This is a genomic window from Allobosea sp. Root381 (assembly GCF_001429395.1).
Lineage (GTDB): Bacteria > Pseudomonadota > Alphaproteobacteria > Rhizobiales > Beijerinckiaceae > Allobosea.
The window spans coordinates 1-51,509 of sequence record NZ_LMJT01000016.1 but is presented as its reverse complement, the minus strand read 5'-3'; the positions used below and the strand labels follow the sequence as shown (position 1 = coordinate 51,509).

73 protein-coding genes (1 of these 73 running past the window's edge) are annotated in these 51,509 nt (G+C 64.7%); 21 read left to right on the top strand and 52 right to left on the bottom strand.

Annotation, left to right across the window (positions count from 1 at the left end):
• The 4 genes from ASE63_RS14925 to ASE63_RS14910 all read right to left on the bottom strand — a co-directional run.
• Positions 1–381, bottom strand: the 5' portion of a protein-coding gene (locus ASE63_RS14925; RefSeq protein ID WP_056802488.1) for a hypothetical protein. The gene continues 102 nt to the left of window position 1, outside the view; 381 of the gene's 483 nt are visible here — the first part of the coding sequence; it begins with the start codon at positions 379–381; the stop codon falls past the left edge of the window.
• Positions 382–501: 120 nt separating this feature from the next.
• The gene (locus ASE63_RS14920; protein WP_056802485.1) at positions 502–741 is read right to left on the bottom strand and encodes a hypothetical protein; all 240 of its coding nucleotides are present in this window, start codon (positions 739–741) and stop codon (positions 502–504) included.
• Positions 738–1,028, bottom strand: a complete 291-nt coding sequence (locus tag ASE63_RS14915; RefSeq protein ID WP_156410371.1) for a hypothetical protein — start codon at positions 1,026–1,028, stop codon at positions 738–740. The genes ASE63_RS14920 and ASE63_RS14915 overlap by 4 nt, the downstream gene beginning before the upstream one ends.
• Before the next feature lie 2 nt (positions 1,029–1,030).
• Positions 1,031–1,759, bottom strand: a complete 729-nt coding sequence (locus ASE63_RS14910; RefSeq protein ID WP_056802480.1) for a lysozyme — start codon at positions 1,757–1,759, stop codon at positions 1,031–1,033.
• A gap of 134 nt (positions 1,760–1,893) precedes the next feature.
• Here ASE63_RS14910 and ASE63_RS14905 point away from each other — a divergent pair, with 134 nt between their 5' ends.
• On the top strand, positions 1,894–2,697 hold the full coding sequence (locus ASE63_RS14905; protein WP_162261780.1) for a class I SAM-dependent methyltransferase: 804 nt from the start codon (positions 1,894–1,896) through the stop codon (positions 2,695–2,697).
• 199 nt (positions 2,698–2,896) lie between these two features.
• Positions 2,897–3,970 (top strand): acyltransferase, encoded by a 1,074-nt coding sequence (locus tag ASE63_RS14900; RefSeq protein WP_056802474.1) that lies wholly within the window; start codon positions 2,897–2,899, stop codon positions 3,968–3,970.
• Here the strand turns inward: ASE63_RS14900 and ASE63_RS14895 are convergent.
• Genes ASE63_RS14895 through ASE63_RS14840 form a run of 12 tightly spaced genes read right to left on the bottom strand, consistent with a single transcriptional unit; the run spans position 3,939 to position 13,471 of the window.
• On the bottom strand, positions 3,939–4,400 hold the full coding sequence (locus ASE63_RS14895) for a hypothetical protein (protein WP_056802471.1): 462 nt from the start codon (positions 4,398–4,400) through the stop codon (positions 3,939–3,941). The genes ASE63_RS14900 and ASE63_RS14895 overlap by 32 nt on opposite strands.
• 7 nt (positions 4,401–4,407) lie before the next feature.
• Positions 4,408–5,565: a hypothetical protein gene (locus ASE63_RS14890; protein WP_056802468.1), complete on the bottom strand. Its 1,158-nt coding sequence runs from the start codon at positions 5,563–5,565 to the stop codon at positions 4,408–4,410.
• A gap of 12 nt (positions 5,566–5,577) precedes the next feature.
• A complete protein-coding gene (locus ASE63_RS14885; RefSeq protein ID WP_056802465.1) occupies positions 5,578–6,345 on the bottom strand; it encodes a DUF2612 domain-containing protein in 768 nt (255 codons plus the stop codon).
• A gap of 2 nt (positions 6,346–6,347) precedes the next feature.
• The gene (locus ASE63_RS14880; RefSeq protein WP_056802462.1) at positions 6,348–7,790 is read right to left on the bottom strand and encodes a tail fiber domain-containing protein; all 1,443 of its coding nucleotides are present in this window, start codon (positions 7,788–7,790) and stop codon (positions 6,348–6,350) included.
• A gap of 1 nt (position 7,791) precedes the next feature.
• Positions 7,792–8,688 carry a hypothetical protein gene (locus ASE63_RS14875; protein WP_056802459.1) on the bottom strand — a complete coding sequence of 299 codons (897 nt, stop codon included), beginning with the start codon at positions 8,686–8,688 and terminating at the stop codon, positions 7,792–7,794.
• Positions 8,689–8,696: 8 nt separating this feature from the next.
• On the bottom strand, positions 8,697–9,065 hold the full coding sequence (locus ASE63_RS14870; RefSeq protein ID WP_056802456.1) for a hypothetical protein: 369 nt from the start codon (positions 9,063–9,065) through the stop codon (positions 8,697–8,699).
• 3 nt (positions 9,066–9,068) lie between these two features.
• Positions 9,069–9,773, bottom strand: a complete 705-nt coding sequence (locus ASE63_RS14865; protein WP_056802453.1) for a Gp138 family membrane-puncturing spike protein — start codon at positions 9,771–9,773, stop codon at positions 9,069–9,071.
• Positions 9,773–10,609, bottom strand: coding sequence for a hypothetical protein (locus ASE63_RS14860; RefSeq protein ID WP_156410370.1), 837 nt, complete (start codon positions 10,607–10,609; stop codon positions 9,773–9,775). The genes ASE63_RS14865 and ASE63_RS14860 overlap by 1 nt, the downstream gene beginning before the upstream one ends.
• Before the next feature lie 29 nt (positions 10,610–10,638).
• Positions 10,639–10,959: a hypothetical protein gene (locus tag ASE63_RS14855; protein ID WP_056802448.1), complete on the bottom strand. Its 321-nt coding sequence runs from the start codon at positions 10,957–10,959 to the stop codon at positions 10,639–10,641.
• 4 nt (positions 10,960–10,963) lie between these two features.
• Positions 10,964–11,470 (bottom strand): phage baseplate protein, encoded by a 507-nt coding sequence (locus ASE63_RS14850; protein WP_056802445.1) that lies wholly within the window; start codon positions 11,468–11,470, stop codon positions 10,964–10,966.
• Positions 11,467–13,074 (bottom strand): hypothetical protein, encoded by a 1,608-nt coding sequence (locus ASE63_RS14845; RefSeq protein WP_056802442.1) that lies wholly within the window; start codon positions 13,072–13,074, stop codon positions 11,467–11,469. Before ASE63_RS14845 ends, ASE63_RS14850 begins: the two co-directional genes overlap by 4 nt.
• Before the next feature lie 40 nt (positions 13,075–13,114).
• Positions 13,115–13,471, bottom strand: a complete 357-nt coding sequence (locus ASE63_RS14840) for a hypothetical protein (RefSeq protein WP_056802440.1) — start codon at positions 13,469–13,471, stop codon at positions 13,115–13,117.
• A gap of 86 nt (positions 13,472–13,557) precedes the next feature.
• On the opposite strand from ASE63_RS14840, the gene ASE63_RS14835 reads away from it, so the two are divergent.
• On the top strand, positions 13,558–14,124 hold the full coding sequence (locus ASE63_RS14835) for a hypothetical protein (protein WP_056802437.1): 567 nt from the start codon (positions 13,558–13,560) through the stop codon (positions 14,122–14,124).
• Here the strand turns inward: ASE63_RS14835 and ASE63_RS27290 are convergent.
• Both ASE63_RS27290 and ASE63_RS14830 read right to left on the bottom strand, forming a co-directional pair.
• On the bottom strand, positions 14,111–14,266 hold the full coding sequence (locus tag ASE63_RS27290) for a hypothetical protein (RefSeq protein ID WP_156410369.1): 156 nt from the start codon (positions 14,264–14,266) through the stop codon (positions 14,111–14,113). The two genes, ASE63_RS14835 and ASE63_RS27290, sit on opposite strands and share 14 nt — an antisense overlap.
• Positions 14,267–14,322: 56 nt before the next feature.
• Positions 14,323–14,712 carry a phage tail assembly chaperone gene (locus ASE63_RS14830; RefSeq protein ID WP_056802434.1) on the bottom strand — a complete coding sequence of 130 codons (390 nt, stop codon included), beginning with the start codon at positions 14,710–14,712 and terminating at the stop codon, positions 14,323–14,325.
• Positions 14,713–14,816: 104 nt separating this feature from the next.
• On the opposite strand from ASE63_RS14830, the gene ASE63_RS27285 reads away from it, so the two are divergent.
• The 3 genes from ASE63_RS27285 to ASE63_RS14825 all read left to right on the top strand — a co-directional run bounded on the left by ASE63_RS27285 (position 14,817) and on the right by ASE63_RS14825 (position 15,856).
• Positions 14,817–15,152, top strand: a complete 336-nt coding sequence (locus tag ASE63_RS27285; RefSeq protein WP_156410368.1) for a hypothetical protein — start codon at positions 14,817–14,819, stop codon at positions 15,150–15,152.
• Between the two features lie 259 nt (positions 15,153–15,411).
• Positions 15,412–15,666: a hypothetical protein gene (locus ASE63_RS27280; protein WP_156410367.1), complete on the top strand. Its 255-nt coding sequence runs from the start codon at positions 15,412–15,414 to the stop codon at positions 15,664–15,666.
• Positions 15,659–15,856, top strand: coding sequence for a hypothetical protein (locus tag ASE63_RS14825; RefSeq protein ID WP_162261778.1), 198 nt, complete (start codon positions 15,659–15,661; stop codon positions 15,854–15,856). Before ASE63_RS27280 ends, ASE63_RS14825 begins: the two co-directional genes overlap by 8 nt.
• On the opposite strand, the gene ASE63_RS14820 is transcribed toward ASE63_RS14825, so the two are convergent.
• The 25 genes from ASE63_RS14820 to ASE63_RS14700 form a co-directional block, all read right to left on the bottom strand.
• The gene (locus ASE63_RS14820; RefSeq protein ID WP_056802428.1) at positions 15,853–16,305 is read right to left on the bottom strand and encodes a phage protein; all 453 of its coding nucleotides are present in this window, start codon (positions 16,303–16,305) and stop codon (positions 15,853–15,855) included. The genes ASE63_RS14825 and ASE63_RS14820 overlap by 4 nt on opposite strands.
• A 14-nt stretch (positions 16,306–16,319) precedes the next feature.
• On the bottom strand, positions 16,320–17,744 hold the full coding sequence (locus ASE63_RS14815; protein WP_056802425.1) for a DUF3383 family protein: 1,425 nt from the start codon (positions 17,742–17,744) through the stop codon (positions 16,320–16,322).
• A gap of 11 nt (positions 17,745–17,755) precedes the next feature.
• On the bottom strand, positions 17,756–18,322 hold the full coding sequence (locus ASE63_RS14810) for a hypothetical protein (RefSeq protein WP_056802421.1): 567 nt from the start codon (positions 18,320–18,322) through the stop codon (positions 17,756–17,758).
• Positions 18,279–18,683 (bottom strand): hypothetical protein, encoded by a 405-nt coding sequence (locus ASE63_RS14805; protein WP_056802419.1) that lies wholly within the window; start codon positions 18,681–18,683, stop codon positions 18,279–18,281. Before ASE63_RS14805 ends, ASE63_RS14810 begins: the two co-directional genes overlap by 44 nt.
• On the bottom strand, positions 18,680–19,141 hold the full coding sequence (locus tag ASE63_RS14800; protein ID WP_056802415.1) for a hypothetical protein: 462 nt from the start codon (positions 19,139–19,141) through the stop codon (positions 18,680–18,682). Before ASE63_RS14800 ends, ASE63_RS14805 begins: the two co-directional genes overlap by 4 nt.
• Before the next feature lie 3 nt (positions 19,142–19,144).
• Positions 19,145–19,540: a DUF4054 domain-containing protein gene (locus tag ASE63_RS14795; RefSeq protein ID WP_056802412.1), complete on the bottom strand. Its 396-nt coding sequence runs from the start codon at positions 19,538–19,540 to the stop codon at positions 19,145–19,147.
• Positions 19,540–19,749, bottom strand: a complete 210-nt coding sequence (locus ASE63_RS14790) for a hypothetical protein (protein WP_056802410.1) — start codon at positions 19,747–19,749, stop codon at positions 19,540–19,542. The genes ASE63_RS14795 and ASE63_RS14790 overlap by 1 nt, the downstream gene beginning before the upstream one ends.
• A gap of 16 nt (positions 19,750–19,765) precedes the next feature.
• Entirely contained in the window at positions 19,766–20,050 is a 285-nt protein-coding gene (locus ASE63_RS14785) for a hypothetical protein (protein WP_156410366.1), read from the bottom strand.
• Positions 20,051–20,109: 59 nt separating this feature from the next.
• Positions 20,110–21,117, bottom strand: coding sequence for a DUF2184 domain-containing protein (locus tag ASE63_RS14780; RefSeq protein WP_056802402.1), 1,008 nt, complete (start codon positions 21,115–21,117; stop codon positions 20,110–20,112).
• Between the two features lie 3 nt (positions 21,118–21,120).
• Positions 21,121–21,597 (bottom strand): hypothetical protein, encoded by a 477-nt coding sequence (locus ASE63_RS14775; RefSeq protein ID WP_056802399.1) that lies wholly within the window; start codon positions 21,595–21,597, stop codon positions 21,121–21,123.
• Between the two features lie 3 nt (positions 21,598–21,600).
• Positions 21,601–22,704, bottom strand: a complete 1,104-nt coding sequence (locus ASE63_RS14770) for a DUF2213 domain-containing protein (RefSeq protein WP_056802397.1) — start codon at positions 22,702–22,704, stop codon at positions 21,601–21,603.
• Between the two features lie 259 nt (positions 22,705–22,963).
• Positions 22,964–23,791 (bottom strand): phage minor head protein, encoded by an 828-nt coding sequence (locus ASE63_RS14765; RefSeq protein WP_082609960.1) that lies wholly within the window; start codon positions 23,789–23,791, stop codon positions 22,964–22,966.
• Entirely contained in the window at positions 23,788–25,134 is a 1,347-nt protein-coding gene (locus ASE63_RS14760) for a phage portal protein (RefSeq protein WP_056802393.1), read from the bottom strand. The genes ASE63_RS14765 and ASE63_RS14760 overlap by 4 nt, the downstream gene beginning before the upstream one ends.
• A 3-nt stretch (positions 25,135–25,137) precedes the next feature.
• Positions 25,138–26,532: a phage terminase large subunit gene (gene terL / locus ASE63_RS14755; protein WP_056802391.1), complete on the bottom strand. Its 1,395-nt coding sequence runs from the start codon at positions 26,530–26,532 to the stop codon at positions 25,138–25,140.
• Positions 26,519–26,923, bottom strand: a complete 405-nt coding sequence (locus ASE63_RS14750; protein ID WP_056802389.1) for a hypothetical protein — start codon at positions 26,921–26,923, stop codon at positions 26,519–26,521. Before ASE63_RS14750 ends, terL begins: the two co-directional genes overlap by 14 nt.
• Positions 26,924–27,337: 414 nt before the next feature.
• Positions 27,338–28,048, bottom strand: coding sequence for a transcription termination/antitermination NusG family protein (locus tag ASE63_RS14745; RefSeq protein WP_056802387.1), 711 nt, complete (start codon positions 28,046–28,048; stop codon positions 27,338–27,340).
• On the bottom strand, positions 28,048–28,854 hold the full coding sequence (locus ASE63_RS14740) for a hypothetical protein (RefSeq protein ID WP_156410365.1): 807 nt from the start codon (positions 28,852–28,854) through the stop codon (positions 28,048–28,050). Before ASE63_RS14740 ends, ASE63_RS14745 begins: the two co-directional genes overlap by 1 nt.
• 50 nt (positions 28,855–28,904) lie before the next feature.
• Positions 28,905–29,441: a hypothetical protein gene (locus tag ASE63_RS14735; protein ID WP_156410364.1), complete on the bottom strand. Its 537-nt coding sequence runs from the start codon at positions 29,439–29,441 to the stop codon at positions 28,905–28,907.
• Between the two features lie 64 nt (positions 29,442–29,505).
• Positions 29,506–30,069 carry a helix-turn-helix domain-containing protein gene (locus tag ASE63_RS14730; RefSeq protein WP_056802382.1) on the bottom strand — a complete coding sequence of 188 codons (564 nt, stop codon included), beginning with the start codon at positions 30,067–30,069 and terminating at the stop codon, positions 29,506–29,508.
• On the bottom strand, positions 30,066–30,287 hold the full coding sequence (locus tag ASE63_RS14725) for a hypothetical protein (RefSeq protein WP_056802380.1): 222 nt from the start codon (positions 30,285–30,287) through the stop codon (positions 30,066–30,068). Before ASE63_RS14725 ends, ASE63_RS14730 begins: the two co-directional genes overlap by 4 nt.
• 145 nt (positions 30,288–30,432) lie before the next feature.
• Entirely contained in the window at positions 30,433–31,194 is a 762-nt protein-coding gene (locus ASE63_RS14720) for a DNA methyltransferase (protein WP_056802378.1), read from the bottom strand.
• Entirely contained in the window at positions 31,191–31,433 is a 243-nt protein-coding gene (locus ASE63_RS14715) for a hypothetical protein (RefSeq protein WP_056802376.1), read from the bottom strand. Before ASE63_RS14715 ends, ASE63_RS14720 begins: the two co-directional genes overlap by 4 nt.
• Positions 31,430–32,059 carry a GcrA family cell cycle regulator gene (locus ASE63_RS14710; RefSeq protein WP_056802375.1) on the bottom strand — a complete coding sequence of 210 codons (630 nt, stop codon included), beginning with the start codon at positions 32,057–32,059 and terminating at the stop codon, positions 31,430–31,432. The genes ASE63_RS14715 and ASE63_RS14710 overlap by 4 nt, the downstream gene beginning before the upstream one ends.
• Positions 32,056–32,757 carry a GapR family DNA-binding domain-containing protein gene (locus ASE63_RS14705; protein ID WP_056802373.1) on the bottom strand — a complete coding sequence of 234 codons (702 nt, stop codon included), beginning with the start codon at positions 32,755–32,757 and terminating at the stop codon, positions 32,056–32,058. The genes ASE63_RS14710 and ASE63_RS14705 overlap by 4 nt, the downstream gene beginning before the upstream one ends.
• Positions 32,754–33,170, bottom strand: a complete 417-nt coding sequence (locus tag ASE63_RS14700; RefSeq protein WP_348271357.1) for a phage regulatory CII family protein — start codon at positions 33,168–33,170, stop codon at positions 32,754–32,756. Before ASE63_RS14700 ends, ASE63_RS14705 begins: the two co-directional genes overlap by 4 nt.
• A gap of 178 nt (positions 33,171–33,348) precedes the next feature.
• Between ASE63_RS14700 and ASE63_RS27275 the strand changes: the two genes are divergently transcribed.
• Both ASE63_RS27275 and ASE63_RS14690 read left to right on the top strand, forming a co-directional pair.
• Positions 33,349–33,525 (top strand): hypothetical protein, encoded by a 177-nt coding sequence (locus tag ASE63_RS27275; RefSeq protein ID WP_156410362.1) that lies wholly within the window; start codon positions 33,349–33,351, stop codon positions 33,523–33,525.
• A gap of 137 nt (positions 33,526–33,662) precedes the next feature.
• Positions 33,663–34,592: a S24 family peptidase gene (locus tag ASE63_RS14690; RefSeq protein WP_156410361.1), complete on the top strand. Its 930-nt coding sequence runs from the start codon at positions 33,663–33,665 to the stop codon at positions 34,590–34,592.
• 8 nt (positions 34,593–34,600) lie between these two features.
• On the opposite strand, the gene ASE63_RS14685 is transcribed toward ASE63_RS14690, so the two are convergent.
• Positions 34,601–34,888 (bottom strand): hypothetical protein, encoded by a 288-nt coding sequence (locus ASE63_RS14685; protein WP_056802366.1) that lies wholly within the window; start codon positions 34,886–34,888, stop codon positions 34,601–34,603.
• Positions 34,885–35,127, bottom strand: a complete 243-nt coding sequence (locus tag ASE63_RS14680) for a hypothetical protein (protein ID WP_056802364.1) — start codon at positions 35,125–35,127, stop codon at positions 34,885–34,887. Before ASE63_RS14680 ends, ASE63_RS14685 begins: the two co-directional genes overlap by 4 nt.
• Positions 35,128–35,302: 175 nt before the next feature.
• On the opposite strand from ASE63_RS14680, the gene ASE63_RS14675 reads away from it, so the two are divergent.
• The 12 genes from ASE63_RS14675 to ASE63_RS14620 all read left to right on the top strand — a co-directional run bounded on the left by ASE63_RS14675 (position 35,303) and on the right by ASE63_RS14620 (position 41,463).
• Positions 35,303–35,575 carry a hypothetical protein gene (locus ASE63_RS14675; protein WP_056802362.1) on the top strand — a complete coding sequence of 91 codons (273 nt, stop codon included), beginning with the start codon at positions 35,303–35,305 and terminating at the stop codon, positions 35,573–35,575.
• Positions 35,576–35,580: 5 nt separating this feature from the next.
• Positions 35,581–35,820 carry a hypothetical protein gene (locus tag ASE63_RS14670; protein ID WP_056802360.1) on the top strand — a complete coding sequence of 80 codons (240 nt, stop codon included), beginning with the start codon at positions 35,581–35,583 and terminating at the stop codon, positions 35,818–35,820.
• Positions 35,820–36,137, top strand: coding sequence for a hypothetical protein (locus ASE63_RS14665; protein ID WP_056802359.1), 318 nt, complete (start codon positions 35,820–35,822; stop codon positions 36,135–36,137). The genes ASE63_RS14670 and ASE63_RS14665 overlap by 1 nt, the downstream gene beginning before the upstream one ends.
• Positions 36,134–36,394: a hypothetical protein gene (locus ASE63_RS14660; protein WP_056802357.1), complete on the top strand. Its 261-nt coding sequence runs from the start codon at positions 36,134–36,136 to the stop codon at positions 36,392–36,394. The genes ASE63_RS14665 and ASE63_RS14660 overlap by 4 nt, the downstream gene beginning before the upstream one ends.
• Positions 36,391–36,906 carry a siphovirus Gp157 family protein gene (locus ASE63_RS14655; protein ID WP_056802356.1) on the top strand — a complete coding sequence of 172 codons (516 nt, stop codon included), beginning with the start codon at positions 36,391–36,393 and terminating at the stop codon, positions 36,904–36,906. Before ASE63_RS14660 ends, ASE63_RS14655 begins: the two co-directional genes overlap by 4 nt.
• Before the next feature lie 2 nt (positions 36,907–36,908).
• The gene (gene bet / locus ASE63_RS14650) at positions 36,909–37,886 is read left to right on the top strand and encodes a phage recombination protein Bet (protein WP_056802355.1); all 978 of its coding nucleotides are present in this window, start codon (positions 36,909–36,911) and stop codon (positions 37,884–37,886) included.
• A gap of 35 nt (positions 37,887–37,921) precedes the next feature.
• Positions 37,922–38,386 carry a hypothetical protein gene (locus ASE63_RS14645; RefSeq protein ID WP_200962570.1) on the top strand — a complete coding sequence of 155 codons (465 nt, stop codon included), beginning with the start codon at positions 37,922–37,924 and terminating at the stop codon, positions 38,384–38,386.
• Positions 38,383–38,649 (top strand): hypothetical protein, encoded by a 267-nt coding sequence (locus ASE63_RS14640; protein WP_056802352.1) that lies wholly within the window; start codon positions 38,383–38,385, stop codon positions 38,647–38,649. The genes ASE63_RS14645 and ASE63_RS14640 overlap by 4 nt, the downstream gene beginning before the upstream one ends.
• Entirely contained in the window at positions 38,646–39,011 is a 366-nt protein-coding gene (locus tag ASE63_RS14635) for a hypothetical protein (RefSeq protein ID WP_056802336.1), read from the top strand. Before ASE63_RS14640 ends, ASE63_RS14635 begins: the two co-directional genes overlap by 4 nt.
• Positions 39,008–39,490 carry a hypothetical protein gene (locus tag ASE63_RS14630; RefSeq protein WP_056802334.1) on the top strand — a complete coding sequence of 161 codons (483 nt, stop codon included), beginning with the start codon at positions 39,008–39,010 and terminating at the stop codon, positions 39,488–39,490. Before ASE63_RS14635 ends, ASE63_RS14630 begins: the two co-directional genes overlap by 4 nt.
• Positions 39,487–39,654: a hypothetical protein gene (locus ASE63_RS27270; RefSeq protein ID WP_156410360.1), complete on the top strand. Its 168-nt coding sequence runs from the start codon at positions 39,487–39,489 to the stop codon at positions 39,652–39,654. The genes ASE63_RS14630 and ASE63_RS27270 overlap by 4 nt, the downstream gene beginning before the upstream one ends.
• 645 nt (positions 39,655–40,299) lie before the next feature.
• A complete protein-coding gene (locus tag ASE63_RS14620) occupies positions 40,300–41,463 on the top strand; it encodes a tyrosine-type recombinase/integrase (RefSeq protein WP_056802331.1) in 1,164 nt (387 codons plus the stop codon).
• 602 nt (positions 41,464–42,065) lie between these two features.
• Here ASE63_RS14620 and ASE63_RS14615 read toward each other — a convergent pair.
• The 6 genes from ASE63_RS14615 to ASE63_RS14590 form a co-directional block, all read right to left on the bottom strand.
• Positions 42,066–43,028 (bottom strand): oligopeptide/dipeptide ABC transporter ATP-binding protein, encoded by a 963-nt coding sequence (locus ASE63_RS14615; RefSeq protein ID WP_082609957.1) that lies wholly within the window; start codon positions 43,026–43,028, stop codon positions 42,066–42,068.
• A complete protein-coding gene (locus ASE63_RS14610; RefSeq protein ID WP_056802329.1) occupies positions 43,025–44,059 on the bottom strand; it encodes an ABC transporter ATP-binding protein in 1,035 nt (344 codons plus the stop codon). Before ASE63_RS14610 ends, ASE63_RS14615 begins: the two co-directional genes overlap by 4 nt.
• Entirely contained in the window at positions 44,056–44,934 is an 879-nt protein-coding gene (locus ASE63_RS14605; RefSeq protein ID WP_056802327.1) for an ABC transporter permease, read from the bottom strand. Before ASE63_RS14605 ends, ASE63_RS14610 begins: the two co-directional genes overlap by 4 nt.
• The gene (locus ASE63_RS14600; RefSeq protein ID WP_056802324.1) at positions 44,931–45,848 is read right to left on the bottom strand and encodes an ABC transporter permease; all 918 of its coding nucleotides are present in this window, start codon (positions 45,846–45,848) and stop codon (positions 44,931–44,933) included. Before ASE63_RS14600 ends, ASE63_RS14605 begins: the two co-directional genes overlap by 4 nt.
• Before the next feature lie 35 nt (positions 45,849–45,883).
• On the bottom strand, positions 45,884–47,437 hold the full coding sequence (locus tag ASE63_RS14595) for an ABC transporter substrate-binding protein (RefSeq protein ID WP_200962568.1): 1,554 nt from the start codon (positions 47,435–47,437) through the stop codon (positions 45,884–45,886).
• An 83-nt stretch (positions 47,438–47,520) separates the two neighbouring features.
• On the bottom strand, positions 47,521–49,353 hold the full coding sequence (locus ASE63_RS14590; protein WP_056802320.1) for a CocE/NonD family hydrolase: 1,833 nt from the start codon (positions 49,351–49,353) through the stop codon (positions 47,521–47,523).
• Between the two features lie 118 nt (positions 49,354–49,471).
• On the opposite strand from ASE63_RS14590, the gene ASE63_RS14585 reads away from it, so the two are divergent.
• Positions 49,472–50,386: a LysR family transcriptional regulator gene (locus tag ASE63_RS14585; protein WP_056802316.1), complete on the top strand. Its 915-nt coding sequence runs from the start codon at positions 49,472–49,474 to the stop codon at positions 50,384–50,386.
• A gap of 111 nt (positions 50,387–50,497) precedes the next feature.
• On the opposite strand, the gene ASE63_RS14580 is transcribed toward ASE63_RS14585, so the two are convergent.
• On the bottom strand, positions 50,498–51,202 hold the full coding sequence (locus ASE63_RS14580; RefSeq protein ID WP_056802735.1) for a GntR family transcriptional regulator: 705 nt from the start codon (positions 51,200–51,202) through the stop codon (positions 50,498–50,500).
• Positions 51,203–51,509: the final 307 nt, after the last annotated feature.

Here is a 51,509-nt window from a genome sequence, read left to right as displayed (position 1 = left end):
AAGGCCAGTCGTCGCCGCATCCGAATTCCAAAGGCCGAAGCTGATCTGAAGCCAGAGAAAGCAGGACAGGAACGACGCCAGCGCCCGCACATGCGGGGACCATCGCCCGTACCATGTGCCGGCGAATGTGCCGTTGATGACGAGCGCAAGAAAGCGGAAGGCGCCCACGACAATGGCAACCCACCCCCATGTATCCTCGGACATGATCGCCGCCATCTGACGCCATGCAGGGTTGCCGGCAAAGGTATGGTGAGGCCCGAGGAGAATGACGCCCCATGTGATCAGGATGCCCGCCAGTACCCATTCCGAGCGCCGGGCGGGGAAGTGGTCATGGATGCCGAGATACAGCCTGACCGGGAGCGGGTAATTGCGGTAGGGCATCACGGCTTCCACTTGCAAAGCCGGGCGCCAACAGCGTTCGCCTGCTTCACCTGCGTGATAGTCTCGTCGGTGTCCCGAGATGACCACCGGATCGGCTGGAACTGATCGCACAGAGCCATTTCAGTCGCGCTTCCACCCGTCGCTGTCACGCAGCCGGTCAGGATCGACGGCAGCGCCAGCCCGAGCAGCAGCGCCGTCGCGGCGAATTGTGTTCGCATTGGTGATGTCCTCTAGCTTCGCCTTCGTCTTGGCGTCGGAGCGGGCTTTGAACCAGATGCCGGCGCCGGCCAGCACGCCGCCGAACAGCGCCGCCAGCGGCTTCCAGAACTCGGTAAGCAGCCCTGCGAGGAGCGCACTCATGCGACCACCTTGGCGCTCGGGATGGCCTGCGCCAGCTTCTCGCTTTTGACCTCGACCTTGGCGACCTCGGGGAGCTGCGCGACTTCCTCGATCTTCGCCGCCGGCTGCTCGCGTCGCTGGCCTAGCCAGATCACCCAGCCGACAAGCAGTGTGCCGATGATGTATGTTGCGGCCTCGACCATGGGATCAGCCAGGTAGTCGGGAAGCCACCCCTTCGCGACGAGGACCGGAACTACGACAAGCAGAAGCTGCCTCGTGAGGACGGGCCAGTCGATCCATGAAAGCATGGTCATTTCCCCTTGAAGAAATAGGAGATCAGGGACGCGAGCGAGGCCCAGATGCTCGGGCGGATCGGCTCGTCGCGGACGATGAAGGCGGGCGCATCGGCAGCGTCCAGGCCCTTACTTGGAGCTTTTGGCTCGTTACTTGGTGTCTTCGGAAGCGACTCTACAGGGACGGCGTCGTAAGTGTTGGCGGGGGCCTCAGGCACCAGCCACAGCAGGTCCGCGACCTTCTGCGAGGTCGCCTTGCCGAGATTGCCCTTGGCGTCAGCGGTGTAGACGAGCGCGTTCCCGTTGTTCGAGTACGTGCCGTTGAGAAAGAGCGCCCGCTCCTTCTGCCGCCTCGGGATCAACTCGGGCGGCTTCTTCCAGACGAGGAACTGCTCGGCAGCAGCCTTCCGGTCGCCAGCATTCAGCCGCTTCGTCAGCGTCGCGCTAGAGATGGCGCCAGTGTTGTAGTGCCAGTGCACGAGAGCGTCGAACTCGTGCTGCTTGAGCGGCACCTTCACCGCCTTCAAGACAGCGGCCTCGTATTCGGCGAGGTCTTTGCGGAATAGCTCGATGCACGCCTTGAGGGACGTGGCGACGCCCTTCGGCATCATCGCCGGGTCAGGAGCACCGGCCGCCTTCGTGTGACCGATTCCGTAAGTCCAGACGCCTACGCTATCCCGGTACGGATATGGCACGATGCCTTCCGAGCAAACGAGCTCGATCAGCCCCTTGTCGCTGACTTTCATAGGATACCTCGGCATGAAAAAGCCCGCGCTAGGCGGGCGGTAGCTTTGCTACTGAGGCCGGATCGGCTATGTCCGCGCGTCAGCTTCCGATGAGCCAGAGAGCCCGCTCATCACTAACCAGAGAGTCAGCAATAGTGAGCAGTCTTTTGGACGTTAACAGCGACCCGCACGACTGGGCAGCCTTCAATGTATCGCAAAACGTAGAAGTCTTGGCCGAAAGCGGTCTTATCGCATCTTTCCCGCCGCGCGATCTGATGCAACGCGTATCGGGTCTAACTGACCGCCTCGACTTCGCCAGCCATGGCCGTGACATTTTCCTTGCTCTGCATTCCGCAAGTCCTTCGCCGTTATTCGAGTATCCGAGCATTCTCGACTTCGGCATCGGCTCTGGCCGCCTCGCACGCATGTTCAAAGGGTTCAGGGGCCGATACACCGGCGCTGACATCGATCACGAGCTTCTGGAATGGGCTGGCACTCACCTTCCGTGGGTTGCACCGATGGCGACCACCCCCAGAGCTCCTCTGCCAGCGCGGGATGCCTCGTTCGACTGCGTGATCTCGATTTCCGTTTTCACGCATATGTCGGAGGCAGATTCGCTCTTCTACCTAGACGAACTGCACCGCGTGACGAAGCCTGGCGCCACCCTCCTACTGACGGTTCACGGCGAACGGGCGCTCAAGCGTGCTGAGACGGAGAGCGACATTTTCGAGATGTTGTCGATCCCCCGTGCGAAGCTGGAAGGCGCGCGGAGCGCCATGCCCGGCTTCTCGTTCATCCTCCAGCAAGGGCACCTAACCTCCGACGCCTACGAGTACGGCATCAGCTTCACTGGCGAGCAGTATGTCCACACCGAGTGGGCCAAGCGGTTCCAAGTCAATCGGGTGGTATCTGGCGCGATCCATGACTTTCAGGACATCGTTGTGCTAAAGCGTACGTAAGCCGATTGGACTTGCACGCCGCCGCCTTCGGGTGGCGGCTCTACGGTCACGACCTGGATCCGGCCATCGGCAATCGCTGCAAGCAGATCGCAGGCCAAAGCCAAGCGAAAGCAGCGCGGCTTGCACCTCGCGAGTGTTCATCTTGGATCTCCGATGAGATTGGCTTGCGCTGCTGGCTAAGTTGTGGTGCTGACGTGGAGTGACCCCGAAGCACTCCAATTCGTTCGACGCCCTGCGCCTTTTCGGCGCCCTTTGCGTCTTCTGGAGCCATCAGCTCGGTGCGGCCGGGTTCGCGGAACCCACGGTTCCATTGTTGGATACGACCGCGGGCGGGTTCGGCGTCGCGCTCTTCTTCGCAATCTCGGGATACCTGGTCACGATCAGCCTGCTCAATCGAGGGTCGACGGGCTCCTACCTGTGGAGCCGCGTCCTGCGGATTTACCCGGGACTGATCGTGTGCCTGCTCGCGACCATGCTCGCCGGCGCAGCGGTGTCATCGCTACCGGCAGCCGAGTACTTTGGACGGCCGGAAACATGGGGCTTCGTCTGGCGAAATCTTCTCTCGCTGTTCGTCGATCGCCAATTCACGCTTCCAGGCGTCCTCGCCGAAGCGCGATGGCCGGCGGTCAACGCCTCGCTCTGGACCATCCCCTACGAGACAGCCGCCTATCTCCTGCTGGCGGGTCTGTTCGTCGTTGGGGCAGCCGCATCCTTCAGATGGCGCGTGGTGGCCGCGGCACTGCTGGCACTCGGGCTGTACGTGTTTTTCTACACCGCGGTTCCGTGGCCGGAAGATCGGTCGACGTGGTTCACCCGCGCCGAGCCTCACTTCCTCGTACGTTTCGCCATCCCGTTCCTCACAGGGGCGGCCGTCGCAGCCCTTTCGGGGGAACGGGCGATGCTCCTTGTTGCAGGTGCCATGGCTATCGTGGCGGCCGCGGCCTCGACCACCATCCTGTACGAAGCGCTTGCCTGGGCCATCGCAGCACTGCTGGTGATCCGGGTTGGCATTTCGCAACTGCTAGCATGGTATCCGACGCGAAAGGTCGGTGACCTTTCCTACGGCATCTATCTCTATGCTTACCCGGTCCAGAACTATGCGATTGCCAAATTCTTTGACGGGACCAACTTTGCAGCCGTAACAATCGTCAGCTTCGCGGTGATTGTCGCGCTTGCCGCAGTATCGTGGCACATCATCGAGAAGCCGGCCCTGCGGCTGCGAGAGCGGAAATTGGCGCCCGTCAGGCGGCCGGCTGAGGCCACGCAGCCGTGATCGAAAGCACTGCTGCGATATCCGAGGCCTGATCGATATTGTTCTTGGTGCGAAGCCGAGTGGCCTCGATCGCCGCGCCGGTCTGCGCCCATGCCGCGTCCATGGCGAGAACGGTCGTTGCGACGGCAACGATGTCCGCGCCGTCGATCCCAATCGACGCGGCGAGCATCGGGTAATCAGCCGGGACGGGATCGGCGGCAGCGAGCACCGCCTTCGCTTCCTCGACCTTGCGTGCATAGGTCATCGCCTGACCTGCGCCCGGCGTGATCCAGTGCAGCCGCTGGCGCTCGGCCTCTTTGTCGATCTCGGACTTGCGGGCCGAGCGGAACGCTCCAAGAACTACCCCCTGGGGCACACCGGCTGCGATGAGCTGCGCAGGCGTCCAGGCGGCGTAATCGCGGCCGTCATGCGTGAGGTTGAGCTGCATCATTACCTCGTCACGAGCTGGTCAGGTTACACATGAAGTTCCAGAGCGAGTTCGGGTCGAGCCCTGCCGTCAGCGGCGCCCCACCGATCACGCTGGAGTAAATCTTGCCCGAATTATCTCCGGTCAGCGTAGTGATGTTGAGGTTGAGGCTCAGCCGGTTCACCGCCGCGATGAACCAAGTCGTGTTCGCGGTTCCTGGCGAGGTGAGCGTGCAGTTCACCATGTCCAGCGAGGCAAAGCCGTCCGACGTGAACTGTCCGCTCCGGATCTGGGTGCCGCCCGAGACCGCGCCTCGGATGAACCCAATCGTGTTGCACTGGAGGCTGTCACCCGCGCCGAGGAAAAAGCCCGACGTGTTGTTGGGGTTGTTTGCGATGTTGGTGAACATCGGGTCCTGCAGGTTGCCCGCGATCGGGTTGGCTACAAAGGTGAAGTTGCGCAGCTCGGGCGCGTTACCGGCCGCGTTGAAGCCTTGGATATTCAGTCGACGCCCGTTGAGCCGGGTGATCTGGTTGTGGGAGTAGTCGCCGGTCAGGCCGATGTTGCAGATCCCGCCGATCGGGGTCCGACGCATCGCCTCCAGGATCGACGCGAGCGGCGAAGCAGCGCTGCCGATGTTGTTGTCGGAGCCCGAACCCTGGTTGACGAAGAAGTTGGTAGCGCTCGGCAGAGGAGCGTTGAGATACTCCACGCTGACGCCATTATACATGAAGATGGCAACAGCATCCGGTCGCAACACACCGACCGGGCAAGGATATTTGCCTCCAGGCATGGTGATCGACTTCGTGCCTGTAGCACCCGTGACTGCCAGGGTCGCCGCGTCGGTATTGAGCAATGCGATACGCACGAAGAGCGGAACGTTGAGGAGGTCGGCCCAGTCGGTCGGCGCCGGATCGAGCGTGATTGAGAGGGCGTTGGCGGTGCCGCCGGCGAGGCGGTAGTTGCCCCCCAGCGACCGAATTGCCTTTGCGAGCCGGTCGATGTCTGCGTCGTCGATCGTGAGCCCCGCCTTGGCGATGGCACGGCCGATCTGCCCGGTCTCCCACCAAGCCAGCCAGTCGAACAGTTCCTTGGCAGCAGGGCCGCAGCCGAAACCGTTGGCGAGCTCCCCGGTAGTTGGGACACGGCGCGTCGCGCTCGCCGCGAAGGGAAGGTTGATGGCGGACATGTCGATCCTCGCTCAGGCGCAGGTGTAGGTGTGGGGGTCGGTCGGGCAGAGGAATTCGGCGTTTTCGCAGAAGCCGCCCCACCCCGTTCCGAAACCGAAAATCGGGCCGAACCCGAGATGAACCATTGCGCGGATGCCGGGCGCGATCGGGAAGACGCGGAAGGCGACGGGAAGCTGCGCGGTCTCGTCGGCCGTAAGCGCCCTGCCCGGCGCAAGGATGACGCTGCCGACTGAGGTGTCCGCGACCTGTGCAGTGTCGCCCCAGACATGCCGAATGGCAGCCTGCAGCGAGGCGACATCATAGAGCCCCATCATCTGGTAGCGGCGAGCCTTCAGCATGCCGCGATAGGCCTCGTCGTCGTCGATGCAGAGGGTTGAGTTTCCGAGCGGCGGGCAGTCAACCCAGGTCGACCCCGGCGCGCAGAAACCCGCGATCGTGAACGGCCCGGGGCTGCCGCAGTCGAAGCCGAAGACGGCCGGCGCGTCGCAAACGCAGTGGCATCGCGGAAAGCCGAGCCACTTGCCGATGATCGTGAGCTGATCGCCAGCGGCCGAGTCGATGTCGAAGAAGCTCGGGACCTCGTTGAGCTCGATCGCCGCGCCTTCTCCCTCCCCGAGAAAGGCGCGGACCAGGGCAAGGAACTTCGTCGCCTCGCGGTACTGCGTGGCGACCTTGTCGACCTCGGCCTCGACGAGGTCGCCGCGAAAGATCGCGGGCATTCCGCTGAGCAGGTATTGGTCGCTGCTGAGCGAGACCTCGGAACTGCTCCAGGACCACACGATCAGCCCTCCAGCGCTTCGACGCGTGCCAGCAGCCCGCGCAGCATGAAGCGGTCGAGCTGGTCGGGCCTGAAGCCGAGGCGGTCGCCGTCCGGCTCGTCGATCTCGACCCAGATGGTCTCCTCGCGCTCGACCATGACCGGGACAGGGTGCAGCGCCGGCCGCATCTCGACGATGATCGCCGGCTGGCCGTTCTGGTCGAGCAGGTCACTCTGGCGCTCGACCGGCTCCATCACCTGCTCCCCACTCTCGTCGAGCACAGGCTCCATCCGGAAAACGGGCTTCGGTGGTCGCGCCTTCTGGACCAGCGTCGGGACGCCGTCGCGGACCTCGATGACGGTATCAAACCCGTCATCGGGTTCGGTCTGCTGCTCCGTCACCACCTGCGTCTGCTGGATCTTGACCTTGCGGGTGACCTCGTCGCGGCAGATGAAACCATACCGCCACGGATCGAGGCCGTGGCCTTCCATGATCTCGATGGCGCGCTGCACGGTCAGGCCGACATGCAGGCGAGCGCTGTCCTCTCCCTTCTCCGCGATCGCGGCCAGCCACTGATAGATGCCGATCTCCGCGATGAGGTCGCGGGCCGCCGCGATCTCGGCCGCGTTGAACGGGCGAACAGGCGTCTTCTCGCGCGCGTCGGAGGTGTTGATCGTCCCGGTGCCGGCGTAGACGACGGACCATCGGTTCGATGCGCCGCCTAGGGTGAACCCGTTATCAGTCCCGCACGTCCAGTTACCGAAATAAACGGCGTGACCGCTTGCCCGAATAATCTGTAGCTGTGTGCGGAGACCTGCCCCCGGATCATCATACGCAAGCAGCTCAAAATTCGAACCACCATTGCTCCCGCTCTCAGCGGAAGCGTTGGCCCGAAGGTTCCAGCGTAGCGCGCCGGCGGTTCCGAAGCGAAGCTCCCGCGTCGTTCCAGCCGCACCGCGGATCAGCGCCGTCGCGTTCACGTCAAGCGTCGCCGCGACGCTCGCAGTGTGTCCCACTGACAGTCCGCCACCGTTTCGGCACAGCGCAGCAATCGTCCCGGCCGTTCCCGAGGCCAGGCGATGGTCGGCCGTAGAGGTGCCGTCGGCCCGATAGACCACAAGCGCAGTCGACCCGCTCGTGTTGGTGCCGCGGCCAAACCGCCACTCGCCCGACTGCGAGCTGATCTGCGTGAAGTCGAAGTCGAGAACCCGCCCGATCGAGTTGTCACCCAGCATGCGGAACTGGCCAGAGGTCGCGAACGCCCCGATCTGCAGGCCGGCGTTAACAGTGACCGGCCCGCCGAAGGTCGACGCTCCCGTGAAGGCTGGGGATACCAACGGCGCTTTGCCGCCCATTGCGGCATACAGCTCGACGAAATTCGCCTCGATCTTGGCCGCCCCCTCGCGCGCCTTGTCGGCCGAAGGATCATTGTCGAATTGTCCGAAGTTGAGCGACTGGCGCGCCATGTCAAGCCACCGTGATGCTGATGCGATCGGCCGAAACGACCATGATCTGGAAGAAGGCGATGTCGACCGGAACGGCGCCCGGGGTGGCCGGGACGATGCTCGCGCGGACCTCGTCAACTTCGATGTTGGGGTATCGCGACTCGATTGCCTGACGGATCAGGTACTCGGTCACGTCCTGGCCGTTCCGGGGCCGCGTGGTGCCGGTCAGGGCATCAGCAAGGCCCGCTGCGATGGCGAGCGCCGAAGGCGGCGGGCAGCCGTTGCGGTCTGGGCGGGCGATTACGTCGACCGCAATCGAGACGGGGACCTCGGCCGGCCGGATGATCCTGATCGACCGGCAGAAGCCTTCGATCGTCGTCTCGACCGTCGTATTCCCATAGGTCCCGATGCCGGGGACCACATAGGCGCGGACCGTCTGGGCGATGTCATCGTCATCGCCGCCGAGGACCGCGACCGCGACGCTGTGGGCGGCAATCCCATCGGCGTCCGCCGTGTCGCCGTCGTTCACATAGGTCTGGACCCAGGTGACGCCCGCCAGAGCAGATAGCGCTTGCGACAGGTCGCTCATGTCGATGCGGGCCCGGCCGGCGTTCGTGATCGCCTGACGGAAGTCGATGTCGCTCTCGCCAGGCGCCCGGCTGAGAAGCCGCAGCTTCCCGACCCGGTCGAGGTTGTTGCCCTCCGACTGGTCGGGGTCGAGCGCCTGATAGACTGACAGCGCAAGCTCCCAGACGGACGCAGCGAGATCGGCATGAAGGCCGTTCAACTGGCCCAGCGGCGACGCCGGCGTCTGAACCACGCCGGGCCCGAACGTCGCGATGTTCGCCGCTTCGATATCGGCAAGGATCTCCGGCAGCCGCTTCAGTTCGAAGCCGCTCGGGATGACGCCATAGGCCATGGGAGCCCCTAGAACTGGATGTCGAGGATGTCGTCGAAGACGGTTGCGACCTGGCAGCGCTCGATGCGAAGCCCGCGCGAGGCGCGATCGTAGACCGCGCTGAACTCGAGGATTTCCGAGACGCCAGGCGTCGCCGCGATCTGAGCCTTGATGATGCTCTCAGCCAGCGGCAATTCGGACGGCGGCCGGCCCAAGACGTACTTCGTCCACTCGACGCCGGCATCCGTGTTCAGGAACCACTCGCCGTGCCAGAGCATGAGGCGCTGGCGGATATGCTCGCCGATCGCCTCGGCGTCATAGACGAGGACCGGCGATCCGATCGCATCGAGGCGCAGGTCGTTGTGCGGCTGAATCGACAGCCCGACGAAGTCAGCCATAGCTCAGGCCTTCATCCCGTCGATTTTGGCAATAAGCGCGGTCGCCGCGGCCTGCGTGCCCGCATCGGTCGGGGCCCCGGAATTCACGTGATCCTTGATCAGCACCAGGGCGCCGCGGACGATGTCGAGCAGGCTGTCGCCGCTCTCGCTTTTCAGGTCGATCTTGCCATCAGCGCTGACCGTCAGCTTGTCGGAGCCACTGGGACCGCCGACGATTGCCGATGAGCCCCCTGCCCGCGCCTGAAGCCCGCTCTTGCCGTCCTTGGAGCCGAAGTGAGCCCCGCCGGCCGGCATGTTCTCCATGACATCGCTGTCCTCGCCGCCGCCCGGATAGGCGATGGCGTCGGAGAGGTTGAAGGAGCGCGTCGCGCCGCCCTGGGCGTTGCCACCTTCGGTCTGGCTCGTATCGGTATTGCTCTGCCGAACATGGACGATGACCGGATCGCCGGACTTAAGGTCGTAGTGGGCCCCGAATCCACCGCCACTCGGCATCGCGACGCGTATGTCTTCCAGCGCCGGCGCCTGGATGGTCTGGCCGCCGATCGACTGCTCGAGCTTGATCTTGATTGTCGCTCGCTGCGTGGCGCGATCGTAGCTGACGATCTCGCCGTCGAGCGTCGTGTTTATCTCGCCGACCTCGGCCTGAACGGCGGCGCGGAACGCATCGCTTTCATTCCGCCTGTTCGACGAACCGACATACCCAGCCATCAGCGAACCACCTTACCGCCCTCGGCGCGATTGGCCTCGATCTCAGCGTACCAATCGTCTCCCTCGTTGGTGCCGGTGAAGGTCACCTGAGAGACGCGAAAGATGCCGCCGCCCTGATCTGTCTTGCTCTTGTCGCGGCCGCTCCCCTCGTCGAGGAAGCCGGATCGAACGTCGATCTGGCGGCCAGGCGCGATATTCGGGTTCAGCAGGGTCTTAACCCGGATACCCTTGTCGGTGGTCTGAGGGATGCCGATCATGCCGGTATCCTCGGAGATCACCGTGACGCCTGGCAGCATCTCGTTGTTCTTTAGAACCTGGGCGGTGCCGTCTTGGATCGACCAGTAAAGCCGGTGCTGGCGCCCGATCTTGTCGAGCTCCGCCGCGGCGTGACCGAAGACCGTGACCGGGCGCTTGTAGGCCGGCAGGTCATCCAGGCCTTTCATCTCGCCCTTGGCGACCCCTGGCAACTGGCCAACTAGGTACTCGACGATCTCCTTGGGCTTCGTGCCCTTCTTGAATGTCTTCGACGCGGCGCCCTTGGACACCGCTTCGTCACCATCGCCACAATCGATCGCCGACTCGATGTCCGGACTGTCCTTGGTGTCCGTCGAGTCCCGAATGCTGCCCTTGAAGATCGTGGAGAGCGGCCCATCCTTGTAGCCGACCTTAAGCTCGATCTTGTCGAGCTCGTCACCGAGTTGCTTCCGATGGCTCTTCGTCAAATTCCAGATCGAGATTTTCGCCTCGTTCTGGCTGCTGCCGATGCCTTTCGACACGCTAAAATCGATCTTCAAGTCGCGAACGGTGAGGGTCCCGGCCTTGCCAGAGATCGTCACCTCGACCCGCCGAATCCATTGCCGAATGCTCACGCCGCAACCTCGGCTGCATCGTAGTGGAAGAGCCTCACCCGACCGGACGGCAGTTCGGTACGACCGGGCTCGACTTCCTGATCGCCCCACGGCGCAGCAATCAAACTGCCGATCCCGAGGCCAAACGGCGCTAGGAGGTCGACGCCGAGGACGATGCGCCTGCCCGACAGCACCCGCACGCCATCGACGTCGAGGTCGAACGACCAGCGATTATCCCAGGTCGAATAGTTCACGACGAAATCGCATCGCCGGCCGGAAAGGGTCGTCGTGAACGCCTGCGACGGGGCGTCGATGATGGGGAGCTCGCGGTATGCCATGGGCTCAGTCGACCGCGATTGCGCCGCTCAGAATCTTGTCGGTGCGGCTAGGGATGCTCTCGGCCGGCCGCGCGGCGACCTGGCCGCGCTTGGTGGTGCCTTGGGCCTTGTCGCTCTGGCTTGAACCGCCGCCCGCGCTCGTCTCCGTGCTGACGATCCGGACTTCCTCGAGCTCGGCCTCGAACTTCAGAACGCGACTGTGTTCGCGGTCCCGCTCCGGCGTGATCCGGATCAGCATCATATCGTTGTAGACGCGAAGGCCGGTCACCAGCGTGAATGGCTCAAGCCGTTCCTGCAGGTCTAGCAGTTGCTGATAAGCAGCAACGGCGCGCGGACCATCGACGACGGACTCCAGCGTCACCTTGCGAGGCAGGCGCCACGCGTGATCGCTGATCTTCACACCTTTCTCGACGGGATGCTTCGGGATTTCGATCTCGGACTCGTGCGTCTCCGATACCACCACATCCACAAAGACGCCGCCGATCGAGCGAGAGATGAGGATGCAGCTCACGGCGCCCCGGCTCCTGCTGTGCTTGCGTTCGATGCCTTGATCCGCGAGACGGCCTGATTGACCGCGCCAGCGACAGCCGAAGCAAGACCCTCCTGCGGCGCGCCGTTCACGGTCACGTTGTTCGTGATGCTCCGCTGGTCGTTGCCGAAGTCGGACTGGTTCACGGTCTTCTGCTCGGCGGTCTTCTGAAGCTTCGAGGCGTTGGCCTCCGGCGAGAGCATCCGGCGGAAATACTGCAGCCAGCCTTCGGAGGATGGCGCCGCGGTGGGGCTAGATGCGGACCTGGCCGGCTCGGAGGTGCGGCGGCGATCCTCAGCGTTCTGAGACAGCCGGTAGCCGTCGGTGAGGCGGCTTTGCCGATCTGGTGCGGCCGGCGCGCTGCCGGTCTCGCCCTCGCGGCTCTGACGTCGACGCTGTCGAGCCCTCTCCGCGGCAGCTTCGATGCTGTCCTCAAAACGCTTCTGCGAGAGCTCGGCAGCCTTCTCGGCCTCGCCTTGGGTGCGCGGAGTGCTGAACGATTCGGCCCTCCTTGCTTCGCGCTCACTCTCTTGGCGCGCGTCCCGCTCGGGGCCCGTCTCCGCGATCAAGCCGGTCGCCTTGCCGAACGACACCAGCTTGTCGAGGAAGGCGTTCAGCGGCGGGAGCACGTGGGTCGCCAGCGCGACACCGATCTCGGTGAGGCGGTCGGCAGTACCTTCCAAGAGGGCGCTCGCCTTCAGAGCCGCATCTTCTGCCTGGCGAGCGACGTTGTCGCGGTCACCTTCCGACTTGTTGGACGTGGTGGGGAAAAGGCTGGCCGCCTTTCGAACGAGCTCTGGCAGATCCTTTAAAGCGATACTGTCGAGGAGCACGCGAAGCCGACCGCCGATGCCTGCGTCCTCGGCGAGCTGATCGGTCTTGCGGTCCTGCTCGATCGCCTTCTTGCGCAGCGCCGCGGCTTTGCGGGGCGCCTTGTTGCCGATCGCATCGGCTTCCTTGCGAAGATTGGCTGCCTGCTCGGTCGCGCGCTTGTATGCCTGGAAGACATCGAGCGCGATCGCGGCGGTGTCTCGGCTCTTGCCGGTCTTCGGATCGACGTTGAACGAGTCGTTGATTCCGAAACCCTGGAATTTCTTTTTGGCCTCGGCAGCATCGTCGCCGCCCTTGCGAACGGTCTTGGCGATCTCGTCGATCGCCCCGACAACCTTCTTGGCCTCGGCTTCGAATCCATCACCGAAGCCAGCGACGCGGAGGATATTGCCCAGCGTCTCCATGTTCTGGCCGGTCGTGCCCATCTCCTTTGCCGTCAGGACGAATGCCCGGCGCGCCCGCGCCGCGCGGACACCCGCGATGACGAAGGCGGTCCCGACCGCAGCAACACCGGCGGCAACGCCGGCAGCTACGGTGAGGAGGCGGGCAAAGACGCCCAAGATCGTGCGCAGAGCAGTGCCGAGGCGAGAGGCGCCCGTTGCGGCGACAGCCGTGCTACGGCTCGTGGCGATGAGGGTCTTGTTGCCCTTGGCCGACGCCTTGAGGGTCTTGTCCCATTCCTTCCGCGCCGCGCGGAGCTTTTGGATGCCGTCGACCTCAAAGCCGAGTTTGGAGATCAGCTCGTCTAGGATCATCTCACCTCGCGCAGCAATTCTGCCGCGCGTGGCGGCGACGCTATTTCAATCTGATGAGGCCAGAGCGGATCGTACCCTGAGGACCGAAGGCGCTCTCTGCTTGTTGGCATGGCGCATCGAACTGCGGCTTGCCTTTGCCATAGACCGAGCCGGTGACGCGCCACCCTGAGCCTGCCTGATAGAAGGCGCGCTCCAGTGCTTCGGCATCGGCTGGCCTAGACCGTGAAACACCGCGCTCCGTCAGGTACTTCTCGATAGCGTCCCGATTAACCTCGAAGCCGCAATAGGGCGCGGCCGCCGTGACATCAGCCACGGCCTTGATCGCGGCGTTTTTTCCGTCCTGCGCCGAGGCAACGCCTGCGACCACAACCGCCGCAGTAATGATCACCGTTCGCATCTCCACCTCCCTTTTGCGGCAGGATGCTTTGACCCGCCGGATTCGGAAAGGGGATATTCTGAGCCGGTGTCCCATGAGATTCGGCCATGCTCAGCTTCATCAGACGGCTCTTCGCCAAAGCCCGTAACGAGACGGGCTCTGCCCTTTGGCCTTACCCGCTGACCGGACGCGGCGTTCAGATGATGCTTTTTCACGCTGTTCGAGTTGCTCGTGTGGCCGCTCCCGCTCGCGAGGCCGACATGGTCCGGCTGCTAGGGCCCAACCCCCTTGAAGTCCGATCCAGACCCTCGAATCATGAGCCCTTCATGACCCCGGACGACCTAGGATCCTTCAATCTTGATCGGAGGCTGAAGTTGTCGGCGGAATTCTTCCTCTGCCTGGCGCCCGAGGCACAAAAAGATCCGCAGGGGGCAGAGCGCAAGCTCGTGAGACACAGCATAGCGTCGATTTCGAACCGGCGCGATCTCAACCGGATGGTTCAAACGATGGGGCCCAGGCAGATCGTTGAGTTCATCCGTGACAGCGAAACCGGCTGCGGGCAGTCGCGCGCGTTCGTCGGAAAGTCTTGGGCTGCCGTAGCTCCCGATCTCCCTTTGCCCGGCTGCACGGCCGAAATCTGCCTTTGCGGTAACAGGGCCGTTATCGATTTCTAGCGGCCTGCTCAATCGCCTTCGCCGCCATGTGTTCCTTCAGGTCGAGCACCTCATGCAGGTCGGCGATATCGTCGATGGTCAGGATCGTCTTGATCTCGCCCAGTGAGCAGAGGGGTGGATCGGCCATCACGGGGCGCAGCAACCACGCCCGCTTGTCGAGGTTCGGCGCGACGGCGCGGACCTGGGAGGCAGAGAGGCTTACGCCGCCCGGGCCGCCTTCAGGAGGACCGAGCCCGCGCCGTCGGCGAAAAAACTGCCGAACTCCGTCTGGATGGCGAAGCGCGCGGTCTGCAGGATTTCGGCGAGGTCCATGACGCCCGCCATCGCCGGCGCTCCGTCGATGCGGCAGTACCCGACCATCTCCAGGATGAAGCCCTTCACCTCGGGCACGTTCATGTTCTTCGCGAACTTGAGGAGACCCACGATCGCGAGCTTGTCGCTTTCGCCTTCATCCGCCGTGAGCACCGATTCCAAGAGGGTGTCGCCCTCTCCGAGGAGCTGCAGCAGGCGGAGCATCAGGTCGAGCGCCTGGTCTCCGGGCAGCCGGTCATAGCGCACTGTCCGACCGTTGATCTTCTTCTCAGCCATGAAAGTCCCCACGTCGCAACAGCGTTCGATTGATTGTAATTCTCGATGGAACGGCGCAGTTGTATTTACCCGACTGAAGAGCTCGGGTGCTTGCGAGGGACGCGATGCGCACCACGTTGACTCTCATCATCGTCTCCTTGGCGATGCAGTTGTCGCCGCTAAGCGCGGAATGCGTTCAACATTCCACTGAATCCTTGTCAAAGGCCGCCCTTGCAGTCGTAGTTGGCAAGCGATGCGGGCAGTCCTGGCCTGGTAACAAAGACCTTGACGCCGAGCTGCGACGGATGTGGCAAGAGAGAATGTGCGTGAAAGATGGCGACGATCTGAAGCGGCGTTTTGCCGACGGCGGGTATCAACACAGTATTGCAGAAGCTGAGAGCGAATTTAAACGGATGGCGATTTCTTGTAAGCAATACGGGTCAAAAGGCGCTTTTCGATAACAGCAGCATTTCCTCGCGCCCGTCGGCCCTCAGCGTCGCGTGATTGCGCGGATGCGATCGCTTTCGCGCGCGTGGTCGATGGCTTCACGGACGGATGAGGCTGCAGCTTTGATCTGGCCTCGAGCCGCCTTGCCGGCAGCGGCGATCAGCGCCTGGCGCGCGGCGGCACAGGATGAGCAGGCCATGGGACGAGAGCCTCAAATATCCCGTTGCCGGCGCCGGCCGGATCAGCTTCGATGGGGCATCCACGGAGAGACGGATGAGCAACCCAGATATCCAGCGGCTTGTGAGCGCCGCGCTCGGCCCGGAGATGGTCGCCGAAGAGGCGCTTCGCGTTTTGCTTAGACAGCCAGGCGGGCGAGAGGCAGTCGAGGGCATCCGCGCCGCTGTCCTGAAACGACTGAAGAACAGCGAGATCGCTGATGAAAATGCTCACCGCTATCTTGAGGTGCTAGCTCCGGCGATTGATAGCGCAAACCTAGTCGTAGAACGGGTGCTGCGCGATGATGGATGACACGACCGAACGCCTCGATCGCCTTCAGATGGAAGTCTCGCAGCTCAGGGAGATGGTGATCATCCAGACGGTGATCCTGCAGGCGCTGGCACTGAAAGCCGGGATCGCGCCGCAGACGATGATGGCGATGAGCCCTGTTCCGATCCCGGAGCCTAGCGACCTGATGGCGATGCTCAAGCCGAAGGGCTAGGCCGCCGGATTGTAGGAGATGTCGTTCTCCTGCCAGCAGTTGCAGAAGATCTGCCACTCGCGCTCGGTTGCCGCGGCTCCCCAGGACTTGGAGGGCTCGCGGATGACGACCGCGGCCGAGCAGCCGCCGCCCTCGCCCGTGGAGGTATCGCGGATCGCAATGTTCAGCAGGCGCTGCGAACCCATCCGCATCCGCTTCACGGCCTGCTCGAGATAGGCGTTCATCGCCGAGTTGGGCTGCAGCTTCAGCGTGACGGTCGCGGACTGGTCCGCAGTGATCGAGACGACAGAGGCGCCGTCGGCGCCGGTGAGCGCCGAACCGAGGTCAGTCGGGCGCTCGACGAGGACGGCATCGTCGCCCTCCCATACGCCGATCACCTCTCGGCCGTCGATCGTGACGACAACGTTGTCGAAGCTGTACAGCGTCAGCGGGGCGCAATTCACGGCCATGTGTCAGGCTCCCTTCAGAACCGAAGCGTGATCGAGGCCGAGGCGTAGTGGATCGCGCCGGCGTAACGGAAATCGACCTTGATGTCGGGGGCGATGCGGTTGCGCCGCTGCGAGGCCGGGATGTTCTCGACCCTGTCGACGCTGATCGTGTACTCGGGGACGATCTCGGTCGCGTCGTCGGCGAAGTCCGCGGCAACGACGCCGGCGGCAACCGCCCGGCGCATCACGCCGTCGACCGTGTTGGTCAGCATGCCGACGCCGGGGTTCGTGTAGGGCACCCGCGCGTTGTTCGCGAGCGTGGAGAGCAGGGCCTCCTGCATGCGCGCGACGATCCAGTCCGAAGCGTGGATCTCGTCGATGAAGGCAGCCGAGCCGACCGATCCCTCGACGACCATCGGCAGGCCGCCGATGTCGACATAGGTGTTGGCGAAGTGCCCCTGCGCGGGGTTCAGCCCGAGGCCCGGCACGAAGCCCGTGATCGCCTGAACGACGGCCGAGCTCTTGTTCAGCGGCGTGATGCCGGCGAGCTTCTTGAACTTGACCGTATAGGCATTGCCGGAATTGATGTCGCCGCGCTGCGCTGCGAGCAGGTTGCCGCGGTCGAGATCGCGCGTCGACGCGTAGGCCAACATCGCCAGGGCGCCATAGAGCGTCGCATCCGTGTGGTAGAACACGAACGACCGGTCATAGCCCTTGCTCTTGATGTATTCGGCGATCGAGCCGCCGAACTGCGGCGAGGTGGCGGTGTGGGTGCCACTCTGCGTGCCGGTTGTGGTCACGGCCGAGCCGCCGGGCGTCGTCGCGAGCTGGAAGGTGTTCGTCGCCTGGTTGACGACGTAGTAGGTCGTGCCGGCCGTCATGCCGGTCGGCAGCGCGCCCGAGGTGGTGAGAACGACCTGATCACCGTTCTGCAGGCCATGGGCGTTCCAGGTGACGACGCCGGGCGACGCGATGCTGATCGTGACCGTCGAGGTCTTGTCCGGCTCGGCCGCCGGGCTCTCGGTGCTGATGTCATTCGAATCCAGGCCAGCGAGAACCGGCTTCGTCTCGGCCCAGTCGGCGGCGAGCTGCTGACTGATCGTGTCGCGGATCTCGGCGGTGAAGCCGAGCCAGTAGAAGTCCGAGTCCGCGGCGTAGATCGCGTTGAGCTCGCTCGTGATCGAGTTGGCCGCATTGCGGTACCCCAGTTTGATCTGCCGGGGGCGCGGGTTCTGCGCGAACATGGCGGCGGCCGCCTTGTAGGCCGCATCTGCCTCGTCGAAGTCTGCGGCCACCTCGAGCAGCGTCGAATAGAGCTTCGTCCGGTGATCCGCGTCCAGGATGCCGGCGATCACCTCCGGCTGCACGATCAGCGCGACTGAGAAGCCGGTCGCAACGGCGAAGCGATCCTGGCGCGTCAACGTGACGTCGACGACGCGGGAATAGGGCAAGCGCGCCATATGCGGGCTCCTCAGGGTTTCAGGTAGGTGAGCGATCGGGTGACGGTCGTGCCGCCCTGCCCTTCGAAGGTGACGGCGCCCGTCTCAATGACGTCGACGAGCAATTGGTCGGTGGCGATGGCGCCGAGGGTGACGTCGAACTGCGCCCGGCCCTCTGGCGTCTGCTGGATCATCTCGGGCTCGCGAGTGGCCTCGCCGACCTCACGGACGACGAATGGCGCCATCCAGACCGAGGCCTCGCCGGAGCGCAGCCCGGCCGCCAGCAGCCCGGCGAAGACGACCGGGCGCGGCGCATAGACGTGAATCCGAAACAGCAGCTCGACGCCGCGGTGTTTGGAGAGGACGATGCGGCCCTCACCGTCGATGTCCCGCTCTTCGTAGCACTCCCCATCGATCTCGCCGGTATCGCGATCGGTGAGGAACTGGATCATGGCGTATGGGCCTTTCGGCCGCGGCGCGCCCTGGTTATCCCAGATGATCTCGACGAGTTTCGTCCGGCTCGGGTCGATCAGCGAAGCATTGTCGTCGACCCGCTTAAGGTAGCTCCACAGGCTCCGGTACGCTTCGTCCTCGATCATGGGTGATGAGCCTCGCAATCGCGCGGTAAAAGCCGCCCTCGGCCCGGTCCTGAGCCTTCACGACGCGATAGGCCTCGCCGCGCGCGTTCATGACCTCGTCGGCGCGGGTGCGATCGTCCTCGTCGGCGGAATTGAGCGGTGTGCGCGACCAGACCGTCACCAGCCCCTCGGTGCGCTCGCCTTCCGGCAGGCTTTCGAGGTCGCGGGCAGACGGCGCCTGCATGATGGCGCGGATTGGCGCCTCGACCCCATCGCCCTGTGTCCATTTGCCTTCGACATAAGACCCGGCAGGCCAGGTGCGCAGCGTGTGAGGCGTGGCCGCGATGTCGACGGCCAGACCAGCCAGAGCGAACAGGCTCACTTGTCGACCTCCCACGTCACGCTCTGGCGCATGCGGCCGGTATCGATCAGCGTTCGGGATGAGCCCTTCCGCAGAACGGTCGAAGCCGCGTTGGGCGGCGGCGTGTTGGCCGCAATCTGGTCCTGGATCTTGCCAGCACCGAGCGCGCCGAGTTTGGGCAGTTGCGCGACCAGAGGCGTGCCGTTCTCGACCGTCGCCTTGGCAATCTTTCGCAGCGCCGCCCGATATTCCCGGCGGTTCTTGAACATGGCGATGGTAATGAAGGGACGCGCCGGAATGCCGCGCGAGGTGCCGAAATGGTTCCATATCGCGATCGAGACGACGTCCGCGTCAGCTTTCCCAGCCGGGAAACCGACCTTGACCGCCGTCGGTCCCGCGACGCCCTTCTCGATCTTCGCGATGTGGTTGGCCAGGTTGCCGCGACGACGGAGCGTGACCTTCGTCCTGATGGCGACCATGGATCACACCAATGCGATAGCGGGCTGGTTCCGGCGAAGCAGTTCCATGTAGCGGCGGCCGTAGGGCGTCGACGCGTAGCCGGAGGACGAGCCGCCTCCACCTGCCCCGCCGCCAGCGCTGCCCAGCTTCACCTGGACGTCGCCAACCTTGGCCTCGCTGACCAGTCCGGCGCCGATCACGCCGCCGATCGAGCCGATGTCCCCGTAAAGAGCGCCATCGACCGTCAGGATATGCGCAGCGAGATAGAGGATGGCCGGCTGATAGTCGGCCTCGATCCAAGAGCGATCGACCGAAGCCGAAGCCTCCTGGATCGCCGCGTTGATCGTGTCGTCGCCGACGCCCGCGAAGGTCGGGAACTTCGTCCGAAACTGGCTGAGCGTCGGGATGACGTAGGGCATCAGTCGGCCTTGGCCTTCCGCCCGGAGACGGCCTTGCCGTCGGGCCCGGTCACCTTGAAGCCCTGACCAGCCAAGTCGGCCGCGGTCTCGGCGCTGATTGCGAGCTCCTTGGAGAGGCCCGCGTCGATCGGCTCCTTGCGGATGCCGATCTCAGCGAAACGCGGCTCCTTGGCCGGATTGGAGACGGTGTAGAGCGGGGCCTTGGGCATTGGCTCTGTCCTTCGTTCAGGCGGCCAGCGCCTTGTCGATCTCGGATTGGAGACGCGGGGCGCCCCAGCGTTTGTCGGGCTGCTCGCCGACGAGATCGGCGTATTGCTTGCGGAGATCGTCGATATCCGGCTCAGCCTCGTCGGCGTCCGAGATTTCGACCATCTGCGAGTGCCGCATGACCTCGGCTTCGTAGGCGCTCAGGTCAGCTGTGATCTCGCCGTAGGCCGGCAGGATCATCGGCCCATTGAGCGACGGTACATCCAGAGGGAAATGCGAGAGGTTCTTCAGGTGATACGCCATGTGACCTCGGCTTATTGGAGCGGCCGCCCGGGCTATCCCGAGCGGCCAAGTTCAGGCGATCACGCCGGCGCCGGCAGGATGCCGTCGAGGTAGTAGAAGGTCGCCAGGGTCTGGAAATCGAGACCGCCGGTCCGGAAGATGCCGGGCACCTGCCAGTTGAGCGGACCGTCCTGGTAGACCGGCAAGAACTGGTGAGGCATCGGGAGGTTGAGCTTCACGTAGTTCTGGTCGTTTTTGTAGGCGACCAGACGGCCGCCGCCGACGACGGTCTGGGTCGAAGCCGTGCGAAGCTGAGGCATCGCACGGATGGTGAGCGGGCGCCCCGTCGTCAGCGTGTAGTTGTTGGTCCGGAGCAGCCAGGACAGGATCGTGTCGGCGCCGAGCGAGTTGAACGGCGTCGAGGAGATCAGGTTGAACGCTTCGACCGGCAGCAGGACCGTATCTGCCCACTCGACCGTGTTCGTCGAAACATTCGTCCCGGTCAGAGCCTGGTTGATGTCGCGCATGATCTGTTGGGCCGTCTTCGTGACGGTGCCATCGTTCGCCATCCAGTGGCGCGCCGAGCCTGTGCCGTCGGCGGCTGCCGCCGCGGCGGTGATGCCCGCGTTGTTGATGAGGCCGGCCTTCCCCTTTTCGGTGGACCCGGCAATCGTCAGGTCCCACATGAACTTGGTATAGGCGAGCTTCGCAGCGCGAGCGCGGCGGCTCGGGAGAGAAGCGCCGACCTGAATGGCCGCGTTCACCTCCTCGATATTGTACTGGTAGCCGATGGCGGCGAGATGGAACGTGCTGAGCTGCATGTCCTGGGACACGTCAGCGAGCGGGATGTCCTTCGCGGCGCCGGACTGCCAGTTGGCCTTGCCCGTGAGATCCGACGTATAGGTCAGGACGCCCGGCGACCACGCGGGGCCGCTGGTGTCGACGAACACGAGGCGAGCGTAGTCCCAGTCCGGGAAACGGGCCTCATAGACCGTCTGGTTGACCTTGTAGGCCTGGCCCTGAACGAAGGCCAAGGCCTGCGCGTCATTGAGCAGCGGCCCGCCGTTATGACCGATGAGATTGTGCATGGATCACCCCGAAACCGAGACAGAGGGAACGGGACGGCGGTAGCGGACGATTCCGACTGCCCCATTGGAGCCATCCTCGTCGAACTGCGCGCCGGGGATGGTGACGACGGATGCGGACTGAGCCGCGCCGGTCCAGGTGCCGTTCGCCGTGTTGAAACGAGCCTGAGCTCCCCTGGTGACGTTGGCGCCGAGAAGCACGCCGATGACGCCGGATTCGCAGATGGCGACGTTGTCGTACTGCGCGTAGGTGTCGCCCGGACGCGGGAGAACGGCGACGGCCTCGGTGATCCCGAACACGTTGCGGCCGTTCGTGGCGTCGAGGACGATGCAGGTGTGAGCACCGGTGCCTGGCATGACCGGGACGCCGAACGCCAGAGTGCCGGAGCCCTCCTTCGTCCGCGTGATGGTGGTCCACTCCTCCATGTTGGCGCGGCGGCCAACGGCGTAGGCGTCGATGTTCTGCTTGAAAGTCATGGGCATCGGTCAGCCCTCCTTCCGCCAGGCGTTGAGGTCGGTGACGCTCTTGGAAAAGGCGTCGTTGGCCTGCTGGCGCGCGTCGCCGACCTGCTTCAGGCCGTCGATAGACAGGCGACGGACCGGGTCGGTATCGGCATCGCCGACCGAAGCTCGCAGGGCCTTGAACGCGCCGGCGATGGCCGCGTCGTCCATCCCCTTGGCGGCATCGCCGAGCTTGGCATCGACCGCGGCGCGGCGGATGTCGGAATCGGTCTTTCCGTCTGCGGTGACTTCGGCACCGGTGATGGCCTTGGCATCGGCGATGACGGCCGATCGGGCCACGACCGCAGCGTCGATCTGCTGCGGCGTCATCTTGCCGTCCTCGACCTGCTTCTTGAGCACGGCAATCTCGCCGTCCTTGGTCGAAACCGCAGTGGTGAGGTCGGTGATCTTCTTGTCCTGCGCGTCGACGGTCGCTTTCGCGTCGTTGAGTTGCTGCAGTACCTTTCCGACGACCTGCACGGCCGTATCGGACATCTCGACGGTGATGCCGTCGACCATGAGGGTCTTCATGGGCGTCTCCATTGGAGGTGGGATGGCCGCCCAGCTGTCGCCGATGCGGCATTGCGGACCGGCTCGGCCGGCTGCAACGATTGCGAGGTGGTTGCCTCGGATGTTCTTCTGGATGGCGTCGTAGGCCTCGCCGGCGGGTGTGGTGCCAGCGGTGAAGTCGAGGTCGCAGGCATAGCCCATGGAGAGCTCGCGCTTGCCAGCCTCGACCGCGTCGATCGCCGCCTGATCCATGACCGTCATCGGCACGCGGACGAATTCGCCGTCGCGGGCGATGTCGCCGCCGGTCATGCCGACGCTGTGCTGCCTCCAGTTGCGGGCGCCGACGGCCTCGGCCGGGTGATCGTTGGTGACGGGCCGATGCGCGAACGACGCGAGCGCCTTGTCGCTGAAGACCTCGGCCTCTGGCCGGAAGACCCGGACCTGATCCATCTCGGGCTTCCCGACCTCGCGGCCGTGGTAAATCTGGATGCCGGTGCGGGCGACCTTGGCGTCAGCCACGAGGTAGCCGTCCCCGGTACGGCGCGTGCCGTCCAAGGCAATCTTGTCAGTGAAGAGCATGGCAATCCCGGATTGGTCGTTCTAGGATCAGCCCTGGGGAGGCGATCATGAGTGGAACGTACTATATAAAAAACGGATATATTTATGGGCCGAAACAATCGGGCCAGTACTATGTCAGAAATACTTACATATACGGACCTAAGAACAGCGGGCAATACTATATAAGAAACGACCATATTTATGGCCCAAAGAAATCCGGCCAGTTTTATATCGCCAATGACTATATCTATGGCCCGGGCGAACCGCCTTGGCTTGACGGCTAGAACACGATGACCGCGCGCGCAGTGCAGCGGCAGTTGATCGGCTGGCCGGGATGCCCGTCTTGCGGCGGGCTCGACCATTTGAACGTCTTGCCCTCGCGATCCCAATGGGATGGCCGGGCGTTCGGATACCTGCCCTCGGGATTGCCGCGGACGCGCTCGTCGAGCGACGTCGACCAGACGTATTCGGTGACGCCCATCGCCTGCTGACGAATGCGGTTCATGTCGCCGTTGAAGCTGGCGGCCTGATCGCGGGCGATGAGCTTGGCGCGCCGGCGGGCAATGCCGAACTCGGACGAGATGATCCGCTCGATCTCGCGGTTGTTGAGGCCGCGGGTCAGAGCACCGAGCAGCTTGGCGGAGAGCCGGCGCGCGACATCCTGAGAAAGCCCACGGACCAGCGAGACGTTGCGCAGCACCGCCGCGTCGATCGTGTTCCCGATGCCCTCGGCCTGGATGACCGCGCCGAGGTCGATTCCGATCGCCGACCGGACCGCCTCATTGAACCGCCGACGGTTGCGCTCTTCCTCCGAGCCGAAAGCGTCGCGCCATTCCGAGCGCAGGCCATCGACGAAGCCGTCTGCAAAATCCCGCAGCGCCCGCATGGCGCGCTCGAACCAGTTCAGGTCGTCGCGCATCATCTGGGCCTTGGCCGAGATGGCCGCCGGCAGGACGTCCTGTGCGACCTGCTCGGCCATGCGACGCAGCAGCCGATTGGTTGGGGCCAGAAGCGCCGCCTCGAATGCCACCGTTGCCGGGATCGGCCTCAGCACCACCCGCTTGCGCTTCGTCGTCCGAGCCTCGCGCATCCATGCTTGGATGTTCATTCCTCGGCCGCCTGCTGGCGCTCCAGCTCGGCGTTGAGGCGCGCGGCCTCTGCCTTTGCCTCGGCGTCGTTTTCACCCGGCTCGTCGCCGAATTCCTCGAGCGCGGCGTCGAGTCCGGGGAACGTCCCATCCTCGACGAACATGTTCTGGACGCCGCGGGCGAAGGCCTGATCCGGGATGAGCCCGGTGTCGGCGATGTCCTTCACCGCCTTGGCCTTCTTCTGCGCGACCTCGGCTTTCTCAACCTCGGTCATCTGCCAGAGCGGGGCCCAGGTGTAGTGGACCGCGTCGGGCTTGGAGCCGAGGGCCGAGCGGATCAAGATCTCGTCGAGGCGTGAGAGTGCCGGCCGGAGCTCGAGGTTCTGCCCTGCGCTGATCCGGTCGTAGTAGTTCCGAATGTCGCTCTGCCCCGTGGACTGAAGCCCGCCGGGCGTCTGGCCTAGCAAACGCGTGGCTGGGATGTCCGCAGCGCCCGAGGCGATCTGCAGGTAGGTGTTGAGCACATCCGGCAGCGTGGCGAAGCTGATCTGCTTCGACGACCATTCCTCCTCTTTGTCGAGAAGGAGGGTGTTGGTGATCGACTTTCCAGTGTTCGCCAGCGAGAAACGCTGCAGCAGCCTGCTGCGATATTCCTCGGTGGCCAAGCTCTCCATGAACTCGGGAACGCGGACGATATCGACCTTGGCCTCTTGCAGCATGGCGGCGATGGCCGCGGCGGCGCTGCCGGCCTGCATGACCGCGTCATAGACCGCCTGCAGCACCGTATCGCCCCAGCTATCGTAGGCCACGGCGCGATCGGGGATCTCGGCACCTACAAAGCGCACCACCCTCGACGGGTGGATGTCGACCATGTCCTGCCGGCCGGCCAGCGTGTATTTGATCGGCTCCCCATAGAATGGCGAGAGCGGGTCCTGGTCGAGCTCGCCGGCGATCATCTCGTGGCGGCTGAAGACGTGCAGGTATTTCAGCCCGCCCGCCTTGATGCCGTCTGGCCGGATCTCGGCCATCGGGTCACGATCGCCAGTGCCGATGAACAGCACCGCGCCGCCGTAGAGCCGCGCCAGCTTGCGGGCCTGCATCACCTTCCGCTGAACGGAAAGCCTCGCCTCCTCCGCCTCGATCTTCTCGATCTGTGGCTTATCAGCCTGCCAGTCGCGCCATTCACGCGTCTCGTCGAACGCCGGGACGTCGACGATCTTCCGCGCGATCCAGTCGCCCCGGTAGGCGTTGTCGACCTGCCCCTTGTCGAGCAGCGGCAGCACGAACATGCCGCCGGTCGATTTGTCCCTGATGGTCCCCAGGCCAGACGTCAGGTTCATCAAAGTGTCTGACGTCAGGGTCATGCATCAACTCACGTTGGCGAGGGTGAAGCGCGACCTGTCGAGTAACGCGTTGAAGGCTCGGCTCGTGGCGTCGGCATCGTCGTCGTGTGCCGATTCAGGGAAGCCCTCCAGCGCGGAGAACCATTGCTCATTCCACGGCCCGCGGAGCACTAGGACGTTGCCGGCCTCCGCTTGCGCGGAGAAGGGTCTGAACCGCGTCTCCTTATCGCCCGATTCCGGCGTCGCCCGTGCGGCATAGCCACTGAGCAGCTTGACCAGATTCTGGACCTGCGACTTGCCGGCCTGGCCTGGGTCCTGCGGCAGCGAGATATGAACCTCGCGACCGTCGGCCGAGGCCGTGTTCTTGATCAGGGTCTCGACGCCTGCCGGGGAAAGATGATCCGCGACACGGTCCGCGACGATGTAGCGGCCGTCCGTCAGAAGGCCGATCTTGACCCCAGCGGTGGCGTCGGGGTCGTTGCCCTCGATTTTCGGCGTTCCTGCCAGGTCCCAACCCCGCATCCACCGAACGATGCGCGCCGGCAGTGCGTCGACGACCTCGCACCACCCGCGCTGGAACAGCAGGCCCGCCGCGGGCCGGATCTTCCAGTTACCGCCGAGGAGGCGTTCGCGCTCGACTGTCGGCTGCGCCATGAGGTTGGCGAGGTAGCCAGGGTCCGCCGCCATCAGCAGAGCGTTGTCGCTCAGCTTGGCGGGGATGAACGTCACCGACTTCGGCGGGATAGGCTCGCCGGTCAGCGGGTTCGTGTGGTGTGCCAGTTCATCAGGGCTGTCTGCCCAGATGATCGCATCGCCGATGCGGATGAACCAGCGCAGGACGCCGGCTCGCTCCGCGATTGCGAACCCGGTCTCGGGATCGATCCACCACGATATGAACTCGGCGACCCAGCTATCCGCGTCGGGGTTGCAGGTCGCCCGCACATAGGGCCGGACACCGCACATCGAGCGGTTGCGGCTGAGCATGTACCAGAACTGCTTGGCGCTGAAATGCGTCAGCTCGTCGAAGCAGATCAGCGGGATCTGCGATCCTTGCCAGTTGTAGATCGTCTTGTCGTGCTCGAGGTGGGCGAACGCCACCCCCGCTCCCGAAGGAAATGTCCAACTCAGATCAGGCGCCGATCGGGGCGCCGCGCTGAGGTGAGGATAGAGCTTCTCGCTTTCGTCCCAGAGGCCGCCTTCGTTCCTGACCTGCGTCAGGTTGCGCCGGAAGAACACCGCACCGAATGCGGGGTTGTTGACGTGCCGAAGTGGCTCCATCAGGAGCGCCCAAGTCTTCCCGCCACCCGCCGCGCCGCCATAGATGGCGATGTCGGCTGGCGACGAAAGGAACGTCGTCTGCGGGCCAGGCTGCGGCCTGATGATCGTCGGGGCGCCCTGCCCCTTCTCAGCCTCTGCCATTGTCGGGAAGCTGGAAGATCGTCACCGGCGTCGGAGCCGGGAGATCCTTTCCATCCTTGCCAGTGTGCTCAGCTACGATCTTGTCGCCGTAGACCTTGGGCTTCCGCTTGCCGGCAAGCCATTTCAGCGCATTGACGCGCGCAGTGATGTCGGCCGGCTCTTTCGTGTCATCGGTCGCAAGGTCGGCGATCTTGTCGGCGAACCAATCGCCCTGATCCTCGCGCGCCTGCGTGTACTTGCGACGAAACTCCTCATCGGCGTCGAGCCAGCGGAGGATCGTGCGCGCACTCACTTTCGCGGCTTCGGCCGCTTTGTCGAGCGTCCCACCGTCGCGAATGATGTCGAGGATCGTGGCCTCGGCGTCGCTACTGAAATCAGAGGGGCGTCCCATCAAAACCTCGGACGATGCCGATGCATCCAAGTGCCCGCTGCAGATGTACCCAGCGGATGTTTACACAAGAAAGCCGAAAGCAGCCGGCGCCTGAACAGCTGCGCCGACCGACCCTGCCGATCGACTTCATCACCCAGCGAAGATTGAGACGCGATCTGAGACTGACCAGTGCAGACATTGCAGAAATCGATATCGAGCTCGCGATCGAAGCGGGGCTCCTGAGCAAACCAACGCAACGCTGACAACGAAAAGCCCGACCTCTCGGCCGGGCTCCTGTCGTCCTATGCGCTGGTACATCCGCAGTCGCTGGACAAAGCTTCGCATGGTCCCGCCCGAGGGGGCGGCGCGGGGTTCGTGAGATCGAGCCGAAGGGATGGCGATCACACTACCGAACAAACCATGAATCTCTCTATGTCAGGCGGCGAAACGGTCGTCAACACCTTTCGCGCGCTCCCGTACCTCAATCTGTCTCGGATCAAGATCGACGGGGGTCTGGCGCCCGAAGAGATCGACAAGCACGCGGACAACTTCCAGCCCGAGCACATCGGCCACCGTCGCCTGGAAACTGGCGAACGGACCATCGATAACGACGACGCGGTCGCCCGGTTCGGCATCGAGCCTCCTGACCGGAACGGCCGGCGGGACCGGATGCGCGACTGTGCCCTGATAAGCCGCGACCATCTCGATGATAGCCCGGGGCACGCTGCACCACCCCTGGCTGTTCCGGACAACAGCGACGATTCCATCAATCTCGCGGATGTCCTCGATCGGCCGGCCGTCGATCGTGATGCCAGTCTTTCCATCGGGGCCGACGACAGTCAGCCGCTGCGCGAGCCTCGGCAGACCTGACGCGAAAAGGTAGCGCGGGAACGTCGAGATCAGGTTCTTGATCTCGGGCTTGTTCTTGCGGCGAATGACCCGCTCGAAATGCGGCCAAAACACCTGACACCCGGCCTCCGCCAGCCCATCGGCCGCCTTTGCCTCCCCCCGCGGCGTCGTCCAGACGAGATACCAGAGCTTGGGCTTCTCCGCCGTGCCGAAGTCGAGATCCGACGGCGCCGGCTGCAGCGTCTCGATGATCTCGATCTCAGGGATCGGCCGGGGGCGCTTCTTTTTTCGGGCCATTAGGCTGCTTTCTCGATCGATGGGGGCTGAGGCGTCGGGAAGTACCAGCCCTCGGCCCTGGTCTCGGCGTGCTGGGTGGTGAGGCTCGGCGAGTGCTTCGCAGCCCGGCAGCGGTCATCCCACTCGGGACTATCCCTGGCGATGAAGACCTTGGGCGGGCCGAACGACGGGGTTGCCGTGGTGCGCTCGGCGATCTTGTCCCGCAGAACCTTGCCGTAGAACTTCCATGAGCTGACGGCGCCTTTGGCGGCTGGACGGGCCCGGATGGCGACCAGCACCTCGTCCAGATCGATGCCGCCGCTGAGGATGATCTCCCGGATCGGGGCGAAGTCGCCGAGACGGTCGGAGCCAGCAGCCTCGGTGCAGCGGCGCTCTGCCTCTTCCAAATCGATTTCGGGCAGGCCGGCGGAAGAAGATGCCGGCTTGCCGGTATCTTCGTTTCCTTTTCCCCCTTCCCTTCCTCCTCCATCCTCCATCTGCGGAGGATTTTCCCCATCGGTTCCGGACTGGTTCGGAACCGACCCGACGTATTCGCGCAGTGAGTCCGGGAGTGCGCCGGAACTGTTGGGCTTTTTGGGGCGCTGATACTTCTGGAAGTTCCGGATAGCTCCGTAAGGCTTTCCGGCGTCGAACTGCTGAACGAAGCCAAGGCCAGCCAGCTCAGCCAGAAGATCGGCGACGTTCACAGCGTCGACGGGGAATATCCGAGCCTTGAGCGTGAGGGGCTTCCATTCGAAGACCCCGTCATCCCAAGCCTCTGTCCAGATGCCTATGATCAGCAGGCGCGCATGGGCGCTCGCGGTCATGAAGGCTTCGTCAGTGAATAGGCCAGGGTGGATAGATCGGATGCGCGCCATCAGATATGCCCCCACCTAACCTTGGTCGCCCAATCACAGACCTGCTTGGCGCAAGACCAAGGGTCGCGCCACAGCTCGGCGCCGGTGAAGCGGAATACCGTCATTTTAGCGAGGCTAGCGGCCCGATCGCGAGAGCGGTCCTTGGCGGCCTGTTCCTTTGTCCGCTCGTGAAAATCATGCCCATCGCACTCGATGACGAGTTGACGCCAGTGATCGATGTCGCCTGCCGAGTTGAGAACCGGAGCATCTAAGAGAAAATCGACGCGCCATCCCACAAGCTGCACCTGAGTTCGAAGGAAGATCGAATCCTCCTTATAATCTGCCTCAGATTTCAGGCGTCCTAGATGCCCTTCATCGTGAGCGAAATAGGCCTCTTTTACGCTTACGCCGCCATAGGCGATCACTGCTCTCAGCGCAGTGAACAAAAGCTGCTCAATGGGGGTATCCCCCTTTGCTGTTGAGCGCATGAACTCGACGTGGCTTGCAGCGTGTGAAGCCGCGCGAGATGCGAGCAGTTCATATGGGTCTCGTGTCATTCGTCTTTCCCAAACGGCCAGGCTGCTAGATCTTGCCCGAGTGTCTGCTCGGCGACGATGCGGCTCACGTCAGCGCCTCCGCCTGAAACCGCCCGGACGCAGCCCGCTTCGCGAGGAACCGAACCTGCGCTTCCTTCGTCTCAGGGCGGACACCACCGACGCCGCGCACGTTCTCGCCGGTGGCGTCGTTCTGGCGGCGGATGGCGTGGAGAATGGTCGTGTGGTCGAGGCCTAGAAGCTTGCCGATCCGGAACATCGCGAAATTGGTGTCGCGGGCGACGGTCCAGATCATGATGCGCCGGGCGAGCATGCGATCCTGGCGGCGGCTCTGGCTCAAGATGGCTTCCACCGGGACGGTCGTCTTGAACGACACGCTCTCGATGATCCGGCGCATGTAGCCCGGGCATTGCTCGAATCGGCGACGGGCGGCGGCCTCGTCTACCTCGATCAGCGGGGCTCGCGCCCGCGGTGGCATGCGCAGCCTGATGTCGAGCTCAATCGCTTTGCGCTGGACAGCCTTCGGCGAGCGGCCGAGCGCAGCCGCTATGGCACGGTTGGGATGCTTGCCGGCCATGGCCTCAAGCTTTTCGACGTCACGGTTGGTCCAGAGCTTGCCGGCTTTCGTCATGGCAGAATCTCAATGTCGTCGGTGAGGAGGCTCTTGATCCCCCAGCCAGGGAGGAAGCCGTCGAGCTCGATCATGATGCGGTCGGGAGTGGCGACGCGCTGGCGATAGGCGTTGACCGCCCTGCCCTCCTTGCCGGCGCAGGGGCCGCGGAGGACCCGGATGCGGCGGCCGATGATCGGGTCGCGGGTGTCGGCAGGCTTGGCGGCGGGGCGGCTCATGGCGCGACGCTCCCGCATTCGCAGTGCCACATAAGCACAGACCAGAGGCCGTGCCGGGCGCCGAGGTCGTCAACGACCATCCAGCCGCGCTGATGGAACTCAGGCACGGCATGATGACGGACAAACTGGAAGAGGCCCGTGCGCGTCATAGCTGCATGGCCTCCTGAACGGGCTTGGCGACGGGCTCTAGCTGGAGACGAGGCCTACGCAACTCGTCAGCGATGCGACGGCACGACAGGTCGAACCACTTCGGATCTTGCTCAATGCCGACGAAGGAGCGGCCCAGCCGAACGCAAGCAACGCCCGTAGTGCCCGAGCCCATGAACGGGTCGCAGATGGCTTCTCCGGGCTGGGTAAAGTCCCCCACGATCTCCACCATGAGCGGGACGGGCTTCTCGGTCGGGTGCTCGCCCTGACGCCCTGTGTTGACGCAATGGGTGTAGAGGCCGCGCTTGCCACCGCCGTTCCACCGGCGGTAGCCAGTTCCAGCCCAGCACGTCACAAAGCATTCAGCGGCTCGCGCTGGGCCTTGCCCATTGAAGCGAGGCGACGAGTCCGGCTTCACCCAAAAGCACGTGGTGTCCCATTTGGCTTTGGCGGCCTGCAGGTCGTCGCGCCAAGCACGGACGCCTTCCGCAAGCGTGAATAGGATCACCCATCCCGACGAGGCCTCGACGCATGCTGCAGCGATGTCAGAGCGATCAGCGTTGACGCCCTCAAAGCCGAGGACATCAACGGTGCGTTGCCCGTCATTCCGGATACGATTGATCTTGCCGACAGCAGCGTGCAGTTCGTCTTCATAAGGCGGGTCGCTAATGACGTGGTCGGCCGACAAACCGGGCAGGATGTCGAGACAATCCCCCAGGTACAGTGTCACGTCTTCGGAAAGGTGCTCGACGCGGTTCATCGCGCCCTCGCCCGCTCGCGAGCATTCGCAATGCCGTTGGCGACGGCGGCCTCTGTCGCTTCAAGGCGCCAAGCGATTTCCTTCGTGTCCCGCAGCTCGTCGCGGAACATGATGAGGGCGCGGTCTTCGGTGTCGCGGTCGAGCACGGCCAGCAGCGGCGGGTTGGCCATACTGTGCCGGCTCTCGTAGGCGAGATAGGGCAGCGTGGCCTTGGCTTGGCGACGGGCGGGGAAGCTCATGCCGCGGCCCTCGCCTTGCTGATGCCGAGGCGATTGTCGAGCCATGCCGTTGCCTTCGGGGAGGTGCCGCGCTCGCTGCAGTGCGCGCAGTAGACGCCGCCATCGGTCGGCAGGCCGCAGAAGAACTTCTCGGAGAACGGGGTCGTGCTCGACCAGAGCGGCCAGCGGCAGAGGCCGTTGCGGATGTCGAAGAACCCGACCCGCTTCGGCTGCCATGCTGGGGTCGGCTTGGCAGCGGCGTACTCCTGCAGGGTAAGGCGCTGCCTGGATATCGCCTCGACCTTCGTCCGATCGGACTCGCCGCCGAAGGCGTGGAACTTCTGCACGCCGAACACAGGGGCCGGGGACGTCGGCAGCGCCGGTGCCGGGGATTTGGGAGAAACCGGGGACCTGCGCACCGGCGCAGGCGCACCTTTGCCGAGTTCAATGCCCTTCCGGCGGCACCGGCCGATCACCGCGTTCCGGCTGACGCCTATCATGATGCCGATCGACGCCGCCGTATAATCAGGGGCGAGGATGCGGAGCCGTGCGTCAAGCGTATCGGTCCACTTGAACGCCGGCCTGGGCACTGCCGGCTCGAAGGTCAGGCGCCCGGCCGTGTCGCGCGTCGCAACGATAGGCCTCATGCCTGCTCTCCGAACGACAGGGCTGCATCAGTGCGCGGCCGGCGGAGGAAGGCCGGGATTTCCGGCATCTCTCCGCTGAGTTCGCGCTTGGGCTGGTCCGTCTGGACCGAGGCGCGCGCCGCGATGGCGTTCGCGGCAGCCAGCCCCTTGATGACAGGGCGATCGTCCGCCGCCGGCGAGGGATCGACGGGGAAACGGGCTCCCTCCCCCTCACCGGCTGGCGTGACGAAATGATCGGCTTGCGAGGGCAAGTCTTCCGAGCCAACCCCGGCCTCGCGCTCAGCCGATCCTTCTTGCGGCCTTTCACCGCCCGCTCCTTCGCTCTGGACTGCGGGGAAACTATCCGGGGTGGCTATCTCAGGAACTGGTGCGCCGGATCTCACGGCGCTTCCGACTTCTCCCTCGGATGGGCTCTGACGGGGGGCCGCCTCGCGTGCGGGCACATGCACGTACGTGCGAGGGGATTTGTCGAAAGCCGAGACGTAGAGCTCGACGATGCTGGCACGCTCCTCGGCCGCCGGTGTCTGGGCTTTGTCGCGACCACGGATCTCGCGGATGGCGACGCCCATCGCGGCCTTGTCGAAGCCATGCGACTTCGCCTCGGCGTAGATTTCCTTGATGTCCGCCTTGCGCTCGTCGATCTCGTCGAGGACCGACATGATGCGCTGCATTGTCTGCGCGAGGAGGCCGTCGCTCATGACGCCCTCCGCATCTCATCAACAGCGCGGAGCGATGCGCTCGTGCCCTTGGCTACGCGAACGGCCTCGGCCAGCTTGTGCAGCGCATCGTTGATCGCGGTGTGCTCGTTCGGGGAAACCAAGCCATCCTGGATTGCGTCCGCGACGCGGCCGGACACCTCGCCGAACTCGTCCGCGATACCGGCGAAGGCCGTGACCATGCAGTTGGGAGGGGCCTTGCCCTCGGCGCTCACGAGGCGGAACCCACTCTGAGCCGCCATGACCTCGGACACGCACGGCATGCCGCACTCGGCCTCGAGCTTCATCGCGGCGGTCAGCGTGATGAGGTCGCTGTCCTGAGGATGAGCCCAACGATGCATCTGCGTCTTGGACACGCCCGCGATGGCGCCGGCATCCTCATGAGTGCCGATCATCTTCACCAGCGCTCGCGTCGCCGTCTTGATCCGGAAGAACCATTCGTCTCGTTGCATTGGAGCCTCGAAATCAGGGGATCAGGCCGAAAACTGTCCCGTCGCGGGAAGGCGTCGAAGGCGCGACTGCTCATGCACAGTGGAGTTGCGGAGGTCGCGTGCAGTGGTTTCGGGTTTGGGAATGAACGGCCGGCAGCTTCTGGCGCTGCTGGCGAAGCCGAGAACCGACAGGGTGGCGGTGAACGACAACACCGTTCGCCCTGTCGAAGCTCAGCGGGATATGTTCGGCGAGGAAGGCTCGATCGACGAGCGCCGCCGGCCGAACCGCCGCAAAATGCGAAAACGCCGTGTCGAGTGAAGGCGTCATGCGGCCCTCTCGATCCGACGAGGCACCTCGGCGGGCCAAGCCGACGTCTCCGGCCAATTCTCGGCGAACCAGGCCACGGCGCGATCGTAGGTGCGCAGCGTGATCGTGTTCTCCGACCGGAGCCTCTCTTGAAAGGCTGGATCGTTGATTGCCTGTCGCCAGACAGTCGTGACGCCGATGCCCAGCGCGCCTGCGTAGGCTTCGACCAGGGTCAGCAGATGGCGCTTGAGCTCAGTTTCCATGCTTGTGAAGATAGTTGGAGAAATCCAACTTCACAAGAGGAAAATTCCAACTCGAAGCGCATGGCTGATATGTGGGATATTTCCAACATGTCAGACCTCTTAGATTTCACCCGCCAGCGCCTCGCCGCGACCGGCCGCAACCCGTTTGAGGCTGCCAAGCTCGGCGGACTTGAGCGCAGCTTCGTCAACGACATTCTCATCGAGAAAAAGAAGACTGTTCAGGGCCGCTCTATCGGCAAGCTCGCGCTCGCCTTGGACACATCACCCGAGGCAGTCGTTCAAGCCATGGCCGGCGTCAGCCCGCCCCCTCTTGAACCGAGCACGGTGAAGCAATCGACACCCCGGCCATCGACGCAGACCCGCATCGTCGGGAAGGTCAAAGCCGGCGAGTTCATCGCGGTCGAGGATCTCGGAGACTGGGATGAGCCCCGCTACATTGAGGACACGGTTGACCCGAGGTTCCCGGATGCCCGGCACTTGGCGTTCGATGTCGAGGGCGACAGCATGAACGCGCTGCGGCCGCGGCCGATCATGGATGGTGATCAGGTTTCGGCGCTGGCCTACGAGGACATCCAGGACCGCTACCCGTTGCGCGATGGAATGATCGTGGTCGTCGAGCGCACGAGGCACGGCGGCCTCGAGCGCGAATGGTCTGTAAAGCAGCTCGAAATCTACGAGGACCGCGTCGAGTTTCACCCTCGATCGACGAATTCGAGGCACAAGCCGATCGTCGTGGTCCGCAACAACAGCGCGGACGACGGCGTGAAAGTCGAGATCATCGCCGTCGTCCGCCGCTTGGTCGCCAGTTTCATGTGAGGCGCCTGCTAGATGTCCAATCTAGCCAGCACAGCCTCGATCTCCTGGTGCCGTTCCCGCGAGGGCGGCGAGGCATAAAGTCCGCGCCCTCCCTCCCCGGCCTCACCCAGGATCGGAATGATCGCGGGACGATTTCCGAGGCTCATATCGACGACCGAGAACGAGAGGCCGGGCAGAGCTTCGCCTAAGCGCGCCTCCGTCCGCCCTTTGTCCTCGATCCATGCCTTCAACCGCCCCGACGGCGGGAAGAGGCTGTACTCAGTCGTCTCCGGAAGGCCGTCGTGCCAGAGCTTCATGCTGCGATCTCCTCGTCGATCGGCAATTGCTTGATAGCGACGATCGTGCCGATGGCGCTCTGGCACGGCGTGCACCAATAGCGCTGCTGTGCGAGGAATGCGCTGTCCGATAACTCGTCGATATCGCGGGGCGCATCATCGACGTCCGGGACATCGAGCGTCTTGAATACGTTCCGCTCGCAATTGTGGCAGCGGTAGTGAAGCTGGAAGCGGGCAACAATTCCTTCGGCAGACGGCATCGGCGGTACTCCAACTGGGATGCGTCAACGTGACTCATTAATGAGAACATAACAAGAACGATTTCCGATTAACTGATTCGCCTCCTGACTCCGGACGTCAGTAGGAATTTTCCAACTTACTAATTGACAGTTGGAAATCTCCAACTTATGTTCTCTCCATCAACGGAGAGACGCGATGTCCCGCCCCCGCTTCATTCCCCAGACCGACGTCGAGGTTGCGGCTTGCTGCTTCGTCAGCGGCGCCCTGGCTGCGCTGACCCCGGTCCGAGAGTTCTACGAGATCGAGCCGGTCTCCGGCCTCGGCGTCGGCTCCTATGAGCGCGCTCGGCATTGCGAGCGGGAAATCGCTCGCATCGACCGCGAGGACAAGCTGGCGACGCTCGACCGTTGCCTCGCCCTGATCGCGGCGCGCCGCGACATCACCCAATTCCTTGAAGCAGCGGAGTGAGGACGATGAACCTCCAGACGATCAAACGCGATCACTACGCCCATTACGTTTCGCGGGCGCTCTCCGAGGTTGCCAGAGCGGCGCGCGCCACGACCGAGGGCACGCGGTCTATCTCCCTCGCTTTCGCTTACCGCGATCTGCGGCAGGCCCTCCGCTGGGCGAATGCCATCGGTGATCGCGCCCTACGCAGCTTCTGCCTGCGCGTCCTCAACTGGCTGCGTGCTGATCTGCGGAGGGCTGCTTGATGGAAACCCGCACCCTCTGGATTCCCGAGCGCTCTGACCGACTGGCGCTGCTGATCGCGCAGAAGGTCCAAGACGGCACCGTCCCCTGCCTCGCTCAATACCTCGACGAGGATCGCGCCAAGGCTTCGGCCGAGACGCTCGCGAAAGTTCATCGCGACCCGGACTACAAGGCGCGATGCGTCGTCATCGAATGGCGCGCGGTGGATGACGGCTACATCGCCGTGCCTCGTATCGTCGAGCGGCTTGGATCGCTGGCCGCCATGCTCTTCATCGTGATCGGCGGGCCGTTCGCCGTCGGCTGGGGGACGCTGCTGTGATCCGCGCCCTCGCCCATCAGGCGCTGTCCGCCTTCCTCTCCTGGCGCCGTAAACGCCGGGAGGCCAAGGCCGCGTCCGAAAGCGCTCGCCGCCTTGCGGCGGCCAATCCCGAGATACAGCGGCTTCGCGCCGAGATCGCTGCCCGCGCCCGAAAGCATCGCGCGGTCCAGCCACTTCGCCGGCAGTTGCACGCCCTCATGATCGCCCAGCTCGCCAAGGAGCAGGGCCGCACCTTCACCGACAGGAGCTTCGGATGAACGCACATAGCGACATCGCCAAGGTTCAGCGCGAGCTCGACGCGGCGAAGGTGCTGCGCGAGCAGATCGCCGACCTTGCGCAAGGCGACGAGGACTTCATCCGCGACACGCTGGAGGGCGAAGCAGATTTCGAGGGCATCGTCCGGTCGCTGCTCGCCGGCATCGGCGAGGACGAGGCGATGGCTGATGGCATCGACGTCTACGTCAAGGAACTCGCCGGCCGAAAGGATAGGCTGGCCAGTCGCGCCAAGCTCAAGCGCTCGCTGATCTGCACTGCGCTGGAGATCGCCGGCCGCAAGACGATCGAGACCGACGTCGGCACCGTGACGCTCTCGGCTGTGAAGCCGAAGGCGATCGTGATCGAAGAGGCCGACATCCCGGCCGAGTTCTTCAAGCCGCAACCGCCGAAGCTGGATCAGGCCGCGCTGTCCGCCGCACTGCGCGATGGCCGCGAGGTCAAGGGCGCCAACCTCTCCAACGGCGGCACCACCATCCGCATTCTGAGGAAGTGACCATGAACGCTGTCGTCAACCTGCGCCCGGCCGACTTCACGAACACGCAGCTCACGCTGATCCGCAACACGGTCGCGGCCGACACGAACCAGAACGAGTTCGACTTGTTCATCCACACGGCGAGGCATCTGCGGCTCGACCCGCTGCGCCGGCAGATTTACGCCTTCGTCTACAACAAGACGAACGCCGCCAAGCGCAAGATGTCGATCATCGTCGGCATCGACGGCTTCCGCGCCATCGCTGACCGGACGGGCAACTATCGCCCCGACGAGGAAGAGCCGACTTTCGAGATCGACCCTGCGCTGCGCGGGCAGTCGAACCCGGCCGGCATCGTCAAGGCAACGGTGCGAGTGTGGAAGCACTCGCACGGCTCCTGGCACAAGGTCACGGCTTCCGCCTTCTGGGAGGAGTACGCCCCGCTCAAGGAAGGCTGGTCGGAAACCGTCGAGACGCAGAACGGCACATGGCCGGATGGCAACCCGAAGATGGTGTCCAAGCCGGCGCCGGGCGCGACGCGCATTAGCACCCTCGACACGTCGGGCCAGTGGGGGAAGATGCCCCGCGTCATGCTGGCGAAAGTCGCCGAGGCTCTGGCGCTGCGCAAGGCTTGGCCGGACGATTTCAGCAACGTCTATGCCGATGAGGAGTTCGACCGCACCCGCGCGCAGGACGTGACGGCATGGGAAGCTGCTGAGCAGGGCGCGACCGAAAAGCGGCTCGCTCAGATCGGCCAGGGCCAGACGGTCATGTTCCAGTTCGACCCGGTCGGGCCGCTGGAACCTGTCCCGCTCGGCAAGGTGGCGGATCGCATCGCGGAGTTCGTCAGGAAAAACCGCGAGGAAGTCAGCGCCATCGGGCTTTTCGAGAGCCGTAACCGTCACGCGCTGCGCGACTTCTGGGCTCGACAGCCCGGCGACGCGCTCGAGGTCAAGCGGATGATCGAAGGCGCCATGGCCGGCGCCGGGGCTGGTGCGGAATGAACGCCGCACTTCCATTCCGCTGGACGGGCGACGCAATGGTGCCTCTGCCCTCCTTCGCGAAGCGCTGCGATGCCGAGTTCGTCGTCGGCGTCGTCTACAACCTCGAGGCTATCGAGGAGCGCTCGGCCGCCTCGCATCGGCACTATTTCGCTTCGGTGAACGAGGCCTGGCAGAACCTGCCCGAGGGCCTGGCCGATCAGTTCCCGACCAGCGAGCACCTTCGCCGCTGGTGCCTGATCCGTGCCGGCTACCGGCAGAGCCGTGACGTCGTCGCCTCGAGCAAGTCCGAGGCCCAGCGCATCGCGGCCTTCGTCAAGCCAATGGACTCCTACGCCGTCGTCACCACCCGCGAATGCGTCGTCACCGTCTGGACGGCCGAGAGCCAGTCGATGAAGGCGATGGGCAAGCAGCGGTTCCAGGAGAGCAAGGATGCGGTGCTGAGCCTGCTCGGCCTGATGATCGGGACGGACCCAGTCGAGATAGGGAGGGCCGCGGCGTGAGCAGTCATTGGCGAGCCGAGGCCCGGCAGGCGATCGAGGCGGCTATTGCCGCGCTCCCGAAGGATGCCAGCTTTGCTGACAAGAAGCGCGCGATCGACACGGCCTATCCGTTTGGGCCGCGCCAGTACCACCCGTACAAGATCTGGCTGAGCGAACGGAAGGTGTGGCTAGCGCGGATGAGCGATGCGCCTGCCGGCCCGCTGCTGAGCCCGCTCGACCGCGCGCGTGCTGCGTATATCGCGGCCGAAGGCAAACGGCCATGAGGCGCGAGTTCTCCCGCAAGCTTCGCGCCGAGATCGTGCTTCGCGCCACCAACCGCGACGGCTTTGTCTGCTGCGAAGAATGCGGCCTGGTCCTCGGCAAGAAGCCCTACGAGGTCGACCACACGACGCCCGAGGCGCTGGTCATGGACAAGACCAAGCCGCTGACGGCGGACGACGGGAAGCTTCTCGGCAAGGACTGCTGCCATACCCCGAAGACCGTCGACGACATCCGCCGCATCCGCAAGGCCGACCGCCAGCGCGACCGGCACACCGGCGCCATCGTGAAGACAGCCCGCCCCCTGCCCGGCTCCAAGGCCTCCGGCTGGCGCCACCGCATGAACGGAACATGGGAGAGACGATGATGAGCGAGACCCCGGCGCGCCCCAAATACCGCGACCCGCAGATCGTTGCTGCCGCGGTCAACGACGTATTGGATGACGTGACCCGTTGGCTGGGTGCCGATGCGCGCGACCCCGAAGCGGTCAAGCGGGACCTGATCCGCTGTGCCGATGATGATGCTTATCGCTTTGCGAAGAACCTCGACGACCGCGCCTATTGGTATCCCGACTCCGACCTCGTCGAAATTCTCGACGGCTATTCGACCTGGTCCGCGCGCGACAAGGCGACGAAGGAATGGGTTTCCGCCCACAACATCACGGTTCCGCACGCCATCGGCGACGTGGTCACCCTGCGCGGCCAGTCTGCACGCATCGTCGACATCCGCGCTGCCACGGCAGAGATCATCGCCCAGCCTGTAGAGCCTGACGGGCAGAACTACGGGGATACGGGCGGCTGGGTACATGCTGCCGAAGACGCCAAGCCGGTCGAGGTGCCGGCATGACCTTGGAAGGCTTCACCGCCGGCTTCATCACCGCGCTCGCGATGTGGGGTCTGCTTCGCGCGGCGCTGTGGATGGCCCGCTCACACAAGAGCGACGCCACCTCACCCGAAGACCAGTTCCTCAACCCTACGGTGGAGAGGCGGTATCGGAGGGCGGGGGAGTGACGCAGCCAACGCACGAACCCAAGGCTCTTGAGGCGATGAGAGGGCCAATGATCTTTCGGCTCTCTGCCGAGCAGGGGCACCGCTGCGCGTTCTGCGGCGTCGAACTGCGTCTTCCAGGCTGCGAGCCCAAGCCGAAGTGGCCGCGCTCCACGACTGGAGCGCGGCGCTCCTACCGCTATCGGCTAGCGACGAGGGATCACATCGTTCCGCAGTGCGATGGCGGCAGCAACGGCTGGGATAACCTCGTTGCGGCATGCCTCTGGTGCAACGGTTATCGAGGCAACCAGCCAGCTGAAATAGCTTTTGCGAGGATCGAAGACCGCGTCCGCAGGGGGTATCACCCGCACCAGCGGTTCGCCGTCACAGGTCAGTGGCCCAAAGGTCTTCAGAACATGAGGACGGTACATAAGGCCCCCACCCCCACCCACCCGGGTGCACCATGACGCGCGCTCAGGTGGTGCCGGCGCTTCTCAGGCTGGGCGAAGCTGCTGGCTATCTCGGTATCGGAGAAACCCGGCTCCGCGAGCTCGTCCATGAAGGCAAGGTCAGATGGATCGACCTGTCTGGCGGTGACAAGCGCCGCGCCATGCGATTCCATAGGTCCGATCTGGACGACTTCATTGCCGCATCACGGAGGCAGGCACCATGTCCGTCTACAAGCCCCCTGGCGCGGTCAACTACGTCTACGACTTCGAGTTCAATGGCACTCGATTTCGCAAGTCTGCGCGAACAGCGTCAAAACGAGAAGCTGAGGTTGTTGAGCGAAAAGCGCGCGAAAGGGCCAAGCGCGACGCCGAGCGTCAGGCGCTAACGCAAGCCGCTTTCAAAGGCGAAGGCCCTCTGACGCTTGGCGTAGCCACCGCCCGCTGGTGGCAGGAAAAAGGGCAGCACAACACCAACTCGGAGACGGACTTCCACAACCTGGCGCGCATGGTTGCCTGGTTCGGAGAAGACCGCCGGCTGGACGATATCACCGACCCCGACATCACCGCATGGGTAGCGGCGCGCCGCGGCGAACGGATCAAGGGCCGCGAGACGCTGAAGGACAAGTCCCCCGCCCCGCTGGTGAAGCCCGCCACAGTGAACCGCTCTACGGTCGAGGCGTTGAGGAAGCTGTTCACCTACGCCCGGAAGAAATGGAAGATCCGCTATTCGAGCGAGCCGGAGTGGCGCGAGCACCGCGTGCCGGAGCCGGGCGAGCAAGTTGCTGAGCTGACCTTCGTGGATCAGGAGCGCGTTCGCGCCCATCTGACGGAGGGATACCGGGAAGCCGCCATGTTCGCGCTGGCTAGCGGTTTGCGGCTGAACAACTGCCTCCTGAAATGGTCCGAGATCGATTGGGAAGGCGGCCGGCTCAAGGTCACACAAAAGGGCAACCGCACGCACACGATGCCGCTCTCCCGCGATATGCGAGCGATACTGAGCACTTGTATCGGCCATGACGAAACGTGGGTTTTCACCTTTCCGCTGCGCCGGAGATCGAAGCAGCGCCGGGTGCTCGGAGAGAGGTTCCCCGTCACCTATTACGGACTGCAAATCGCTTGGCGGCGCGCCGCAGAGGAGCTTGGGATTGACCTGACGTTCCACGGCCTGAGGCACACGACTGGAACCCGCATCCTTCGCCAGACCGGCAACATCAAGGCTGCTCAGAAGGTGCTGGGACACGCCAGCGCGGCTACGACGAGCGCCTATTACGCGCACGCCACGGAAGACGACGTGCGCAACGCTCTCGACGCGACCCCCCTTAATAGCCCCCGTATTGAAGCGCCTCAGCCCAAAAAGCGCCGCCGCAGCAAGGAGATAGAGTGATGGAACACTTTGCTGGGGGACAAGGGGTCGGAGGTTCGAATCCTCTCGCTCCGACCATAAATCTCAATTATATCAGTATCTTGAACGTGGGGTCGCAAACGGCCCATCCGGTTGATTCGGAACGAAACGAGACTGAAACGGAACTTTCGGGACAGAGAAACCCGACAAAGTCCCGACGCGGCTTCCTGCTCGCGCAGCAAAGCGAGAATCCGTTCGGGGTCGCTCGACATCTCGATCCTCCTGCCAGTGCCCGCAGGACCGACAAAGCCGTAGAACGTCCCGACGCGCAGCTCTGCCCATTGGTGACGTCTGAAACGTCCGGTTTGGGCAAGCTCGTTCAGTGATAGGCAACACCACTGGAGTTGCCTATTCCAGACATCTGGGACGTTCGTCTGCCAGCGCCTCAGCCGGGCGACAGGCCGGGCAGCAGGATTGGCCCGTTGTACCAGCTCGGACCAACCTGTGTGGCGATCGGGCGGTGCGCTGCGCTGGTCAAGTCAACTTCGCTACCGGCAGCGAAAAGATTGGCGAGCGTGGCTCCCGTTTCGCAAAGCCAAGCCAATTTCACGCTGATGGATCGCACTACCTTTCCGGCGGAGGCGTCACGCTGTCGCTTCGAACGGGTGGTGGCAGCGGAACATCCCCCCGGCCGCGGCGGTCTGCTCCGGCATCTCCGTCCGGCAGATGTCACTCGCCCGCGGGCAGCGCGGGTTGAACGGGCAGCCTGGCGGCGGCTCGACCGGGTTCGGCGGCTCGGCGATCGCCTCCGACCATGACGGGCGCCGGCCCGGCGTCGGCGGCAGCACGGCGTCGAGCAGCGAGCGCGTATAGGGATGGCGCGGCCGCGCGAAAAGCTCCTCGGTCCGCCCTGTCTCGACCACCGTGCCGAGATACATCACCGCCACCCGCTCGGCCATGTGGTAGACCACGGCGAGGTTGTGGCTGATCAGCAGCACGGTCAGCCCGAGCTTCTTCTGCAATGCGCCGATCAGGTTGATGATCTGCGACTGCACGGAGACGTCGAGCGCCGAGGTCGGCTCGTCGCAGATCAGGATGCGTGGCTGCCCGATCAGCGCCCGCGCGATGGCGACGCGCTGGCGCTGCCCGCCCGAGATCTGGCTCGGATAGGCGTTGAGCAGATGCGGCGGCAGGCCGACGGCCTGCATCATCTCCGCCACCGCCGCCTGCCTGCTGCGGGCATTGCCCTCGCCACGCACGACGAGCGGCGCCGCGATGATGCTGCCGAGCGTCTGGCGCGGATTGAGCGAGGAATACGGGTCCTGGAAGACCGGCTGGATCAGCCCGGCCCGCTCGATGCGGTGATAGGACGCGATCGGCTTGCCGGCGACCGCGACGGTGCCGCTGCTCGGCGCCTCGATGCCGAGCATCAGCCGCGACAGCGTGGTCTTGCCGCAGCCGGATTCGCCGACGATCGCAACCACCTCGCCCTGCTCGACCTCGAGATCGATGCCACGGAGCGCCCGCAGCGTGCGCCGTTCGCCATGGAAGGAGACCGGGTAGTCGCGCGTCGCGCCGACGATGCTCAGTGCGGCCTGCGCGCTCACGACACCACCTCGCCTTGCTCTTCGAAACCCGGTTCGTCCACCCGCTCCGCAACGGGGCGGATGCAGCGGAGGGCGCGGTCTCCATCCTGCGGCAACAGCGGCACGGGCGCGGCGCAGACGGGCCGCGCATAGGGGCAGCGCTCCATGAACAGGCAGGCTTTCACCTCGCCGGTCGGCGGCGGCACGATCCCGGCGATCGAGCCCAGCAGAGCGCCCCGCGCGGTGCGTCCCGGCGTCGGGATCGCCTGCAGCAGGCCCTCGGTATAGGGATGCGCCGGGGCGGTCAGGACCTCGGCGGTATCGCCGGTCTCGACCACCTGGCCCGCATACATCACCGCGACACGGTGGGCCATCGTCGCCACCACGCCGAGATCATGCGTGATCAGGATGATGCCGACGCCGGTCTCATCCTGCAGCTGCGCCAGCAACCCGAGGATCTGCGCCTGGGTGGTGACGTCGAGCGCCGTGGTCGGCTCGTCGGCGATGATCAGGTCGGGCTCGCAGGACAAGGCCATCGCGATCATCACGCGCTGGCGCAGGCCGCCGGACAGCTGGTGCGGATACTGCTCCAGCCGCGCCGCCGGCGACGGGATGCCGACCCGAGCGAGCAGCGACACCGCCCGCTCGCGCGCCTGCGTCCGGCCGATGCCCAGATGCGTGCGCATCACCTCGGTCATCTGGCTGCCGATGGTGTAGCAGGGATCGAGCGAGGTCATCGGATCCTGGAAGATCATCGCGATGCGCGGGCCGCGCAGCTTGCGCCACTCCGCCTCGCGCAAACCGATCAGCGGCTGGCCGTCGAAGCTCAGTCGGGCGGCGTCGACGCGGCCCGGCTTCGGCACCAGCCCCATCAGCGAGAGCGCGGTGAGACTCTTGCCGCAGCCGGATTCGCCGACAATCGCCAGCGTCTCGCCGCGCTTGACCGAAAGCGCGATGCCGCGCACCGGCTGCAACACGCGGCCCTGCGCGGTCGGGATCGTGATCTTGAGGTCGTCGAGCTCGATGAGTGCACTGTCCGTCAGGGTGCTCATGCCCGGCCCTCCGGCGCGACCACGTCGCGCAGCGCATCGCCGAGCAGGTTGATCGCCAGCACCAGCGTCACCAGCGCGACGCCGGGGATCGCGATCAGCCAGGGGCGGAACAGCAGCTGGTTCTTCGATTCCGCCACCATCAGCCCCCAGGAGGCGAGCGGCGGCTTGACGCCGAGGCCGAGGAAGGAGAGCGCGGCCTCCAGCAACACGGCATGCGCGACCTCGACGGTCGCGACCACGATCAGCGGCCCGACGATGTTGGGCAGGATCTCGACCAGCAGGATGCGCGGCGTCGAGGAGCCGATGGCACGCGCCGAGATGACGAAGTCGCTATGCGCCAGCCGCTGCGTCGCGCTGCGGGTCACCACCGCGAACCTGTCCCAGAGCAGAAGCCCGATCACGACGACGAGCACGGTGAGCGAGGAACCGACGACCGCGACCACGACGAGCGCGACCAGCACCACCGGAAGCGTCAGCCGGATCGTGATCAGGAAGTTGATGACGAGGTCGACCCGGCCGCCGAAATAGCCGGCGGCCATGCCCATCGCGGTGCCGATCAGGCCCGAGACCAGCACCGTCGCGAGGCCGATGAACATCGAGACGCGGGCACCGTCGACCAGCCGCGCCAGCAGGTCGCGCCCGAGCTGGTCCGTGCCGAGCGGATGCGCCCAGCTGCCCCGTACGTCCCAGACCGGCGGGACGAGGCGGGCGCTGAGATTCTGCGCGACCGGGTCGAGCGTGAACAGCGGCCCGACGAGCGCGACCAGCAGGATCAGCAGGATCGCGCCGCCGCCGAACCAGAAGCTGCCATGCCGCAACAGGCGGTGCAAAGCGAGTCGGCGGGGGCTCATCGCCGTGAGTGTCGCCGCCGTCATGAGATGCGGATCCTCGGATCGATCAGGGCATTCAGGAGGTCGGCCAGCAGCGTCAGCAGCGCATAGATCAGCGCGATCACCAGCAGGATGGACTGGATCACCTCGATGTCGGAGCGCTGGATCGACTGCCAGGCGAGCAGGCCGAGCCCCTTCAGCGAGAACACCGTCTCCACGACGATCGAGCCGCCGAGCATGAAGCCGAGCTGCACCGCCGCCAGCGAGACGACCGGGATGATGGCGCTGCGCAACGCATGCAGCAGCACGACGCGCCAGGCCGGCAGGCCATAGGCGCGGGCCGTGCGGACATGGTCGGACTGCAGCACGTCGATCATGCCCGAGCGGGTCAGCCGCATCAGCGCGGGCGCCGCGTAATAGCCGAGCGTCACCGAGGGCAGCACGAAATGCAGCCAGGTCGTCGAGCCGGAAATCGGCAGCCAGCGCAGCTGCACGCCGAAGATGTAGACCAGCAGCAGCGCGAACAGGAAGGACGGCAGAGCCTGCCCGGCGACCGCCAGCCCGAGCGCGAAACGGTCGATCACCGTGTCGCGATAGAGCCCGGCGAGGATACCGAGCGGGATCGAGAGCAGCAGCGCGAAGGCGAGAGCCGACAGCCCGAGCTTGGCGGTGACCGGCGCATGCTCGGCCAGCACGGTCACCACCGGCTGGCGCAGATAAAAGGACCGGCCGAACTCGCCCGACAGGATCTTGCCGAGCCAGGCGAAATACTGCGTGTGGATCGGCTGGTCGAAGCCGTAGAGCCGGCGGATCGATTCGACATCCGCAGGCGAAGCCCCCTCGCCCGCCATCGCCGCGGCGGGATCGCCGGAAAGATGGACGAGCGAGAAGGCGAGCACCGAGGTACAGGCGATCACCAGCAGGGTGACGAGCAGTCGCCGCGCGAGAAAGCGTAACATGATGTTCGATCAGACTGCGGCGACCGCTTCCATGCTCACTTCTTCCAGCGTGCCAGATAGAAGTGGGCCAGTTCGTCCGGCGTCACCGGCATCTCGAGCTCGGCATTGAAGGCATAGGTCCGGCCGTAGCTGAACAGCGGCACCATATAGGCCTGCTCGTTGATGCGGGCGAGCGCCTTGCCGTAGAGCTCCTTGCGCTTCTCCGGGTCGACGCTGGTGTCCGCCGCCTGCAGCCAGTCGCGCACCTGCTCGTCGCGGGCATAGTCGTCGATGCTGAACTTGAAGTAGTTGCTGACCGAGGCCGAGGCGTCGAGCACGCCCTGCGAACCCCAGCTCAGATGCGCCACCTCGGCCTTGCCCTCCTGCAGGATGGGGCGCAGCGCGCGCCACTGCAGGTAGCGCAGATCGGTGTTGATGCCGACGGCGCGCAGATAGTTCATCACTGCTTCCGTATAGGGCCGGTCGCGATAGGCGTAGATCGGGATCGTGAAGCCGTCGGGATGCCCGGCCTCCTTCAGCAGCGCCTTGGCCTTGGCCGGGTCATAGGCATATTCCTCGGTTTTGGTGTCGCAGCCGAACTGGCGCGCGTCGCACATGAAGCGCAGCACCTCGGACCCCTCGCCGACCAGCTCCCGCGAGATCGCCGCCCGGTCGATGGCGTGGAACATCGCGCGGCGGACGCGGACATCCTTCATCGGGTTGTCGCCGGAGCGGCCCGCCGCATCGAGCGAGAGGAACGACATGCGCGTCGTCGGCGCGGCCTTGACCGTGACGTTCGGCATCGCGCCGAGTTGCTTGGCGTTCTCGGACGGTACGCCCCAGATCCAGTCGAGCCCGCCGGTCACGAGCTCGGCAAGCTGCGTGTCGGTGTCGGGGATGGTCTTGTAGATCAGCGTGCCGATCGACGGCTTGCCCTTCGGGCTGTCAGCGAAATAGGCCTCGTTCTTGACCAGCGTCACCGAGGAGCCGGACTTGAACTCCTTGAGGTTGTAGGGGCCGATGCAGACCGGCTGGACAGCGCCCCAGTCGCGCCGCGGCTTGCCGCCGGTGTTGACGGTCGGCGCCTTGTCGTAATGCCCTTCGGGATAGATCGGCGTGATGCCGGAGAAGTATTCGATCGCGGCCGGCGTCGGCGCCTTGGCCTTGAAGATCACCGTATCGGCGCTCGGCGCCTCGACATTCTCGATCCAGTCGACCAGCAGGCGGGTGACGACGCCGCTGTCGGGCTGGCGGGCATGGTTGTAGGTGTAGGCGACGTCGGCCGCCGTCAGTTCCTTGCCGTTCGAGAATTTCAGCCCCTTGCGCAGCTTGAACTCGAGCGTCTTGTCGTCGATCCAGCGATAGCCGGTCGAGAGCAGCGGCTTGTATTCGCCCTTGATCGGATCACGATACATCAGCGTGTCGCACATCTGCTGCGCGATGATCACGACCTCGCGCAGGTTCTGGTAGTAGAGATCGACCGTGTCGACCTCGCTGGCTGAGGCGAAGACCAGCGTGTCGTCCGCCTTGCCGGCCTGGGCCGCGCCGGCACCGAGGCCGAGCGCCGCCGCGACGGTCAATGCCGCCGCCATGTTTCGAGTCGTCATCATCGTTCCCCTCCGTCCCGTTTCAGGATCAGTATCCGCATCCCGGCCATCTCCTCATGGCCGGGGCGCGGTCCGTTGTGACCTTCTCAGACTGCGGGCCTCACCGGCAATCTGATCGTCGAATTCGTTGCCCCGCCGCGATGCAGCGTCAGCTTCGGCGGCCGGCCATGCGGCACCTGCCCGCAATGATCGGCATCGGCGCCCGCGATCGCGATGCGGATGCGGCTGCCCGCCCTGAAGGTCCATGACGTCGGCAGCAGTGCAAAATGCAGGCGCTGCGGCTCGCCGACCGGCATCGGTGCGGCATCGGCCCGCGTGAAGTTGCGGAACGGCCAGGTCGTGCGGTGTTCGGCCGGGCACTCGCTCTCCTTGCGATGCAGCGCACGCAGCAGCCCCTCGGTGACGTAGCGCACGGTGCCGTCGGCCTCGACCTCCGAGAGATAGACGAAGATTGCGGCGTCGGGCTCGCTCGACGACACCTGCAGATCGGCGATCACATGTCCTGAAACCTGCCAGTCCCGATCCAGCGGCGCGGAATCGTAGCGCAGCATCGCCTCGTCGCGGCCCTTCCAGTCGATGTAGTAGTCGCGGCTGTCGATCGCCGCGATGCGCTCATAGCGGGTCTGGCCGCCGGTGCCCTTGCTGAAATCGACCTGGTATTCGTCCGCGCCGTCCGCGCCGGCCTGCGGCAAGAGCCGCGAACCTTCGTCGAGATGCAGCGTCTCGCTTGTCTCGACCGGCGGCCAGGAGGCGGCCTCCTGCCAGGCTTCCTCATGCATGGTGTAGTAGTGGATCGGCGCCTCGTTCCGGAGCCCGGTATCGAGCTCCATCAGGTACTCGTCGAAGAAACGCAGCACCTCGCCGACGATCGGGAAATCGGGCTCCACCCGCGGCCGCCAGGGCGAGCAGTCGATGCGCGCGCCATGGTCCCAGGGGCCGAGCAGCAGATGGCGCTTGGCGTTCGGCAGCGTCAAGAAGCGGCTGATCGAGCCGTTGGCGTAGCCCGCGCCGTCCATCCAGCCCGAGACCGAATAGACCGCGACCTCCGGGTCGATCCCCTCATAGAAGCCATAGGGGCTGAACTTCGCCGAGGTGAAGTCCGGGTCGTAGGGCAGCGTATCGCCCTTGAATTTGAACTCGGTGATGAAGTCCGGCATGTGAAAATTGCCGATATGCTCGGTGATCGCCTGCCGGCAGAGCGCTCCGTCCGCATCCTCGTCCACCGGCTGCGGGCCGGCATAGTTCGGGTTGGCGTAGTAGGAGATGTTCTTCAGCAGGTCGCGCCGGTCGTGGTCCATCGCGATCATCAGGTCGTCATAGACCCGCGCCAGCTCCTTCAGCAGGATGCCGCCCGGATAGTAATGGTCCGAATAGGTGTCCCAGACCGCGAAGAGCGGCGCGATCGCCTTCACCGCCTTGTGGCCCGTGCTGGCGAGGAAGTCCGATGCCGCGCCGAGATAGGACACGCCGGTCGCGCCGATCGCGCCGTTCGACCAGGGCTGCGCCACGATCCAGTCGGCGATGTCGCGACAATCCTCGCGCTCGCGCGGCGAACGGAAGCTGTCGCGCGTGCCGAAGCTCGCCCCCGTGCCCCGCACGTCGATGACGACCAGCGCATAGCCCGCCGGCACGAAATTGTCGCGGTAGCGGAAGGAGCCGGGCGTGACCTCGTCGCCCTTGCTCGAATCCGCCAGCGCGAAACGGCGATAATAGGGAGTGAAGATGGTGATCGCCGGGAACGGCCCCTCGGCCGCCACGCCTTCGGGCGTCTGCGGCAGATAGACGTCGACCGCGAGCCGGCAGCCATCCGGCATCGTAACATACTGCGAGAACGGCTTCTTCGAGACGCCATAGGGGCGCTTGCGGTCCTTCAGATAGGCCTGCGGCATCACGCGCCAGGCCGGTTTCTCGGTCGCCATCACAATCGCCCGTCTCGCACCGTTCCAGTTCGAAGGTGGAGCGTCGCAACCCTCGACATATGCGTCAAATGCGTAATAAAGAGAAAATCATGCTTATTTCGCATATCGACTGAGACGAGTGGCGGCGCTGCGCGGCCTGGAGGCGCTGAGAGCCTTCGTCGAGACGGGCACCGTATCGCGGGCCGCGACGAGGCTCGGCCGCACCCAGCCGCAGATCGGACGACTGCTCAGTGCGCTCGAGAGCGAACTCGGCTTCCAGCTTTTCGACCGGCAGAACAAGCGCCTGAGCCTGACCGCCGAAGGCCGCGAGTTCTACCAGCACGCGGAGCGGCTGCTGCAGGGACATGATGGACTTGAACGCTTCGCCGCCCAGTTGCGCCGTGGTGGGCGCCACCACATCCGTGTGCTCGCCGCACCGCATGTTGCCGAGGCCATCGTCATCGATGCAGTGGCCAAGCTCTCTCGAAGCGACCCACGCATCACGGCTAGCGTCGATTCACGCGTCCGCATCGATATCGACAGCTGGCTCGGCCAGGAGCACTTCGATCTTGCTATAACCGTTCTCCCGATCAGCCACGCCGGCTTCGAGACCGAAGAATTCTTGCGTGTTGAGGCCGTGGCCGCCATGGCGGAAAGCCACCCGCTGGCGCGGCTGGAAGCGGTTACGGTCTCGGACCTTGCCAAGACCAGCTTCATTGCGACCCACCGCCGCTCGCTGATCCAGAAAGAGATAGAACGCCAGGCGGACGAGACAGGAGTTACGCCCGAATCGCGCTTCGAAACGCAGAGCGGCATGATTGCATGCCAGCTCGCAGCGCGTGGCCTCGGCTGTTGCGTCGCGGACCCCTTCGTCGCGCATTCGAGCGGAACGCCCGGCTTGATCTTCCGGCCGTTCCGCCCCGCCATCGAACTGCGCTACGGCTTCGTTTTCCCCGCCTGGCAAAGCCGTTCGCGATTGGGCCGAGAGCTCTCGGGTGCGATCGCAGAGCGGGCGAAAGCACTTTGGAGCACGATAAGGACGTCTTTCGGCTAATTTGCCGAAGCAGCGGTTCGAGATGATAGCCCGCCCTATGAGCGGGGCGCCGGATTGAATGTCCGCTCATTGACCATGGCCCAACGCCAGCTATTGACGCTGCGCACCCACTCACATGTGGCGGAGACCGATCTTGCCCAGGAGCGGCAGGATCTCGTCGCGCGCTGCGATCCGATGCGCACGGGCCTTGAGCTGCGCCTGCGCGGGATCGCCGAGCGCTATCGCGGCGATCAGGTCGCGATGGGCGTCAGCCGAGTGATCTAGACGGTTCCGCAGCCTCAAGGTCAGCATGCGAGCCCGGTGGGCCTGATCGGTCACCGTCTGGAAGATGCGCCTCAGCCTGCCATTGCCGCAGCGCTCAACCAGAAGCTGGTGGAAGCGATCATCGGCGGCCGCCCAGCCATCGAGGTCGTCGCGGGCAAGGCTTTCATCCATGGCGGCAGTGGCGTCGGCGAGCGCGCCGACAACCGCGCTCCGCGTCACCTCCGGCAGTGCCGCGAGCAGTTCGGCGGCCATCGCTTCCATCGCAATGATCACGTCGTAGATCTCGCGGACGTCATCCAGTGCGAGCGGGCAGATCAGCACGCCACGCTTGGGCAACACCCGGACCAACCCGTCCTCCTGCAGCCGGATTATCGCCTCGTGCACGGGCGTGCGGCTCATGCCGAGCCGCACGGCGATCTCCTGCTCGGAACCCTGATAGCCGGGCGGAAACACGGTGTTGCGGATCGCCCGTTTGAGCGCGGCGTAGGCCTCGTCGACCAGCGAGCCGCGCCGGCCGCCATCAAGATCGGACCTGCGAGCAAGTTCGTCCATGCCACCCTCCGACAGCCGAGTGACCATGCGCCGCTCTTCCATGCAAGCAGAAATGGATGATTGACAGCAGCGGCATCCGGCGCCACGACTTCAACATGCAAGCTTCCATGGAAGACATGGGAAGACGATCGGAGCGCCGCCATACGGCGCCAACATGGGGAGAGATACCGATGAAGCGATTGCTGTTAGTGGCCTGCCCCCTGAAAAGTGGCCCTCCCTGAAGTAGGCTTTTTGAGCCTTTGGAGGATGCCCGCGATGCCGCAGAAGAAGCACAAGCCTGAAGAGATCGTCGCGAAGCTGCGGCAGG

What these genes read in the sequence shown, in the direction of transcription:
- ASE63_RS14920 (WP_056802485.1), bottom strand. Translation starts at nt 741, where the DNA reads ATGAGTGCGCTCCTCGCAGGGCTGCTTACCGAGTTCTGGAAGCCGCTG.
- ASE63_RS14915 (WP_156410371.1), bottom strand. Translation starts at nt 1,028, where the DNA reads ATGCTTTCATGGATCGACTGGCCCGTCCTCACGAGGCAGCTTCTGCTT.
- ASE63_RS14910 (WP_056802480.1), bottom strand. Translation starts at nt 1,759, where the DNA reads ATGAAAGTCAGCGACAAGGGGCTGATCGAGCTCGTTTGCTCGGAAGGC.
- ASE63_RS14895 (WP_056802471.1), bottom strand. Translation starts at nt 4,400, where the DNA reads ATGATGCAGCTCAACCTCACGCATGACGGCCGCGATTACGCCGCCTGG.
- ASE63_RS14890 (WP_056802468.1), bottom strand. Translation starts at nt 5,565, where the DNA reads ATGTCCGCCATCAACCTTCCCTTCGCGGCGAGCGCGACGCGCCGTGTC.
- ASE63_RS14880 (WP_056802462.1), bottom strand. Translation starts at nt 7,790, where the DNA reads ATGGCGCGCCAGTCGCTCAACTTCGGACAATTCGACAATGATCCTTCG.
- ASE63_RS14875 (WP_056802459.1), bottom strand. Translation starts at nt 8,688, where the DNA reads ATGGCCTATGGCGTCATCCCGAGCGGCTTCGAACTGAAGCGGCTGCCG.
- ASE63_RS14870 (WP_056802456.1), bottom strand. Translation starts at nt 9,065, where the DNA reads ATGGCTGACTTCGTCGGGCTGTCGATTCAGCCGCACAACGACCTGCGC.
- ASE63_RS14865 (WP_056802453.1), bottom strand. Translation starts at nt 9,773, where the DNA reads ATGGCTGGGTATGTCGGTTCGTCGAACAGGCGGAATGAAAGCGATGCG.
- ASE63_RS14855 (WP_056802448.1), bottom strand. Translation starts at nt 10,959, where the DNA reads ATGGCATACCGCGAGCTCCCCATCATCGACGCCCCGTCGCAGGCGTTC.
- ASE63_RS14845 (WP_056802442.1), bottom strand. Translation starts at nt 13,074, where the DNA reads ATGATCCTAGACGAGCTGATCTCCAAACTCGGCTTTGAGGTCGACGGC.
- ASE63_RS14840 (WP_056802440.1), bottom strand. Translation starts at nt 13,471, where the DNA reads ATGCGAACGGTGATCATTACTGCGGCGGTTGTGGTCGCAGGCGTTGCC.
- ASE63_RS14835 (WP_056802437.1), top strand. Translation starts at nt 13,558, where the DNA reads ATGCTCAGCTTCATCAGACGGCTCTTCGCCAAAGCCCGTAACGAGACG.
- ASE63_RS14830 (WP_056802434.1), bottom strand. Translation starts at nt 14,712, where the DNA reads ATGGCTGAGAAGAAGATCAACGGTCGGACAGTGCGCTATGACCGGCTG.
- ASE63_RS27285 (WP_156410368.1), top strand. Translation starts at nt 14,817, where the DNA reads ATGCGCACCACGTTGACTCTCATCATCGTCTCCTTGGCGATGCAGTTG.
- ASE63_RS27280 (WP_156410367.1), top strand. Translation starts at nt 15,412, where the DNA reads ATGAGCAACCCAGATATCCAGCGGCTTGTGAGCGCCGCGCTCGGCCCG.
- ASE63_RS14825 (WP_162261778.1), top strand. Translation starts at nt 15,659, where the DNA reads ATGGATGACACGACCGAACGCCTCGATCGCCTTCAGATGGAAGTCTCG.
- ASE63_RS14820 (WP_056802428.1), bottom strand. Translation starts at nt 16,305, where the DNA reads ATGGCCGTGAATTGCGCCCCGCTGACGCTGTACAGCTTCGACAACGTT.
- ASE63_RS14815 (WP_056802425.1), bottom strand. Translation starts at nt 17,744, where the DNA reads ATGGCGCGCTTGCCCTATTCCCGCGTCGTCGACGTCACGTTGACGCGC.
- ASE63_RS14810 (WP_056802421.1), bottom strand. Translation starts at nt 18,322, where the DNA reads ATGATCGAGGACGAAGCGTACCGGAGCCTGTGGAGCTACCTTAAGCGG.
- ASE63_RS14800 (WP_056802415.1), bottom strand. Translation starts at nt 19,141, where the DNA reads ATGGTCGCCATCAGGACGAAGGTCACGCTCCGTCGTCGCGGCAACCTG.
- ASE63_RS14795 (WP_056802412.1), bottom strand. Translation starts at nt 19,540, where the DNA reads ATGCCCTACGTCATCCCGACGCTCAGCCAGTTTCGGACGAAGTTCCCG.
- ASE63_RS14790 (WP_056802410.1), bottom strand. Translation starts at nt 19,749, where the DNA reads ATGCCCAAGGCCCCGCTCTACACCGTCTCCAATCCGGCCAAGGAGCCG.
- ASE63_RS14785 (WP_156410366.1), bottom strand. Translation starts at nt 20,050, where the DNA reads ATGGCGTATCACCTGAAGAACCTCTCGCATTTCCCTCTGGATGTACCG.
- ASE63_RS14780 (WP_056802402.1), bottom strand. Translation starts at nt 21,117, where the DNA reads ATGCACAATCTCATCGGTCATAACGGCGGGCCGCTGCTCAATGACGCG.
- ASE63_RS14775 (WP_056802399.1), bottom strand. Translation starts at nt 21,597, where the DNA reads ATGCCCATGACTTTCAAGCAGAACATCGACGCCTACGCCGTTGGCCGC.
- ASE63_RS14770 (WP_056802397.1), bottom strand. Translation starts at nt 22,704, where the DNA reads ATGCTCTTCACTGACAAGATTGCCTTGGACGGCACGCGCCGTACCGGG.
- ASE63_RS14765 (WP_082609960.1), bottom strand. Translation starts at nt 23,791, where the DNA reads ATGAACATCCAAGCATGGATGCGCGAGGCTCGGACGACGAAGCGCAAG.
- ASE63_RS14760 (WP_056802393.1), bottom strand. Translation starts at nt 25,134, where the DNA reads ATGACCCTGACGTCAGACACTTTGATGAACCTGACGTCTGGCCTGGGG.
- terL (WP_056802391.1), bottom strand. Translation starts at nt 26,532, where the DNA reads ATGGCAGAGGCTGAGAAGGGGCAGGGCGCCCCGACGATCATCAGGCCG.
- ASE63_RS14750 (WP_056802389.1), bottom strand. Translation starts at nt 26,923, where the DNA reads ATGGGACGCCCCTCTGATTTCAGTAGCGACGCCGAGGCCACGATCCTC.
- ASE63_RS14745 (WP_056802387.1), bottom strand. Translation starts at nt 28,048, where the DNA reads ATGGCCCGAAAAAAGAAGCGCCCCCGGCCGATCCCTGAGATCGAGATC.
- ASE63_RS14740 (WP_156410365.1), bottom strand. Translation starts at nt 28,854, where the DNA reads ATGACCGCGAGCGCCCATGCGCGCCTGCTGATCATAGGCATCTGGACA.
- ASE63_RS14735 (WP_156410364.1), bottom strand. Translation starts at nt 29,441, where the DNA reads ATGACACGAGACCCATATGAACTGCTCGCATCTCGCGCGGCTTCACAC.
- ASE63_RS14730 (WP_056802382.1), bottom strand. Translation starts at nt 30,069, where the DNA reads ATGACGAAAGCCGGCAAGCTCTGGACCAACCGTGACGTCGAAAAGCTT.
- ASE63_RS14725 (WP_056802380.1), bottom strand. Translation starts at nt 30,287, where the DNA reads ATGAGCCGCCCCGCCGCCAAGCCTGCCGACACCCGCGACCCGATCATC.
- ASE63_RS14720 (WP_056802378.1), bottom strand. Translation starts at nt 31,194, where the DNA reads ATGAACCGCGTCGAGCACCTTTCCGAAGACGTGACACTGTACCTGGGG.
- ASE63_RS14715 (WP_056802376.1), bottom strand. Translation starts at nt 31,433, where the DNA reads ATGAGCTTCCCCGCCCGTCGCCAAGCCAAGGCCACGCTGCCCTATCTC.
- ASE63_RS14710 (WP_056802375.1), bottom strand. Translation starts at nt 32,059, where the DNA reads ATGAGGCCTATCGTTGCGACGCGCGACACGGCCGGGCGCCTGACCTTC.
- ASE63_RS14705 (WP_056802373.1), bottom strand. Translation starts at nt 32,757, where the DNA reads ATGAGCGACGGCCTCCTCGCGCAGACAATGCAGCGCATCATGTCGGTC.
- ASE63_RS14700 (WP_348271357.1), bottom strand. Translation starts at nt 33,170, where the DNA reads ATGATCGGCACTCATGAGGATGCCGGCGCCATCGCGGGCGTGTCCAAG.
- ASE63_RS27275 (WP_156410362.1), top strand. Translation starts at nt 33,349, where the DNA reads ATGAACGGCCGGCAGCTTCTGGCGCTGCTGGCGAAGCCGAGAACCGAC.
- ASE63_RS14685 (WP_056802366.1), bottom strand. Translation starts at nt 34,888, where the DNA reads ATGAAGCTCTGGCACGACGGCCTTCCGGAGACGACTGAGTACAGCCTC.
- ASE63_RS14680 (WP_056802364.1), bottom strand. Translation starts at nt 35,127, where the DNA reads ATGCCGTCTGCCGAAGGAATTGTTGCCCGCTTCCAGCTTCACTACCGC.
- ASE63_RS14675 (WP_056802362.1), top strand. Translation starts at nt 35,303, where the DNA reads ATGTCCCGCCCCCGCTTCATTCCCCAGACCGACGTCGAGGTTGCGGCT.
- ASE63_RS14670 (WP_056802360.1), top strand. Translation starts at nt 35,581, where the DNA reads ATGAACCTCCAGACGATCAAACGCGATCACTACGCCCATTACGTTTCG.
- ASE63_RS14665 (WP_056802359.1), top strand. Translation starts at nt 35,820, where the DNA reads ATGGAAACCCGCACCCTCTGGATTCCCGAGCGCTCTGACCGACTGGCG.
- ASE63_RS14655 (WP_056802356.1), top strand. Translation starts at nt 36,391, where the DNA reads ATGAACGCACATAGCGACATCGCCAAGGTTCAGCGCGAGCTCGACGCG.
- bet (WP_056802355.1), top strand. Translation starts at nt 36,909, where the DNA reads ATGAACGCTGTCGTCAACCTGCGCCCGGCCGACTTCACGAACACGCAG.
- ASE63_RS14645 (WP_200962570.1), top strand. Translation starts at nt 37,922, where the DNA reads ATGGTGCCTCTGCCCTCCTTCGCGAAGCGCTGCGATGCCGAGTTCGTC.
- ASE63_RS14635 (WP_056802336.1), top strand. Translation starts at nt 38,646, where the DNA reads ATGAGGCGCGAGTTCTCCCGCAAGCTTCGCGCCGAGATCGTGCTTCGC.
- ASE63_RS14630 (WP_056802334.1), top strand. Translation starts at nt 39,008, where the DNA reads ATGATGAGCGAGACCCCGGCGCGCCCCAAATACCGCGACCCGCAGATC.
- ASE63_RS27270 (WP_156410360.1), top strand. Translation starts at nt 39,487, where the DNA reads ATGACCTTGGAAGGCTTCACCGCCGGCTTCATCACCGCGCTCGCGATG.
- ASE63_RS14620 (WP_056802331.1), top strand. Translation starts at nt 40,300, where the DNA reads ATGTCCGTCTACAAGCCCCCTGGCGCGGTCAACTACGTCTACGACTTC.
- ASE63_RS14610 (WP_056802329.1), bottom strand. Translation starts at nt 44,059, where the DNA reads ATGAGCACCCTGACGGACAGTGCACTCATCGAGCTCGACGACCTCAAG.
- ASE63_RS14605 (WP_056802327.1), bottom strand. Translation starts at nt 44,934, where the DNA reads ATGACGGCGGCGACACTCACGGCGATGAGCCCCCGCCGACTCGCTTTG.
- ASE63_RS14600 (WP_056802324.1), bottom strand. Translation starts at nt 45,848, where the DNA reads ATGTTACGCTTTCTCGCGCGGCGACTGCTCGTCACCCTGCTGGTGATC.
- ASE63_RS14595 (WP_200962568.1), bottom strand. Translation starts at nt 47,437, where the DNA reads ATGATGACGACTCGAAACATGGCGGCGGCATTGACCGTCGCGGCGGCG.
- ASE63_RS14590 (WP_056802320.1), bottom strand. Translation starts at nt 49,353, where the DNA reads ATGGCGACCGAGAAACCGGCCTGGCGCGTGATGCCGCAGGCCTATCTG.
- ASE63_RS14580 (WP_056802735.1), bottom strand. Translation starts at nt 51,202, where the DNA reads ATGGACGAACTTGCTCGCAGGTCCGATCTTGATGGCGGCCGGCGCGGC.